54 protein-coding genes and 2 tRNA genes (1 of these 56 running past the window's edge) are annotated in these 57,545 nt (G+C 44.3%); 37 read left to right on the top strand and 19 right to left on the bottom strand.

The window, feature by feature from the left end; genetic code table 11:
• The 4 genes in view from G511_RS0121205 to G511_RS0121190 are tightly spaced (at most 8 nt apart) and all read left to right on the top strand, a layout consistent with a single transcriptional unit that may run on beyond the window.
• Positions 1-813: the 3' portion of a mevalonate kinase family protein gene (locus G511_RS0121205; RefSeq protein ID WP_036552645.1), read on the top strand. 231 nt of this gene lie to the left of the window's left edge; 813 of the gene's 1,044 nt are visible here — the last part of the coding sequence; its start codon lies off the left edge, out of view; its stop codon occupies positions 811-813.
• Positions 791-1,726: a mevalonate kinase gene (mvk, locus tag G511_RS0121200; RefSeq protein ID WP_245574231.1), complete on the top strand. Its 936-nt coding sequence runs from the start codon at positions 791-793 to the stop codon at positions 1,724-1,726. The genes G511_RS0121205 and mvk overlap by 23 nt, the downstream gene beginning before the upstream one ends.
• Positions 1,716-2,762 (top strand): diphosphomevalonate decarboxylase, encoded by a 1,047-nt coding sequence (mvaD, locus tag G511_RS23665; protein ID WP_051222323.1) that lies wholly within the window; start codon positions 1,716-1,718, stop codon positions 2,760-2,762. Before mvk ends, mvaD begins: the two co-directional genes overlap by 11 nt.
• Positions 2,763-2,770: 8 nt before the next feature.
• Positions 2,771-5,119: a DNA polymerase II gene (locus G511_RS0121190; RefSeq protein ID WP_028471423.1), complete on the top strand. Its 2,349-nt coding sequence runs from the start codon at positions 2,771-2,773 to the stop codon at positions 5,117-5,119.
• On the opposite strand, the gene G511_RS0121185 is transcribed toward G511_RS0121190, so the two are convergent.
• From G511_RS0121185 to G511_RS0121175, 3 genes are all read right to left on the bottom strand, one after another.
• Positions 5,112-5,690, bottom strand: a complete 579-nt coding sequence (locus tag G511_RS0121185; protein WP_028471422.1) for a sarcosine oxidase subunit gamma family protein — start codon at positions 5,688-5,690, stop codon at positions 5,112-5,114. The genes G511_RS0121190 and G511_RS0121185 overlap by 8 nt on opposite strands.
• Before the next feature lie 136 nt (positions 5,691-5,826).
• Entirely contained in the window at positions 5,827-6,957 is a 1,131-nt protein-coding gene (gene gcvT / locus G511_RS0121180; RefSeq protein ID WP_028471421.1) for a glycine cleavage system aminomethyltransferase GcvT, read from the bottom strand.
• Between the two features lie 163 nt (positions 6,958-7,120).
• Complete coding sequence (locus G511_RS0121175) at positions 7,121-8,488, bottom strand: alanine/glycine:cation symporter family protein (RefSeq protein WP_028471420.1); 1,368 nt, start codon at positions 8,486-8,488, stop codon at positions 7,121-7,123.
• A gap of 366 nt (positions 8,489-8,854) precedes the next feature.
• Here G511_RS0121175 and G511_RS0121170 point away from each other — a divergent pair, with 366 nt between their 5' ends.
• The 4 genes from G511_RS0121170 to gcvP all read left to right on the top strand — a co-directional run bounded on the left by G511_RS0121170 (position 8,855) and on the right by gcvP (position 14,950).
• Positions 8,855-10,240 carry an L-serine ammonia-lyase gene (locus tag G511_RS0121170; protein ID WP_028471419.1) on the top strand — a complete coding sequence of 462 codons (1,386 nt, stop codon included), beginning with the start codon at positions 8,855-8,857 and terminating at the stop codon, positions 10,238-10,240.
• Positions 10,241-10,269: 29 nt separating this feature from the next.
• Positions 10,270-11,571 (top strand): serine hydroxymethyltransferase, encoded by a 1,302-nt coding sequence (locus G511_RS0121165; protein ID WP_028471418.1) that lies wholly within the window; start codon positions 10,270-10,272, stop codon positions 11,569-11,571.
• Between the two features lie 96 nt (positions 11,572-11,667).
• Complete coding sequence (gcvH, locus tag G511_RS0121160; RefSeq protein WP_028471417.1) at positions 11,668-12,060, top strand: glycine cleavage system protein GcvH; 393 nt, start codon at positions 11,668-11,670, stop codon at positions 12,058-12,060.
• Positions 12,061-12,067: 7 nt separating this feature from the next.
• Complete coding sequence (gene gcvP, locus G511_RS0121155; RefSeq protein WP_028471416.1) at positions 12,068-14,950, top strand: aminomethyl-transferring glycine dehydrogenase; 2,883 nt, start codon at positions 12,068-12,070, stop codon at positions 14,948-14,950.
• A 113-nt stretch (positions 14,951-15,063) separates the two neighbouring features.
• Here the strand turns inward: gcvP and G511_RS0121150 are convergent, their stop codons facing one another.
• The gene (locus G511_RS0121150) at positions 15,064-15,660 is read right to left on the bottom strand and encodes a DJ-1/PfpI family protein (RefSeq protein WP_028471415.1); all 597 of its coding nucleotides are present in this window, start codon (positions 15,658-15,660) and stop codon (positions 15,064-15,066) included.
• Between the two features lie 112 nt (positions 15,661-15,772).
• On the opposite strand from G511_RS0121150, the gene G511_RS0121145 reads away from it, so the two are divergent.
• Positions 15,773-17,125 carry an aminotransferase-like domain-containing protein gene (locus G511_RS0121145; protein WP_028471414.1) on the top strand — a complete coding sequence of 451 codons (1,353 nt, stop codon included), beginning with the start codon at positions 15,773-15,775 and terminating at the stop codon, positions 17,123-17,125.
• A gap of 20 nt (positions 17,126-17,145) precedes the next feature.
• Here G511_RS0121145 and G511_RS0121140 read toward each other — a convergent pair whose 3' ends face one another.
• Positions 17,146-18,015, bottom strand: coding sequence for an AraC family transcriptional regulator (locus G511_RS0121140; protein ID WP_028471413.1), 870 nt, complete (start codon positions 18,013-18,015; stop codon positions 17,146-17,148).
• A 135-nt stretch (positions 18,016-18,150) separates the two neighbouring features.
• Here G511_RS0121140 and G511_RS0121135 point away from each other — a divergent pair, with 135 nt between their 5' ends.
• Entirely contained in the window at positions 18,151-18,627 is a 477-nt protein-coding gene (locus tag G511_RS0121135; RefSeq protein WP_036552642.1) for a YHS domain-containing (seleno)protein, read from the top strand.
• A gap of 67 nt (positions 18,628-18,694) precedes the next feature.
• Here G511_RS0121135 and G511_RS0121130 read toward each other — a convergent pair whose 3' ends face one another.
• The gene (locus G511_RS0121130; protein WP_028471411.1) at positions 18,695-18,916 is read right to left on the bottom strand and encodes a hypothetical protein; all 222 of its coding nucleotides are present in this window, start codon (positions 18,914-18,916) and stop codon (positions 18,695-18,697) included.
• Between the two features lie 188 nt (positions 18,917-19,104).
• A complete protein-coding gene (locus G511_RS0121125; RefSeq protein ID WP_051222321.1) occupies positions 19,105-19,719 on the bottom strand; it encodes a YigZ family protein in 615 nt (204 codons plus the stop codon).
• A 216-nt stretch (positions 19,720-19,935) separates the two neighbouring features.
• On the opposite strand from G511_RS0121125, the gene G511_RS0121120 reads away from it, so the two are divergent.
• Positions 19,936-20,172: a DUF2789 family protein gene (locus tag G511_RS0121120; protein WP_028471409.1), complete on the top strand. Its 237-nt coding sequence runs from the start codon at positions 19,936-19,938 to the stop codon at positions 20,170-20,172.
• A gap of 89 nt (positions 20,173-20,261) precedes the next feature.
• Positions 20,262-20,393, top strand: coding sequence for an entericidin A/B family lipoprotein (locus G511_RS0121115; protein ID WP_028471408.1), 132 nt, complete (start codon positions 20,262-20,264; stop codon positions 20,391-20,393).
• An 80-nt stretch (positions 20,394-20,473) separates the two neighbouring features.
• Here G511_RS0121115 and G511_RS0121110 read toward each other — a convergent pair whose 3' ends face one another.
• The 3 genes from G511_RS0121110 to G511_RS0121100 are packed head-to-tail and all read right to left on the bottom strand — an operon-like array spanning position 20,474 to position 23,359.
• Positions 20,474-21,139: a LutC/YkgG family protein gene (locus G511_RS0121110; RefSeq protein ID WP_028471407.1), complete on the bottom strand. Its 666-nt coding sequence runs from the start codon at positions 21,137-21,139 to the stop codon at positions 20,474-20,476.
• 13 nt (positions 21,140-21,152) lie between these two features.
• Positions 21,153-22,559 (bottom strand): LutB/LldF family L-lactate oxidation iron-sulfur protein, encoded by a 1,407-nt coding sequence (locus G511_RS0121105; protein WP_028471406.1) that lies wholly within the window; start codon positions 22,557-22,559, stop codon positions 21,153-21,155.
• 11 nt (positions 22,560-22,570) lie between these two features.
• Positions 22,571-23,359, bottom strand: coding sequence for a (Fe-S)-binding protein (locus G511_RS0121100; protein ID WP_028471405.1), 789 nt, complete (start codon positions 23,357-23,359; stop codon positions 22,571-22,573).
• Between the two features lie 149 nt (positions 23,360-23,508).
• Here G511_RS0121100 and G511_RS0121095 point away from each other — a divergent pair, with 149 nt between their 5' ends.
• The 10 genes from G511_RS0121095 to G511_RS0121050 all read left to right on the top strand — a co-directional run bounded on the left by G511_RS0121095 (position 23,509) and on the right by G511_RS0121050 (position 32,033).
• A complete protein-coding gene (locus G511_RS0121095; protein ID WP_084629186.1) occupies positions 23,509-24,237 on the top strand; it encodes a FadR/GntR family transcriptional regulator in 729 nt (242 codons plus the stop codon).
• A gap of 151 nt (positions 24,238-24,388) precedes the next feature.
• A complete protein-coding gene (thrS, locus tag G511_RS0121090; RefSeq protein WP_028471403.1) occupies positions 24,389-26,302 on the top strand; it encodes a threonine--tRNA ligase in 1,914 nt (637 codons plus the stop codon).
• A gap of 12 nt (positions 26,303-26,314) precedes the next feature.
• Entirely contained in the window at positions 26,315-26,863 is a 549-nt protein-coding gene (gene infC / locus G511_RS0121085) for a translation initiation factor IF-3 (protein WP_084629185.1), read from the top strand.
• Positions 26,864-26,959: 96 nt separating this feature from the next.
• The gene (gene rpmI / locus G511_RS0121080) at positions 26,960-27,154 is read left to right on the top strand and encodes a 50S ribosomal protein L35 (RefSeq protein ID WP_028471401.1); all 195 of its coding nucleotides are present in this window, start codon (positions 26,960-26,962) and stop codon (positions 27,152-27,154) included.
• 42 nt (positions 27,155-27,196) lie between these two features.
• Positions 27,197-27,553, top strand: coding sequence for a 50S ribosomal protein L20 (gene rplT / locus G511_RS0121075; RefSeq protein ID WP_028471400.1), 357 nt, complete (start codon positions 27,197-27,199; stop codon positions 27,551-27,553).
• Positions 27,554-27,754: 201 nt separating this feature from the next.
• Positions 27,755-28,738, top strand: coding sequence for a phenylalanine--tRNA ligase subunit alpha (pheS, locus tag G511_RS0121070; RefSeq protein ID WP_028471399.1), 984 nt, complete (start codon positions 27,755-27,757; stop codon positions 28,736-28,738).
• Between the two features lie 57 nt (positions 28,739-28,795).
• Entirely contained in the window at positions 28,796-31,186 is a 2,391-nt protein-coding gene (gene pheT / locus G511_RS0121065) for a phenylalanine--tRNA ligase subunit beta (protein ID WP_028471398.1), read from the top strand.
• Positions 31,187-31,204: 18 nt separating this feature from the next.
• Positions 31,205-31,516, top strand: coding sequence for an integration host factor subunit alpha (gene ihfA / locus G511_RS0121060; protein WP_028471397.1), 312 nt, complete (start codon positions 31,205-31,207; stop codon positions 31,514-31,516).
• Positions 31,488-31,850, top strand: coding sequence for a MerR family transcriptional regulator (locus G511_RS0121055; protein WP_028471396.1), 363 nt, complete (start codon positions 31,488-31,490; stop codon positions 31,848-31,850). Before ihfA ends, G511_RS0121055 begins: the two co-directional genes overlap by 29 nt.
• Before the next feature lie 106 nt (positions 31,851-31,956).
• Positions 31,957-32,033 (top strand) — tRNA-Pro (locus tag G511_RS0121050).
• A gap of 93 nt (positions 32,034-32,126) precedes the next feature.
• Here the strand turns inward: G511_RS0121050 and G511_RS23660 are convergent.
• The 6 genes from G511_RS23660 to G511_RS0121020 form a co-directional block, all read right to left on the bottom strand.
• Positions 32,127-34,388 carry a 4Fe-4S binding protein gene (locus G511_RS23660; protein WP_051222320.1) on the bottom strand — a complete coding sequence of 754 codons (2,262 nt, stop codon included), beginning with the start codon at positions 34,386-34,388 and terminating at the stop codon, positions 32,127-32,129.
• Between the two features lie 83 nt (positions 34,389-34,471).
• Positions 34,472-36,202 (bottom strand): SulP family inorganic anion transporter, encoded by a 1,731-nt coding sequence (locus G511_RS23655; protein ID WP_036552638.1) that lies wholly within the window; start codon positions 36,200-36,202, stop codon positions 34,472-34,474.
• A gap of 42 nt (positions 36,203-36,244) precedes the next feature.
• The gene (locus tag G511_RS0121035; protein WP_156905278.1) at positions 36,245-37,108 is read right to left on the bottom strand and encodes an MBL fold metallo-hydrolase; all 864 of its coding nucleotides are present in this window, start codon (positions 37,106-37,108) and stop codon (positions 36,245-36,247) included.
• A 183-nt stretch (positions 37,109-37,291) separates the two neighbouring features.
• Positions 37,292-38,155, bottom strand: coding sequence for a sterol desaturase family protein (locus G511_RS0121030; protein WP_028471394.1), 864 nt, complete (start codon positions 38,153-38,155; stop codon positions 37,292-37,294).
• 189 nt (positions 38,156-38,344) lie between these two features.
• The gene (locus G511_RS0121025; protein WP_028471393.1) at positions 38,345-38,791 is read right to left on the bottom strand and encodes a hypothetical protein; all 447 of its coding nucleotides are present in this window, start codon (positions 38,789-38,791) and stop codon (positions 38,345-38,347) included.
• Between the two features lie 208 nt (positions 38,792-38,999).
• Entirely contained in the window at positions 39,000-39,587 is a 588-nt protein-coding gene (locus tag G511_RS0121020; protein ID WP_028471392.1) for a TetR/AcrR family transcriptional regulator, read from the bottom strand.
• A gap of 136 nt (positions 39,588-39,723) precedes the next feature.
• Here G511_RS0121020 and G511_RS0121015 point away from each other — a divergent pair, with 136 nt between their 5' ends.
• The gene (locus G511_RS0121015) at positions 39,724-40,890 is read left to right on the top strand and encodes an aromatic ring-hydroxylating oxygenase subunit alpha (protein WP_028471391.1); all 1,167 of its coding nucleotides are present in this window, start codon (positions 39,724-39,726) and stop codon (positions 40,888-40,890) included.
• A gap of 82 nt (positions 40,891-40,972) precedes the next feature.
• On the opposite strand, the gene speD is transcribed toward G511_RS0121015, so the two are convergent.
• Positions 40,973-41,788: an adenosylmethionine decarboxylase gene (speD, locus tag G511_RS0121010; RefSeq protein WP_028471390.1), complete on the bottom strand. Its 816-nt coding sequence runs from the start codon at positions 41,786-41,788 to the stop codon at positions 40,973-40,975.
• 394 nt (positions 41,789-42,182) lie between these two features.
• On the opposite strand from speD, the gene G511_RS0121005 reads away from it, so the two are divergent.
• The 13 genes from G511_RS0121005 to G511_RS0120945 all read left to right on the top strand — a co-directional run bounded on the left by G511_RS0121005 (position 42,183) and on the right by G511_RS0120945 (position 55,782).
• Complete coding sequence (locus G511_RS0121005; RefSeq protein ID WP_028471389.1) at positions 42,183-43,175, top strand: permease; 993 nt, start codon at positions 42,183-42,185, stop codon at positions 43,173-43,175.
• 50 nt (positions 43,176-43,225) lie between these two features.
• A complete protein-coding gene (locus G511_RS0121000; protein WP_028471388.1) occupies positions 43,226-43,465 on the top strand; it encodes a thioredoxin family protein in 240 nt (79 codons plus the stop codon).
• A gap of 44 nt (positions 43,466-43,509) precedes the next feature.
• Positions 43,510-44,520, top strand: coding sequence for an ArsJ-associated glyceraldehyde-3-phosphate dehydrogenase (locus G511_RS0120995; protein WP_028471387.1), 1,011 nt, complete (start codon positions 43,510-43,512; stop codon positions 44,518-44,520).
• Positions 44,521-44,527: 7 nt separating this feature from the next.
• Complete coding sequence (gene arsJ, locus G511_RS0120990; protein ID WP_036552636.1) at positions 44,528-45,754, top strand: organoarsenical effux MFS transporter ArsJ; 1,227 nt, start codon at positions 44,528-44,530, stop codon at positions 45,752-45,754.
• Between the two features lie 141 nt (positions 45,755-45,895).
• Positions 45,896-46,855 (top strand): arsenosugar biosynthesis radical SAM (seleno)protein ArsS, encoded by a 960-nt coding sequence (gene arsS, locus G511_RS0120985; protein WP_028471385.1) that lies wholly within the window; start codon positions 45,896-45,898, stop codon positions 46,853-46,855.
• Between the two features lie 101 nt (positions 46,856-46,956).
• The gene (locus G511_RS0120980; protein ID WP_028471384.1) at positions 46,957-49,101 is read left to right on the top strand and encodes an FAD-dependent oxidoreductase; all 2,145 of its coding nucleotides are present in this window, start codon (positions 46,957-46,959) and stop codon (positions 49,099-49,101) included.
• Positions 49,102-49,103: 2 nt separating this feature from the next.
• Positions 49,104-49,913: a sterol desaturase family protein gene (locus tag G511_RS0120975; protein WP_028471383.1), complete on the top strand. Its 810-nt coding sequence runs from the start codon at positions 49,104-49,106 to the stop codon at positions 49,911-49,913.
• 2 nt (positions 49,914-49,915) lie between these two features.
• A complete protein-coding gene (locus G511_RS0120970) occupies positions 49,916-50,623 on the top strand; it encodes a TIGR04283 family arsenosugar biosynthesis glycosyltransferase (protein WP_036552635.1) in 708 nt (235 codons plus the stop codon).
• On the top strand, positions 50,620-51,246 hold the full coding sequence (locus G511_RS0120965) for a TIGR04282 family arsenosugar biosynthesis glycosyltransferase (protein WP_028471381.1): 627 nt from the start codon (positions 50,620-50,622) through the stop codon (positions 51,244-51,246). Before G511_RS0120970 ends, G511_RS0120965 begins: the two co-directional genes overlap by 4 nt.
• Positions 51,247-51,322: 76 nt before the next feature.
• Positions 51,323-52,408, top strand: a complete 1,086-nt coding sequence (locus tag G511_RS23650) for a substrate-binding domain-containing protein (protein ID WP_051222318.1) — start codon at positions 51,323-51,325, stop codon at positions 52,406-52,408.
• Positions 52,405-54,120, top strand: a complete 1,716-nt coding sequence (locus G511_RS0120955) for a sensor histidine kinase (protein ID WP_028471380.1) — start codon at positions 52,405-52,407, stop codon at positions 54,118-54,120. Before G511_RS23650 ends, G511_RS0120955 begins: the two co-directional genes overlap by 4 nt.
• Positions 54,121-54,301: 181 nt before the next feature.
• Positions 54,302-55,411 (top strand): YeeE/YedE family protein, encoded by a 1,110-nt coding sequence (locus tag G511_RS0120950; protein ID WP_245574216.1) that lies wholly within the window; start codon positions 54,302-54,304, stop codon positions 55,409-55,411.
• Positions 55,412-55,509: 98 nt separating this feature from the next.
• Positions 55,510-55,782: a hypothetical protein gene (locus G511_RS0120945; RefSeq protein ID WP_028471378.1), complete on the top strand. Its 273-nt coding sequence runs from the start codon at positions 55,510-55,512 to the stop codon at positions 55,780-55,782.
• A 122-nt stretch (positions 55,783-55,904) separates the two neighbouring features.
• On the opposite strand, the gene G511_RS0120940 is transcribed toward G511_RS0120945, so the two are convergent.
• Together G511_RS0120940 and G511_RS0120935 are read right to left on the bottom strand one after the other, a co-directional pair.
• Positions 55,905-56,558 (bottom strand): glutathione S-transferase family protein, encoded by a 654-nt coding sequence (locus tag G511_RS0120940; RefSeq protein ID WP_028471377.1) that lies wholly within the window; start codon positions 56,556-56,558, stop codon positions 55,905-55,907.
• A 96-nt stretch (positions 56,559-56,654) separates the two neighbouring features.
• A complete protein-coding gene (locus G511_RS0120935) occupies positions 56,655-57,338 on the bottom strand; it encodes a hypothetical protein (RefSeq protein ID WP_028471376.1) in 684 nt (227 codons plus the stop codon).
• Positions 57,339-57,469: 131 nt separating this feature from the next.
• Here G511_RS0120935 and G511_RS0120930 point away from each other — a divergent pair.
• Positions 57,470-57,545 (top strand) — tRNA-Glu (locus G511_RS0120930).

The following is a 57,545-nucleotide window of genomic DNA, read 5'->3' as shown; positions in this document are numbered from 1 at the left end:
GCGCAGGGCTTACTACCTATCCAGAATATTCTAACAAAGCCTGATGATCTGTTGATGTATACCTTGTCTTCGTTGGTACATCATTTACCGGTTCCTGGGCGTGCTTCCACTCAAAGCTATTTACCGTTGCCGGGGCGTTTATCTAGTACAACCGAGTTGCCATTGGGTTCTGGTATGGGGTCTTCTGCTTCAGCAATAGCGGCAACCCTGGTACTTTTTGAGCATTTGCTTGAAAAGCCATTAGGTATAGATCAGCGTTTTGAAATGGTAAGGTTTTGTGAAAGGTTACAGCATGGGCGTGGTAGTGCTATTGATGCCGCTGCGGTTACCTATGGTGGCATGAATCATATTCATCACGGTAATGTAAGTCAGCTTGATGTTAGTTTAGGTGATGGTTGGTACTGGATATTTACAGGTAAACCTCAGGTAAGTACCGGTGAATGTGTTCAGCATGTAAGAAGCCGATTTGAGGATGATAATCAGCTGTGGAATGATTTTTCACATGTGACGACTAGCTTGATCAGTCATCTGGCTGATCAAGCTACGGTAATCGATTGTGTTAAAGAAAATCATCGTTTGTTATGTCAAATAGGTGTTGTTCCCGATTCAGCAAAAGCATTGGTTGAGCGCATAGAGGCGAGTGGTGGTGCGGCGAAAATAAGTGGAGCGGGAGCGCATAAAGGGGGAACTGGTGGTTTAGTGCTGGCTTTTCTTCCTGAACAGGTGGTAAATACGTTGATGGATGACTTTCCTCAATATCTTTGGGGGAAAGTTGAGGAGGATAAGTTAGGTGCACGCTACATCGGTGATTAAAGTTACAGCGCCCGGCAGTATTATGCTGATGGGTGAGCATGCGGTGTTGTTTGGCCATAGAGCAATCGCGTGTGCAGTTGATAAGCGTATACAGGTCACACTCATTCCTCGATCAGATAGATCGGTGTTGATCCGCTCTAGTCTGGCTGATTACTGTTCTACTCTTGATGATTTGGAAACCGATTCAAGGCTAAGCTTTGTGTTGTTTGCTATTGGGCAGGTAGTTGAAGAGCTGCAATATGGTTTTGAGTTGGATATTCAGTCTGAATTTTCACATACGGTGGGTTTGGGTTCTTCTGCGGCGGTTACCACAGCGGTAGTGAAAGCGGTTTCTGAATATTGCCAAGAGAACCTAACAAAACGACAGTTGTTTGATCGAGCTTTAGCGGTTGTTCATGGCGTGCAAGGGCGAGGTTCTGGTACAGACTTAGCGGCAAGTGTGTATGGTGGCCTTATCGGTTACACGGTTGAGCCACGACATATCTCGGCGCTTAATGGTTTGCCGCCTATTTCATTATTTTATGCTGGCTATAAAACGAAAACACCTGACGTGTTAGCAATTGTGGCACAAAAGACAGAAGCTTTACCGGAGCTTTATACCGCTATTTATCAGCTCATGAATGAAACTACCATTAAAGCAGAAGATGCGATTCAGAAACAAAACTGGGAAGAACTCGGTTTGTTAATGGATATGTATCAAGGACTAATGGACGCACTAGGAGTGAACGATTCGGTGCTGTCCGACATTATCTACTCGTTACGAAAATCTGAGGCTGTCCTTGGTGCAAAAATTTCGGGTTCGGGTTTGGGGGATTGTGTGATTGCATTGGGCACAGACGATTCTTTAACCTTACCATACGAAATGATACCCGTTGCTGTCAGTGGCGTAGGAGTTGAGTGTTATGTTGAATGAGAACTTTACAAAAGCTGATATCGTCGCTCGCTATTTGCCTAAAAAATTAATAGCCGCTGGCCAAGCAGAAGCGTTTGCGCCTAGTAATATTGCCTTATGTAAGTATTGGGGTAAAAGACAGAGCGAGCTAAACTTGCCGGTCAATTCGAGCTTATCGATTTCATTGGCGCATTTGGGAACGCGTACTCAAATACACCCGTCTCAAACAGGTGAAGATCAGGTTATGCTTAATGGGCAGTTGTTACCTGTCGAGTCTCCTTTTGCCCGTAAAGTAGTCTCCTTTGTTGGTTTATTTCGAAGAGATCAGTCTTATCCGGTGATTATCGATACGCGAAATAATATCCCAACAGCGGCAGGTTTAGCCTCGTCTGCTTCTGGGTTTGCTGCTTTGACTCTAGCCATTAATCAGTATTTTCAATTACAGTTCCCTGATACTGTGCTTTCAGCATTTGCACGTATGGGCAGTGGTAGTGCCTCTCGCTCTATTTATAGTGGTTTTGTTGAGTGGCGTATGGGGCTGCAAGAAGATGGTATGGATAGCCATGCGTTTCCTTTAGATGTGAACTGGCCAGATTTGAGAGTGGGTTTAGTTAAGGTCAGCACTGCTGTGAAGGCCGTGGATTCTCGTTCTGGAATGAAGCGAACAGTAGAAACCGCTAGTTTGTACCAGAGCTGGCCTGCGCAGGCCGCTCAAGATCTAGAAAAAATACATCAGGCACTCAGTGATGGGAGCTTCTCTGAGCTAGGTGCTGTTGCAGAGCATAACGCCATGTCGATGCATGCCACTATGATTGCTTCATGGCCTCCATTGCTTTATTGGCAGCCCGACTCAGTTGCCGCGATGCAGAAAATATGGGCCTTACGTGAGGCAGGTGTTGAGGTGTACTTCACTATGGATGCTGGGCCAAATTTAAAACTACTTTTCCAAGAGAAAAACCAAGCACTTCTTGAAACTGAATTCCCTGGGCTTGAAGTTGTTGCTCCTTTCGAAGCGAGTGAGTCAGGTGCTTCAACAACGGTTAAAGAGCCATCGTAGCTCTATAGATGAGCACTTTTACTGGTTTCGTTTTAACGCGTCATCAACAAGACCAGCCCAGTGGTATTGAGCTCAGGTACTGGGTTAAAACTGCGCAAGGGGCTTCTCTTGTTACTATTCCCGCACAAGAGTCAGTATTCTTTGTACATGATGAATCCATTGAGGTAATTAACGACTGCCTTAGTACATTAGTTGGTTGGCGGCTTGATAAAGTTAAATTAAATGACCTTGAGCAACGCGGTGTTCACGGTCTTTATTGCTTCTCTTTAAAAGTACAACGTGAAGTGATTGAGCGCTTAACGCTGGCGTCTATTCCTATGATGGAAGAAGATATTCGCCCGGTGGACCGTTTCCTCATGGAGCGTTTTATCTTTGGTGGTGTAGAAGTTATCCGCAACTCAGCTTCTTTATCTCTTTCATCTTCAGTACCCCGTTTAAAGCCTTATGACTTCCCCGTTCAATTAAAAGTTTTGTCAGTCGATCTGGAAACCACTATGCAAGCAGACTGTATTCATTCAATTGGCCTGTATGGCGCTGATCTGTCTTTAGTGTTGATGCGAGGAAAGGGTGAAGATACTGACACACTACGATTTTACCCGGATGAAAGAACGCTGCTACAGGCATTTGTCCGTCAAGTTATTCGATATGACCCTGATATTTTTATCGGCTGGGATGTGGTGGGTTTTGATTTTCGTGTGCTGTCAGAGCGTGCTGGTAAGCTTAAAGTGCCTTTGCGTTTAGGGCGTGATGAGCAATCGTTGCGAGTAGTTCAGTCTGAGCTGGGTAAATGGTATGTCAGGCTGGAAGGGCGTTTGGTGATTGATGGCATCGATACGCTTAAAGGTGCTACGTACCACTTTGAAAGTTACTCCCTTGAGTATGTATCACAGAAATTATTTAAGCGTGGTAAATTGATTCATCAGGCCAATGATAGAGGGGCTGAAATTCAGCGCCTTTATCGTGAAGATAAGCCTGCGCTAGCGCGTTACAACTTAGAAGATTGTAAGTTAGTTCAGGATATTTTTGACGAAACAAGACTCATGGAATACCTGATAGAGCGGACCCGTTTAACGGGACTGTCTTTAGATAAGGTGGGTGGTTCTGCGGCGGCTTTTGACTTTCAGTACCTCCCACGATTGCACAGGCGAGGCTATGTGGCACCTGAGTATGCCTCGGGAGCGCGTGGTATGGATGTTCCAGGTGGTTATGTGATGGATTCACAACCCGGTCTATATCAGCATGTTCTAGTCTTGGATTTTAAAAGTCTATACCCGAGCATCATACGTACCTTTAAAATTGATCCGGCAGGCTTGGCTGAGGGCTTTAAGTCCCAGGCTGATGATGATCTTATTCCAGGGTTTAACGGTGCGATCTTCAGTAAAAGTACCGCAATTTTACCGACTATTATCGAAGAGTTATGGGCTGCTCGTGATCAGGCTAAAAAGAATAATAACAAGTCCTTATCTCAAGCGATAAAAATCATTATGAATTCTTTTTATGGTGTATTGGGATCTAACGTTTGTCGGTTTTTTGATCAGCGTTTGGCGGGCTCTATCACATTGCGTGGCCATCAGATATTGCAGCAAACACGTGATGAAATTGAGCGTGTTTTTGGTTACCGAGTGATTTATGGAGATACTGATTCAGTATTTGTTTTACTGGGTGAGGGCTGCTCAGATGCCGATGTGAAAGGCAAAGCGCTGGCTGAGTATTTAAATAACTGGTGGTCCGAACAAGTTCAACAGCGTTTTCATACAGAAAACTATCTTGAGCTAGAGTACGAAACCCATTTTAGTCGTTTTCTTATGCCGCGAATGAGGCATTCGGAAAAGGGCAGTAAGAAGCGTTATGCGGGTTTGCAACAGTTACCCGGTGGTGAGTCGCTATTGGTGTTTAAAGGGTTAGAGAATGTGCGCTCTGATTGGACACCTTTGGCACGTGATATTCAGCAGCGTTTATATGAAGCGATATTTCGTGATCAGCCTTATCAGATCTTTTTGAAGCAGCTCGTTGTCGATCTGCGAGAAGGGCGTTTAGATGATCAGCTGGTGTATAGGCGCCGTTTGCGCCAGCCCTTAGATGCTTATGTGCGAATGAAACCGCCACATGTTCAGGCGGCTCTAAAAGCAGAAAAGTATTGGCAGCAACGTGGCCTTAAAAGCCCATATCAGCCGGGGCATCATGTTAGTTATGTGATGACCGTCAGTGGGCCTGAACCGGTTGAACAGGTGCGCTCGCCGATTGATTATGAGCACTATGTTGAGAAACAGTTAGTGCCTGTAGTCGATGCTATTTTGTGTTTTAAAGAAGATTCACTTGGTGCCTTAATTGATACGCAGCAAGACTTGTTTAGCTGACGTTCAACCACTTTAATAATGTATCAGCACAGCTTTTTCGTACCAATATTTCATAATTATCAGCTGTTTCTACTGATTGGATTTGGATATCGCCTTGCTGAAGATGCTCCAAGCTTACTTGGCGGTAGTCCGTGCTGTCGGTGCGAAACTCTTGTGTATTACTGGAGTTGAGTAAATAGATAAGCGCGGCCTCGTTAAGGCGGGCGGTGAGCTTATTATCATGCTCACCGAGTGTTATATCTTGTCCCCATATTTGAACTAATAACTGTTCAAGAGGAGCTTGCTCGCCTGGGGAGCGTAAAACTAACCAGCGGTTGTGATCTAGCCATAAAATAACGAGTTGCCCAAGGCAGCTGATACGGCATGCGCTTAGGGGTTGTTTAACACCTAGCATATCGCCGACAGCAATTAGTAGCGCTGTATTATCAGGGTCAGAATCTAATTGTAGTTCGCCAATAAATGAGCGTTCATGTACAACAATACTTTGTAAGCGGTTCTCCTGATTAACGTGTGTTCCTATGGTGATATGCACTAAAGGATTCGTTGGCGTAGGGCTCGTGCTTTCATGCATGTTGCTCTCCAGGAAGATGCTGATTTGGATTTGATTTATACAAGGTGTGTTGAAAAGAGTCGCGGTAGAACTTACCGCGACCTGTTTTTATAACTGTTAAAAGGTTAACGGTTATAAAGAGTTACGTTATTAAAGCTTATCCGCGGAAGTAGCGCTGTTCTATAAACGGCATACGTGAAACACTCATTGGTAATTTTTTACCACGTACTTCAGCAAAGACCTGAGTATCTAGTTTGCTAAATGCTGTTTCTACATAGCCCATAGCAACGGGAGCTTCGATCGTAGGGCCGTAAGTACCACTAGTTACAATACCGATCTTGTTACCTTCAGCGTCAAATAGTTCGGCACCTTCACGAATGGGGGCACGTCCTTCACCTAATAAACCAACACGTTTGCGCGTCCAGTTTTTATTGGTGATTTGATCCAAGATTTTATCTGCACCAGGGAAGCCGCCGGCACGCTCACCAGTAGCGCGGCGACAAGGTGAGATAGCCCAAATCAAGCTACCTTCTAATGGCGTTGTAGAGTTGTCTAAATCGTGGCCGTACAAGCAAAGACCAGACTCTAAACGTAATGAGTCACGAGCGCCTAAGCCAATCGCTTCAATTTCCGGTTGATCTAAAAATAAGCGTACTAAACGATCAGTATCAGCAGAGGGGATGGAGATTTCGTATCCATCTTCACCGGTATAGCCTGAGCGTGAAATAATACAGTCAACGCCATCGATGCTTATTTCACGAGAATCCATAAATACCATACTAGCAACTTCTGGCTGAATACGTGCCAGTGCCGCCGCCGCTGTGGGGCCTTGAATAGCAATAAGTTCGCGATCATCTAATACCTCTAGTTCGATGCCATCGCCTAGGTTGGCGCGCATATGAGCAATATCTTGCTCTTTACAAGCCGCGTTAACAACGACATAGATCCAGTCGCCGTAGTTGGCAACCATGAGGTCATCCATGATGCCGCCATCGGTATTGGTGAACAGAGCATAACGCTGTTTACCTACAGGTAAATCAATAATATCAACAGGAACGAGTGTTTCTAGGGCGGCCGCAGCATTAGTGCCGGTCAGCTTTACCTGGCCCATGTGTGAAACATCAAATAAACCTGCTTGAGTGCGTGTGTGGAGATGTTCTTTTTTGACACCTAGCGGGTATTGAACAGGCATTTCGTAGCCCGCAAATGGCACCATTTTTGCGCCGAGCTCAACATGTAGGTCAAACAGAGCCGTTTTATTTAGATCACCTGATTGAATCTCAGCCATTTTATTTCTCCACAAATCTTTTAGTAAACAATATTGGGTTTATATAAGGGTATTGCTAAGTCGTCATTTGAATTGTTGCTTTAAGAGTAGTTAGCTGCCCCTTAAGCGTCTGCCATTGTTTGGCAGGAAAGTAGAGGGAGTGTGTGCTCCCTCTATGTATCATTTATAGCGAGTTAGCTGCTTTGCCGCGATTAAAAAACTCACGAGTCAGCTTGAACACAACTGGGCTAAGCAGTGCTAGCGCAATTAAGTTCGGGATAGCCATCATGGCATTCAATGTATCTGCTAGTAGCCAGATAAAATCTAGGCTTACACCTGCACCAATTGGTACAGCAAGGATCCAAAGAACACGGTATGGAGTAATTGCTTTAACACCAAATAGGAACTCAATACAGCGTTCGCCGTAGAAAGACCAACCGATAATGGTAGTGAAAGCAAAAATAGCCAGAGCAATAGCAACTAAGTAGTTACCTAAACCTGGTAGAGCCTGAGCGAATGCTGCGGAGGTTAATGCTGCCCCTGATACACCGGAAGTCCACTCACCTGATGTGATAATGACCAAACCAGTGATAGAGCAGATGATAAGTGTATCAATAAACGTACCCAGCATTGCTACCAAACCCTGACGAACTGGGTCTTTTGTTTGCGCTGCTGCGTGAGCGATAGGGGCAGAACCCAAACCTGCTTCGTTAGAGAAGATACCGCGAGCCACACCAAAACGGATAGCCATCCAAACAGCAGCACCTGCAAAACCACCTTCAGCGGCAGTACCTGTAAACGCATGAGTAAATACCAGGTCAAGAGCAGCCGGGATTGCGTCAGCGTTAATAGCCAAAACAACCAAGCCAGCACCTAGATAAGCGATAGCCATTAAAGGTACTAAAGCACCCGCAACACTACCAATACGCTTGATACCACCCACCAGTACTGCGCCTACCAGCACCATCATGATGATACCTGTTACCCAAATATTAACACCGAAGTTAGCATGTAAGACGTCGGCAACAGAGTTGGACTGTACCGTGTTGCCAATACCAAAGGCCGCAACAGCACCAAAGATAGCAAACATCGTACCTAACCAAGCCCATTTAGCCCCTAAGCCGTTTTTGATGTAGTACATCGGACCACCAACGTGACGGCCTTCTTCATCTACTTCACGGTATTTAACAGCGAGAACGGCTTCGGAGTATTTAGTAGCCATACCTACAAGTGCGGTGCACCACATCCAGAATAGAGCACCAGGTCCACCAAGGAATACGGCTGTTGCCACACCTGCGATGTTACCTGTACCTACGGTTGCAGAAAGAGCGGTCATAAGAGCTTGGAATGGTGATATTTCACCTTCTTTCTCTTCGCCTTTCTTAGTATTACGGCCCTCGAAAAGCAGCTTGAAGCCCGTTCCGAGTTTTAGGATAGGCATTAAACGCAACCCAAGCATCAGAAATAATCCGACACCTAGAATAAGAACCAACATCATTGGTCCCCATACGATGCTATTAATATCACCTATAAAGGAAGTTAGCATTTCCATCGATTTGTCACCTCACAATTTATTTTTATAGTCGACTGGTGAGTCCAGTTCTTTATTTGGAAACATATCTCTGTTTAGTGAAATAAGTTTCCAATAAGAAACGAATTTATCTTATCGGGATCGTGCATGCAACACTCAAATAGCAAACACGAGTGTTTGATTACGACCTTGATTTACCTATTTGCGGAGATAATCACGAAAAACTTAGATAAATCATATAGATGCTACATAAGAAAAAAAACATAAGTTTCCAATAGGAAATTTATTTTGATTTCAGGAAACAAAGTTGCTAATCTAAATTGAAATCAGTGGTTCAGAACCCCTTGTTGTTGGTATAACGATAAAAATAAAAGTGGAGACAGCACGATGGCGTTGAGTATTTTTGATCTGTTTAAAATTGGTATCGGGCCATCTTCTTCTCATACGGTAGGTCCGGTGGTTGCGGCTAATAGGTTTCTTGCAGAACTGCAAGAGCGCGCACAGCTAGATCAGGTAAGTTCTATTAAAGTCGGCTTGTATGGCTCGTTAGCTATGACAGGCAAGGGGCACGCGACAGATACCGCGGTAATGATCGGCTTGATGGGTGAGAAGCCAGATTTGGTTGACCCAAATAAAGTCTCTGACTATATAGAAGAGATTCGTACTTCTGGTGAGCTCAAGCTAGCAGGCCATAAAGTCATTCCTTTTGATAAAGAACAACATATCCCTTTTCATTTTGGGCTTTCACTGCCTAAGCATCCTAATGGTATGCGCTTTCAGGCGTTTGATGATGCCGGCATTATTCTACATGAAGGTATTTTCTATTCAGTAGGTGGTGGCTTTGTTCTCAGTGATGCTGAAACAGACGACAACGGCAAGGGTAATGCCGCTGTTGCGGTGAATTTGAAATACCCATTTGAGAACAGCTCACAACTTGTTACCTATGCTGAAGAAGCCGGTATAACGATTGCTGACGTTGTTATTCAGAACGAAGCGGCATGGCGCACCGAACAGGAGATCCATGATGGATTGATGCGCCTGTGGCAAGTAATGAATGACTGCATTAAACGTGGTTGCGAGCAAACCGGTGAGTTACCCGGAGGCTTAGGCATTAAGCGCCGGGCTCACGGTATGCGTCAAGAGCTGATTGAGAATCCGGAAAATAGCTTAAAAGATCAGCTAACCGTCATTGATTGGATCAACCTTTATGCAATGGCTGTTAATGAAGAAAATGCTGCCGGTGGCCGAGTAGTTACAGCACCAACTAATGGTGCGGCGGGTGTGATCCCAGCTGTTTTGGCTTACTACGTGCGTTTTGTGCCGGGTAGTAATGATGAAGGAATTAAGAAGTTCTTAGCCACGGCTGCTGCTATCGGCATGCTTTATAAGAAAAATGCTTCTATCTCTGCAGCAGAAGTCGGTTGTCAGGGTGAAATTGGCGTTGCTTGCTCTATGGCCGCTGGTGCTTTATGTGCAGTCATGGGTGGTGACAATCATCAAGTAGAAAATGCTGCTGAAATTGGCATGGAGCATAACCTCGGATTAACGTGTGACCCAATTGGCGGTTTAGTACAAGTACCTTGTATTGAGCGCAACACCATGGGGGCGCTTAAAGCAGTAAACGCATCGCGTTTAGCACTTCGGGGTACAGGTGAACAGCATGTCTCTTTGGATAGCGTTATCGAAACGATGCGCCAAACCGGGGTCGACATGCAGGATAAATACAAAGAAACATCGACAGGCGGTTTAGCTGTCAATGTCGTAGCGTGTTAATTAAAAACTTCAAACAAGAGAATAAAAATATGAGCCTTACTGATTTGTACAGCGATGCTGCACATGCTGACTTTTTTACTCGCGATCTTGCACAGAGCGATAGCGCTATTACGGCGGCAATCGATGAAGAGTTTCACCGTCAAGATAACCAGATTGAATTGATTGCTTCAGAAAATATCGTATCCAAAGCGGTTATGCAGGCACAAGGTACCGTACTGACTAACAAATACGCTGAAGGTTACCCGGGGCGTCGTTACTACGGTGGTTGTGAGTTTGTAGATAAAGTAGAAGCTTTGGCGATTGATCGCGCAAAACAATTATTTAACTGTGAATACATTAATGTGCAGCCTCATTCAGGTGCACAGGCTAATGGCGCGGTCTTTATGGCGCTATTACAGCCAGGCGATACTATTTTAGGCATGTCTTTAGATGCTGGTGGACACTTGACGCATGGTGCACGTCCGGCTCAATCTGGCAAATGGTTTAACGCTGTTCAGTACGGTGTTGCTGAAAATACTCTGCGAATCGATTATGATGCGGTTGAAAAATTAGCAGTTGAGTGTCAGCCAAAACTTATCGTTGCTGGTGGCTCTGCTATTCCACGTGAAATCGACTTCGCACGTTTTCGTGAAATAGCTGATAAAGTCGGTGCATACCTGATGGTAGACATGGCTCACATTGCTGGTTTAGTAGCGAGTGGCGCTCATCCTAGCCCGTTGCCACATGCGCATGTGGTAACAACAACTACGCATAAAACTTTGCGTGGGCCGCGTGGTGGTATGGTGCTATCGAACGACCTTGATTTAGGTAAGAAAATTAATTCTGCTGTTTTCCCAGGATTACAGGGCGGACCACTGATGCACGTTATCGCGGCTAAAGCGGTTGCTTTTGGTGAAGCGCTACAGCCTGAGTTTTCTGCTTATATTGATCGTGTCGTCGCTAACGCTAAAGTGTTGGCGCAAGTGATGATTGAGCGCGGTTGCGCTGTTGTAACTGACGGAACAGATACTCACTTGATGTTGGTTGACCTTCGCCCTAAAGGCTTGAAAGGTAATCAGGTTGAGGATGCACTAGAGCGTGCCGGCATTACGTGTAACAAAAATGGTATTCCGTTTGATTCTGAAAAACCGATGGTAACGTCGGGTATTCGTATAGGAACACCCGCAGGTACAACACGTGGTTTTGGTATAGAAGAATTTCGTCTGATTGGTAACCTGATCAATGACGTGCTGGATGGCCTTGTTGCCAACCCAGAAGGTAATGCAGAAGTAGAAGCGGCGGTATGTGCCCAGGTAACTGAGTTGTGCCAGCGTTTCCCGCTTTACCGTTAATAGCAGCATCACTAAGTAAGCATAAATTATTTAATAGACAGATGGGCTGGATAGGCAGCCCATTTGATACTGATTATTAAGATAGGAAATATCATCATGAGTAGTGTTCCAGCAAACTTAAAATATACAGCTTCACACGAATGGATTCTGGATAATGGTGACGGTACCGTGACTATCGGTATTACAGACCATGCTCAAGAATTATTAGGTGATGTCGTTTTTGTTGAAGTTCCTGAAGTTGGCCGCGCTGTTGAAAAAGGCGAAGAGTTCTCTTTGGTTGAATCCGTAAAAGCTGCATCTGATATTTATTCTCCTGTCACTGGTGAAGTAGTAGCCGTCAATGAATTACTGGAAGACTCACCTGAAACAATCAACGAATCTGCATTTGAAGATGGCTGGATAGCTAAAGTTAAGCTTTCTGACACATCTGAACTAGACGATATGCTAGATGCTGTAGCGTATGAAGCTAATGTAGGCGAAGAGGGGTAAGACGCACGTGGAAAAACGTACTCTGAGTGAACTCGAACAGAAAAATGATTTTACACGCCGTCATATTGGCCTTCAAGGTGAAGACCAGCAAGCGATGCTTGAAAGTCTTGGTGTCTCTTCTCTGGAAGAATTGATCACGCAAACCGTGCCTGATTCAATTCGTCTAGATGATGCGCTAGATATGGCTGATTCTGAAACAGAAGTAGAAGCACTGGCTTACCTGAAGTCATTAGCGGTGCAGAATAAGGTTAATAAATCTTACATTGGTATGGGCTATCACAATACGCTAGTACCGAATGTTATTCTGCGTAATGTGTTGGAAAATCCAGGTTGGTACACGGCTTACACGCCTTATCAGCCAGAGATCGCTCAGGGCCGTTTGGAATCATTGCTTAACTTCCAGCAAGTAGTAATGGATTTGACGGGTATGGACTTGGCAAATGCCTCCATGCTTGACGAAGCTACTGCTGCCGCTGAAGCAATGGCACTGTGCAAACGCTCTAACCGTAAGAAAACAAATACCTACTTTGTGGCTGACGATGTTCACCCGCAAACGATTGACGTTATCAAAACTCGTGCTGAATACTTTGGTTTTGATGTGGTGGTTGCACCGCATTCTGAACTGTCTGAGCATGATGTATTTGGTGCTCAGCTACAATACCCAGGTACGTTTGGTGACATTACAGATATCCAGTCACTGATCGCTAAAGCGAAAGAGCAAAAAGCGATGGTAGCGGTTGCCGCTGATCCTATGGCATTGGTTCTGCTTAAGTCACCTGGCGAGTTAGGTGCAGACGTTGTGTTGGGCTCTACTCAGCGCTTTGGCGTACCAATGGGCTTTGGTGGTCCGCACGCTGCCTTCTTTGCCTCTAGCGATAAGCTAAAGCGCTCTGTACCTGGTCGTATTATTGGTGTATCCGTTGATTCACGCGGTAACCAAGCACTACGTATGGCGATGCAAACACGCGAGCAGCACATACGCCGTGACAAAGCGACGTCAAACATCTGTACAGCACAAGCACTGCTAGCCAACATGGCAAGCTTCTACACGGTTTATCATGGCCCAGATGGCTTGAAAACTATTGCAGAGCGCATCCATCGTTTGACGGCTATTTTAGCCACTGGCTTAAAAAGTAAAGGTGTTCAGGGTAACGACAGCTACTTTGATACATTAACGCTGAACGTTGCTGGTAAGCAGGATGCTATTTATCAGTTAGCACTCGATAAAGGCTGTAACTTGCGCCGTATCGGTACTGATAAGTTAGGCGTTAGCTTGGACGAAACAACGACAGCTGCTGATGTAGCTGAGTTGTTTGATATCTTCCTAGGTGATGGCCACGGCCTAGAGGTTGCTGCTATTGATGCAGGTGTTGCCGCTGATGATACAGGTATTATTGATGCACAGCGTCGTGAAGATGCCATCTTGACGCATCCGGTATTTAACAGCTATCACTCTGAAACAGATATGCTGCGTTACCTGAAAAAGCTAGAAAACAAAGATTACTCATTGGTTCACGGTATGATCCCACTGGGTTCTTGTACCATGAAACTAAACGCAACTGCTGAGATGCTTCCTATCACATGGCCTGAATTTGCGAACATCCATCCGTTCGCACCTGATGATCAAGTACAGGGCTATCATGCAATGTTGCAGGAGCTTGAAGAGCAGCTAGTAGAAATTACGGGCTACGATAAAGTTTCTTTACAGCCTAACTCGGGTGCATCAGGCGAATACGCTGGCTTGCTAGCTATTCGTAAGTATCAGGAGTCTATTGGTGAAGGGCATCGTAATGTTTGCCTAATCCCATCATCAGCTCACGGTACTAACCCAGCCTCTGCTGCCATGATGGATATGAAAATCGTCGTCACTAAGTGTGATGAAAAAGGTAACGTTGATGTTGCTGATCTAGCTGAAAAAGCTGAACTGCATGCAGAAAACCTATCTACTCTGATGATTACATACCCATCAACTCACGGTATCTATGAAGAAGATATCGTTGAGATCTGCTCACTCATCCATAAGTTTGGTGGTCAGGTATACATGGACGGCGCCAACATGAACGCGCAGGTAGGTATTTCTAAGCCTGGCGTTATCGGCTCTGATGTATCACATCTAAACTTACATAAAACCTTTGCTATCCCACATGGCGGTGGTGGTCCTGGTATGGGTCCTATTGGCGTTAAAAGCCATTTGGCACCTTTCCTGCCAAACCATAAGGTAACAGCAGTACAGGGTTCTGAGTCTAACGTGGGTGCTGTTTCTGCTACTCCGTATGGTTCAGGTGCAATCTTGCCAATCAGCTATATGTATAACCGTATGCTGGGTAAATCAGGTCTTAAAGCGTCCACAGAGAATGCCATTCTGGGTGCAAACTATATGACCGAGAAGCTGGCTGAGCATTATCCGATTCTTTTCCGTGGCCGTAATAACAAAGTTGCACATGAATGTATCGTTGATATTCGCCCAATCAAAGAAGCATCGGGTATCACAGAAGAAGATATCGCTAAGCGTCTGATGGACTATGGTTTCCATGCGCCAACGATGTCTTTCCCAGTGGCAGGCACCTTGATGATTGAACCAACTGAATCCGAATCTAAGGCTGAGCTGGACCGCTTCATTGAAGCCATGGTCATGATTCGTCAGGAAGTTGAAAAAGTACAAAGCGGTGAGTGGACATTAGAAGATAATCCGCTGCACAACGCACCACATACAATGGCTGATATCACAGCTGCTGAGTGGGGCCGTGCATACTCTCGCGAAGAGGCTGTATTCCCTACGGCATCAACACGCCAGAACAAGTTCTGGCCTGCTGTAAACCGTGTGGATAACGTATACGGCGATCGTAACTTTATCTGCTCTTGCCCAGGTATTGAAACATACCAGGACTAAGCGCAAACCGATTACTTGTTTTGTTCCATTTCAAGTAACCATCGGGAGCGATGTAAAATACTTTTAAAGCAAAAGACCTTTAGCGGCTATCACCTTTGGTGATAGCCGTTTTTTTATATGAAAGGCGCAATGTTTTTTATAGCACGCTCTACGTATTCTTCTTTCTCACCTACAGGTGCTACATAGTGAATCGCATCTTTTGCGGCTTCTAGCCCTTCTAAGCGAGCAATCATCCACACCGCAAGGTATTGTGATGCAAGGCATCCGCCTGCAGTTGCGATATTTCCTTTTGCAAAAAATGCCTGATTCAACACCTCAATGCCGGCTTCTTGTACCCAGGGTTTAGTGGTTAGGTCGGTACATGCCGGTATCTCATTTAACAGACCTAGCTTGGCGAGGAGCAGGGTGCCAGAGCATTGTGCTGCTAACAGCTGTCTTGATGGATCTAGTTGTAGTTGTGCCATGAGTGATTCATCAGCAGCAACATCACGTGTTTTCATACCGCTGCCAATAATAACGGCATCAGCAGAGCTTGCCTCACTCAGCGATACGTGGCGCTCAATGATTACGCCATTCATCGATTCAACATGCGGCGTTGGGCTGGCAATAGATACACGCCAGTCTGGTTTTTTAATGCGATTTAAGATGCCAAGAGCAATCAGTGAGTCGAGTTCGTTATAGCCATCAAACGTTAGAATTGCGATATGCATAGTGTGGTTACCTCGTTTAACAATAGTTATTTATTATTTTGAACAAGTAGCGATGAGGTATTGTATCGCCTAGAATCATGACAATAAAATTATTGTCATGGATACATTTTTAATGGCTAACGCAAAATATAAACGCTTGGTGGATGCTTTTGCTGTTGATATCCGAACCGGTGATCTTCCCCCTGGCTCACGCTTGCCGACTCACCGCCAGCTTGCCGCCAAAGAGAGCATCGCCTTAGTGACAGCCTCGCGGGTGTATGCTGAGTTAGAAAGTATGGGCTTGGTGAGTGGCGAAACGGGTCGCGGGACGTTTGTAAGAGAAACCGCATTAGCGCTGAGTAACGGTATAGATCAGCCATCCTCAACAGAAGGTATGATCGACCTTAATTTCAACTCAGCATCGTTACCTAGCCAGGCAGAGCTATTGCGTGGCGCCTTGCGACAGCTGGCATCATCCGGTGATTTGGAAGCATTATTGCACTATCAGCCGCATGCCGGACGTAAGCATGAACGTGCAACTGTAGCGCGTCACTTGGAGTGTAGAGGGCTTTCGGTTGATGCTGAGCAGGTGTTAATTGTGAGCGGCGCGCAACATGGGCTGGCGGCAACGGTCATGACATTATTAAATCCTGGCGATGTGGTTGCTACAGATGCTCTTATTTACCCTGGTTTTAAAGTGCTGGCAGATGTGCACCGGCTAGAGCTTTTGTCTATTCCTGTATCTGATCCAGAGCAAGGCTTAGGTTACGGCCCTGATCTGGACGCATTAGAACAGCTCTGCCAGAGCCGGCGAGTTCGGGCTGTCTATGCCATGCCGACACTACACAATCCTCTTGGGTGGGTGATGAGCTTGGCACAGCGTAAGAGATTGATCTCTATTGCCCGCCAGCACGACTTGCTTATCATCGAAGATGCTGCTTATGCTTTTCTGGCTGAGAATCCGCCCGCGCCTTTAGCTACATTAGCTCCAGATATCACTGTTTATGTTTCTGGAATTTCGAAAAGTATTGCTACCGGTTTGCGCGTAGGTTTTGTGACAGCACCATTAAAATGGGTGCCTAAAATAGAACGCACTATTCGAGCAACCACCTGGAATACTCCAGGGCTGATGACAGCACTGGCTTGTGGTTGGATAACCGACGGTACGGTCATGCGTTTAGAATCAGAAAAGCGCCAAGATGCAATGCTCAGGCAGGCAATGGCCAGAGAAATTCTGCAAGGGATGGATTACGTCAGTCATCCTGCTTCCTATTTTATCTGGCTGCCACTGCCTGAAGAGGTGAGGGCAGATCAAATAGTGATGGAGCTACTGCGATCAAATATCTCTGTTTCTACAGCAGAGCCATTTGCTACTTCAGAGCATGTGCCACATGCGATACGCTTAGCTCTTGGTTCCGTTGATCTGGATGTGCTGCAGGTGGCATTAACGAAAGTACGTGAGGTGATTGATAATTATGCCTACTGAGTGCTGTAAGCTACAGCGCGTCAATCCCGGCGTGCTTGTCCTGGGCCAATGCCCATTACACGCTTAAATGCCTTGGAAAAAGATGACTCGCTTTCATAACCGCAGCGTAAAGCGGCATCTAAGGTGGTGATTCCATCATCAGCGAGCCAGCGATAGGCTTGAGTCATGCGCCACTGTGTTAAGTAGTCCATCGGTGATTGTTCAACAACCTCTTTAAACAGATTAGAAAAGGCCGAACGCGACATAGAGGCTGCACTGGCAAGATCATCCAAACTTAAACGTTGGCTGCAGTCTTGCTGGTGTATTAATTCCATAGCGATATTAAGCTGGGGATGAGCAAAGGCTGCAAATACACCGTTGCTAACATCAAGATGGCTTCTCACCAATAAATAAAACAGGCAGTCAGCTAGGCGGTTTAGAAGCACATTAGTATGCTGGTTTGATCCGCGTGACTCCTCCAAAATTAATTCAACAATGCGGCCCATAGCATCCTTGTCATTGTGTCGTACCACAATTAACTTGGGCATTTGCGTCACTAGCTTTTCAAATACGGGGTGCTGGTGTGCAAAGTTTCCGCAGACCAAACCCGTCGATTCATCCTCTACGGCTTGTGTCATGGGCAAGGCTTGGCTTGTGTTTACCGTAAGGTTGCTGCTGAGTAGGTTAGTGACACAGTGCTGCGCATCAGAGGGCATAAATACGGCATCGCCTTCGTTTAGCTCAATAGCCTCGCCATCAAACTTAAAAAAGCACTTTCCTTTAGAAACCACATGAAATGTCATTTTCTGTGATCCCGAGGTATCTACCGCCCAGTCGCCGCAGTACTGGCCATTGTGATGCACATTAGCTTCAATTTTTAAGGTATCAAGTAATTGGTTTATAGCATTCATAGACGATCGGACATAACTCTTGGTAAATCGAACCTATTGATTGATGCAGGATTCTTTAAAATTCAGTTCATCAAGACTGTGTGCTTGTTTAGCAAAAACTAACTCTAACTCACAATGCAAAATAGGACTACAACAATGAAACTCTCATCTATCCTAGCTCCACTCAAAACCCTAGCATTGCTAGCTGCTTTCTCTATCAGTAGCATCAGTTTTGCGGGTGTCGAAGTTCAAACGGACGAAAACAACGTAACGCTAGCAGGGCACGATGCTGTTGCCTATTTTACTGAAAATGCACCTGTCGAAGGTAGCTCAAACATCAGTTCAATCCACAACGGCGCTATCTACCATTTCTCATCAGTAGCAAACCGCGATACGTTTAACGCTAACCCAGAGAAATATGCTCCACAGTTTGGCGGTTACTGCGCATATGGTACATCACTAGGTAAAAAGTTCGCGATTGATGGTAAAGCGTTTGAATTGATTGACGGTAAATTGTACGTACAGAAAAGTGAAGTAGTACAAGAAGTGTGGTCTGAAAACACCAATGCTAATTTGGCAGCCGCTAACAAAAACTGGCCAAAAATCAAAAATGTAGCAGCTAACGAACTATAAGCTTTCAATACCTTTATAGATCAGCTAAAACTGAAGCGGCATACGGTATAAATCGTGTGCCGCTTTTTTAATAAGAAGAATTAGGTGTATTGTCAGGATCTATCTCGCCATACACCTCTTCAGGATCAACATCGTTGATCAGCAAAGTCTCTCTCACTTTTTCAATATGTTCCAGCACCGCTTCATAGCGATCACCGTATTCATACTTAGTCACTTCAATTGCTTTAGGCATATAGGTAAAAGCAATCTTGAGTGCTAGCAAAGCATCTTCATTTATTTTATCGGTCATAGTGATTTCCGTTTATTGTAGTCGTAAATAATGTATCATTTATCTGTTAAGTCGGCTCAATTTTTACGATCTTGATTATCATAGGTTAATCGATAATTTCTATTGTTCAGCAGGCCTAATAAAAAGAGTGTTGTGAAGGCTTTCTGAAAAACTTTGAATAAAAGCTTTTAGTAGGGCATGAAATATATTTAAACAGCCTCTATCTGCAACAACCCTCTACCACGCTCTTGCACTTGCTGTGTGAGCTCGTGAACCGCCGTTGCCGTGATGCTAATTTTAAGCGTTACGGATTCTGCATATTGGCTGTCGATTACTAGTGTATCAAAGCTATGTAATATGGCATCCACTGTTGATGAGAGCGTATAGGGGTAGGTAAGCTCAACAGTTGCTCTGGGGTGTACTTCTTCAAATTTTGCCTGTGCTATCGCTTCTTTTACGCTGGTGGAGTAGGCGCGTACCAAGCCGCCGGTGCCCAGCTTTATGCCACCAAAAAAGCGTGTAACGATTACACAGGCTTCGCCCACGTTATTGCCTTGCAGGACATTAAACATCGGCTTGCCTGCCGTGCCGGAAGGCTCTCCGTCATCACTGTAACCAAAGCCATCTTCTGCGTGGGGTGTGCTGGTAATAAATGCGCTGCAGTGGTGGTTAGCAGATGGGGTGGTTGCTTTTGCTAGCTGTATACAAGCGCGCGCTGCTGCCACAGTCGATAGCGGTGTGATAGATACATAAAATCGGCTCTTTTTAATTTCATATAGCGTTTCGGTGGTTGCTATGGGTTTTAGGTAAAAAGAGTCAGCCAATGCAAGATTCCATCTGGTTGATCACTAAGGTTATAGAAGTAAGCGCTTAAATATAGTGGTTAATGATATCAGAGTCTTTCTTGTTACTTGGTATGTGACGCTCGCTTTAAATGAATTTATGCGCCTTGCTACGGTCTAATTTTGCATCCTTGGTATTGCACGATGTTTGAAAAACATTTGTAAAGGTTTTATGAAGAGCTGGATAAGGAGTGAAGCATGGATACGGTAAAGCACAATCTTACTAATCTGTTTCTTCAGCTGGGTTTGGCTGCAGAAGAAAATGATATTGAATTATTTATTAGTAGCCACTCTGTGGATGAAGGTATCTCCCTTGAAGAGGCTGTTTTCTGGACACAAGGACAGGCCCAGTTTATAAAAGAGAGCCGGGAAAATGATGCGGATTGGTCAGATATGGTTGATGAGCTTGATGCGTTGTTGCGTGAAGACAGGTAGCAGGTTAAGGTTTGTTGAGTTACGCATGATTGTTTAGAAAGTTGTTTGAAATATCGCTTGGAATACAGTGTTAAATATTAGGACAGTGAATGAATAAGATATATATCGCTCTAGTGGCTATCGTTTTAACGGCTGCTGTGTCGGGTTGTAGCACGGTTGAAGGGATTGGTAAGGATCTCAAAAAAGGCGGAGCTGCAATCGAGAAAGCTTCTAAAAGCTAGCCAGTATTGTTAATAAAAAGGGTGCCTGTTGGCACCCTTTTTTTGTGGCAAATTCAAGACTCACCGTTAAGGGTTAAAGCTCAGTCATTAATCAACAAGATGACTAGGTCTTTAGGTCCGTGAGCACCCATTTGTAGTGTTTGTTCAATATCGGCACTACGTGAAGGGCCAGTAATCATATTAACGGTACGTGGTAGGTCGCCTTTGGTTTTATCACGTAGTTTTTGCCAAGCATCTTCGTAGGGTCCAACAATGTCAGATCTTTTCAAAATGACAAAATGGTTGTCAGGTAAAAAGTTCAGTGTGGTTGGGCTGGTTGCTCCTGAATGCAGCATAAGTGTGCCTGTTTCAGCAATGCCAGCAAAGCTGGTGGTTAAGCTGGCAGCATCGCCTATTTCTGCAACGCGCTGTACGCAAGTAAGATTGGTAGCACTGCTCCAGTCAAGTGAAGTGATTTCTTCATCGCTGGCGGTTACTAGCGTGTCGATCTGCTGGTCTTGTAACCAATTAGCACAGGTTTTAGGAACGTCGTTAATGCTCTCTAATTGATATATCTGGGCGGCGGCTTCTGTCGCCATTTCAACAAAGAGGGCTATCTGTTGTTCGTGTGGTAGCTGCGCGCGTTGTGGCACTATGTTACGCGCATGTTTGTTGATCCGGTTGGTAACGGCTTGTTTTTGGTCTTGTGTGGCTTCACCACGTTTTAGGCCACGGCGAATGTTGCCAAGAATTTCTGTTCTACTCATAACATATCCTCCGTTAGCGCTGTTTACGTGATTTATATTGAGACATAAAGGTTTTGCCTCTGGGTGCTGGCATATCTCGGCCATCGGTCCAGCCGCCTGCCAGAGGAATTTTCTTGATATGGCCTTTTTTACCAGCCATAACACGTAAAAATAGATTGGAGCTAATAGAGAGTAGGCGGTACAGCGTTGGACGTTTAGCAAAGAACGCCCAGCCGCCAATACCCCAGCGTACTGCTTTAGGGCTCAAATGCTTGGAGAACTCATCTTCACGCCAATGGCGCATCAGCTTAGGCAAAGGGATACGTACCGGGCAGACCGATTCGCATTTTCCGCAAAATGTTGAGGCGTTAGGCAGTAACCCTGCCTCTTCAATACCAATCATTTTCGGGGTTAGCACTGAACCCATTGGACCAGGGTAAACCCATCCGTAGCTGTGCCCACCAATAGCACCGTAAACCGGGCAGTGGTTCATACAAGCTGAGCAGCGAATACAGCGCAGCATCTCTTGGAACTCACTACCTACCATTTCACTACGGCCGTTATCGACTAGGACCACGTGGAAGTTTTCGGGTCCGTCCTGATCTCCTGCTCTACGTGGTCCTGTCGATAAGGTGTTGTACACGGTAAATTCTTGCCCGGTTGCTGAGCGAGCTAGCAAGCGCAGGAAGAGTGTCATGTCTTCAAGTGTTGGAACTACTTTTTCAATAGAGGTCACAACAATGTGTGTTTTAGGTAATGTTTGCGTTAAGTCGCCGTTACCTTCATTGGTGACAATAATGGTGGAGCCGGTTTCGGCGACTAAAAAGTTAGCACCGGTAATGCCGACATCAGCGCCGGCAAATTTCTCGCGAAGCATTTCGCGCGCTTCTTGCATCAATACTTTAGGGTCGCTCGATTTAGGGCGCTTGTGCTTTTCATGAAAGATTTCAGATACATCTTCCAAATTCAGATGAATGGCTGGGGCGATAATGTGACTAGGGTGATCGCCACGTAGCTGTAAAATATATTCACCTAAATCTGTCTCGATAGGCTCTACGCCGTTCTTTTCTAAGTAGTCGTTAAGGTTGATCTCTTCAGAGACCATCGACTTGCCTTTGGTGACTGTTTTTGCGTCTACTTCTTCACAGATATCTAAAATCTTTTTGCAGGCATCTTCAGGTGTACGACACCAATGCACATGCCCACCATTTTTGATGACGTTCGCTTCAAACTGTTCTAAATATATGTCTAGGTTTTCAAGTATGTGGTTTTTTAGAGCGGTACCTTCATCACGGAGTTGTTCAAACTCAGGCATGCGGGCAACGGCAGTCGAGCGTTTAACAGGAAAACCTTCTTTAAGGTTGCCTAATGCTTTTTGTAAGCCGGCATCGTGTAAGGCAATGCGCGCGTTTTCTTTAAATGCAGGGCTAGTGATTTGCATGACTGTATCTCCTATGCCGGTTGGCCAAGTTCGTAATCGGCATCGCCAATAGCGGGCTCATCAGTCATGCCTGCAAGTACTTCTACGATGTGACGTGTTTCAATTTTGTGGCCTTGGCGTTTGAGCTTACCTGCCATGTTGAGTAAACAGCCTAAATCACCACCTAATAAGGTAGTAGCACCAGAATCAACAATGTTTGATGTTTTGTTTTCTACCATGCGGTTGGAAATATCAGGGTATTTGACGCAAAAAGTACCGCCAAAACCACAGCACGTCTCGGACTCTTCCATCTCGTTAAGCGTTAAGTTAGCAACCTTGGCGAGTAGTTTACGCGGTTGCTGTTTAACGCCAAGTTCACGTAAACCTGCGCAAGAATCGTGATAGGTGGCTTTTGCATCGTATTTGCTAAGAATCGTGTTGAAGTCCAGCACATCTGTAAGAAACGAGGTGATCTCAAATGCTCGCTTTTTTAGATCTTCAGCTCGGGCTTTCCAAGGGTCGCTCTCATCAAAGAGTTCAGTGTAGTGATGCAGCATACCAATGCACGATCCTGATGGACCGACAACATATTCGTAACCATCAAAGGCTTGGATTGTCTGACGGGCAATGTCTTGTGTTGATTTCTTATCACCCGAGTTAAAAGCGGGTTGTCCGCAGCAGGTTTGTGCTTCTGGAACAGAGACTTTGCAGCCAGCGTTTTCGAGAAGTTTAATGGTTGCAAAACCGATGCTAGGGCGAAACATGTCGACCAGACAAGTGACAAACAGGCCAACCTTAATTGGCTTTTCGGGTGCGTGCATGGTGTTTACCTGAGGTTCTTGTTCGTTAATTTTTATATTTAATACGGTGCTTGTATGCCTACAAAGATAGGCAAAGTACTGTACAAAATATATGCTACGTTAAGAACTGGTCTGACCAAGGATGTGCTTGGTATATTAAAGAGGTAAAGATGGGCGAAGAACTAGCTAGCAAGGAGTCGCTAATAACTGTGCTCACTAAAAAGCAGCAACTCGACCGCTTTCTGCGACAAGAAATTGTCTCGGGCAGTATTATCCCGGGTCAGGTGTTGCCATCTCAGCGCCAGTTGGTTGATGAGTTTTCCTTGGCTCGCTCCAGCGTCAGAGAGGTCGTTCAGCAGTTGGAATTAGACGGCTTAATTTCAACAGCACACGGCGGTAGAAGCATTTGTCAAAATGTAATGGCGCAATATATTGATATGCCAGTAGAAGGGGTGGGGGATAATCTCGCTTTTCAGCTTCAGGTAATGGAAGCGCGCGCTTTTCTAGAAGGAGAGGCTGCATACTTTGCAGCGTTACGTGCCACTGATCAGCAGTTAGAGGATATTGCCCGAGAATTTGAAAGGATGCAGGTTCGTAGTAAAGGGCTCACTACATTAGATAAAGCTAAAGCGGATTTGCGTTTTCATACGATGATTGCGGAGTCTAGCCACCATGTATTGATTACATCCTTTAGTCAGCTATTTTATAACCGCTATTTTAATGCCATTTATGGGGTGCTCAATCGAACCTTAATCAAATTTGGCCGTTACCCAGATGGGATTCGCATGCAGCATGAGCTTATTTATCAGGCACTGCATAAAAGAGACGCCGAGCAAGCTAAAAAAATGGCTTCTGAGCATGTCCTTTACACGAGAAATTTGCTCGAAAGTACTGATTAGTAGAGTTTTTAAGCGTTTGTGCATAGCAATATTAGTTAAATTTGATAAAATGCGCGTCCAGCGTTGCGTACCTAGTTTGTACGATACGTTTAACACATTGATATAGAAGTGACCTGTCGTAGGGGTCACCACTGATAAACAAGGAAAAAAGATGCCTGTTATTACTCTCCCTGATGGAAGCAAACGCGAGTTTGCTAACCCTGTTTCTGTATTTGACGTTGCTGCCGATATCGGTGCTGGGCTCGCGAAAGCGGCTTTGGCTGGTAAGGTAAATGGTCAACCTGTTGATAGCTCATTTGTCATTAATGATGATTCAGACTTAGCTATTATTACCGCACGCGATGAAGAAGGTGTAGAAGTTATCCGCCATTCTTGCGCACATTTGATGGCGATGGCAGTGCAGGCCTTGTTTCCTGGCGCACAGGTGACAATTGGCCCGGTTATTGAAAACGGTTTTTATTACGACTTTGCATATGAGCGTCCATTTACCTCTGAAGATCTAGAAAAGATCGAAAAGAAAATGAGCGAGCTAACCAAGCAAAATCTGCCAATTAGCCGTTCTGTGATGAATCGTGATGAAAGTATCGCCATGTTTGAGAAAATGGGTGAGACTTATAAGGTGGAGCTGTTGAGTGCTATTCCAGCTGACCAAGATCTTTCTTTTTACTCGCAAGGCGACTTTATCGATCTATGCCGTGGCCCTCATGTCCCTTCAACAGGTCACATTAAAGCCTTTAAGTTGATGAAGGTTGCAGGTGCATACTGGCGTGGTGATTCAAGCAATGCGATGTTGCAGCGTATCTACGGCACGGCGTGGGGCGATAAAAAAGAACTTAAAGCTTATTTGCATCGTTTAGAAGAAGCAGAGAAGCGTGATCACCGTAAATTAGGTAAGCAGCTTAACTTGTTCCATTTGCAGGAAGAAGCACCGGGTATGGTGTTCTGGCATCCGCATGGTTGGACGCTATATCAGCAGATCGAACAGTACATGCGTGATAAGCAGATTAAGCACGGCTATCAAGAAATTAAAACACCGCAAGTCGTTGAACGTACCTTGTGGGAAAAGTCAGGTCATTGGGATAAGTTTTCTGATCAGATGTTTACAACACACTCTGAAAGCAAAGATTTTGCTATTAAGCCAATGAACTGCCCATGTCATATCCAAGTATTTAACCAAGGGTTGCGTTCTTACCGTGACCTTCCGTTGCGTTTGGCTGAGTTTGGTTCGTGTCACCGTAATGAGCCATCAGGTGCTTTGCATGGCATTATGCGTGTACGTGGATTCGTGCAGGATGATGCGCATATATTCTGTGCTGAAAATGCAATCCAGTCTGAAGTGGCCAACTTTATCGTATTTTTGCATGAGGTTTATGCTGATTTTGGTTTCACTGAGATTATCTACAAGCTTTCTACTCGTCCTGAACAGCGCGTGGGTTCTGATGAAGTATGGGATAAAGCTGAGAAAGCACTCGCTGATGCGCTGGATGCTGCTGAGCTTGACTGGCAAGAACTACCAGGCGAAGGCGCCTTTTATGGCCCTAAAATTGAGTTTTCTTTGAAAGATTGCCTCGGACGTGTCTGGCAGTGTGGTACAATTCAGGTCGATTTCTCAATGCCGGGGCGTTTGGAAGCTCAGTTTGTTAATGAAGCTAACGAACGTGAAACACCGGTAATGTTACATCGTGCAATTCTAGGTTCTTTTGAGCGATTTATTGGTATTCTGATTGAAAACTATGCAGGTGCATTACCGGCTTGGCTTTCTCCAGTGCAGGCTGTTGTGATGAATATCACGGACAAACAGGCTGATTATTGTCAGGATGTAGTAAAAACACTGCAAAATAATGGATTTAGAGCCATTTCGGACTTGAGAAACGAGAAGATCGGCTTTAAAATTCGTGAGCGAACTCTTCAGAAGGTTCCTTTCCTTTTGGTAGTTGGTGACAAAGAGGTCGAGACTGGCTGTGTTGCAGTAAGAACGCGCACAGGTGAAGATCTGGGCTCAATGAGTATCGAAGCATTCACCAACTTTCTGACAAAAGATGTGGATCAGAAGGGTTACGAATAATTTTTAGGAGATATAACAATTAAGCGCGATAATAAAAGAGGTGCGCGTCGTGATAATCGCACACCCATTAACGAACATATTAAAGCTCATGAACTACGCCTAATCGGTGCTGATGGTGAGCAAGTAGGTGTCGTATCAATTAATCAGGCTCTTGACATGGCGCAAGAGGCTGAACTTGACCTGGTACAGATTTCTGACTCGGATCCAATTGTTTGTAAATTGATGGATTTTGGTAAACACCAATACGAAGTTAAGAAACAGCAGGCTGAAGCTAAAAAGAAACAGCATCAGACTCAGGTTAAGGAAATGAAATTCCGTCCTGCGACGGAAGATGGAGATTATCAGGTAAAACTACGCAACCTGGTACGTTTCCTAGAAGCAGGGGATAAGGCTAAGGTAACTTTACGTTTCCGCGGCCGTGAGATGGCTCATCAGGAACTGGGCATGAACTTGCTATTACGGATCGAAAAAGATCTGGAAGAGCAAGGGGTTGTTGAACAGCGTCCTAAGATGGAAGGCCGTCAAATGATCATGGTGATCGCCCCGAAGAAAAAGAAGTAATTTGTAAAGCAGCTTAACCCGTATCTGCCTTTTAGGTAGGAACGGGTTTTGTCGTTTCTCAAATGAAAAAAACTAACGAATGCGTGGAGATTTGTAATGCCTAAGATTAAATCTTGCCGCGGTGCGGCAAAGCGTTTCAAAAAGACTGCAAATGGCTTCAAGCACAAGCAGGCCTTCAAAAGTCACATTCTGACCAAGAAAAGCACTAAGCGTAAGCGTCAGCTTCGCCCGATGCTACAGGTTCATGCTGCAGACCGCGCTTTGGTCCGTCGTATGTTGCCGTACATCTAAGTCGTTTTTTCACTAACAGAATTGAATATAGGAAGGTAAAGAATGGCTCGTGTAAAACGTGGTGTTCAGGCTCGTCGCCGTCACAAGAAAATATTAAAGCAGGCTAAAGGTTATTACGGAGCACGTAGCCGTGTATTCCGCGTAGCTAAACAGGCTGTTATTAAAGCTGGTCAATATGCATACCGTGACCGTCGTCAAAGAAAACGTCAGTTCCGCGCTCTGTGGATTGCACGTATCAATGCTGCGGCACGCTTGAATGGTTTGTCTTATAGCCGTTTGATCGCTGGAATGAAAAAAGCTAGCGTTGAGATCGACCGTAAAGTACTTGCTGATCTTGCTGTTCACGAACAGGCTGCATTTACTGCTGTTGTTGAGCAAGCGAAAGCAGCTCTAGCATAAGGCACCCGCCTCTTTCGAGGGGTAGCTATTCATTGAAATAGCCGCAATATTTTAAATAGGGGACGGGTGCAAACTCTTCCCCTATTTTTTCGGTTATTGTGCTGAGTTTTGGTCGCTGATTCGCTTCAGGATAATTCAGCAGAATAACTGTATTTTCGAGTATTACACTCTCATATTCCTCCCAATCAATTGGAGCCGGAAATGGAAAACATGACAAGCCTTCTGGAACAAGCTAGTGCCGCCGTTGCCGCAGCGAATAGTGTTCAGGAGCTAGATCAGGTACGTGTTGATTACCTGGGTAAAAAAGGTCCACTTACCGCATTGCGTAAAGGTTTGGGCAAGCTAACAGCTGAAGAGCGTCCAGTTGCAGGTGCCAAGATTAATGAATTGGTACAGCAGGTCACTGAGCAAATAAATGCGCGTAAAGAGCTTCTTGAAAGCGCTGCACTAGAGTTAAAGCTGGCATCTGAAACTATCGATGTCACTATGCCTGGCCGTGGTCAAAACTTAGGTGGGTTACACCCCGTTACTAAAACGTTGGAACGTATTGAGTCTTTCTTCGCAGGTATTGGTTACAGCGTCGCAGAAGGTCCAGAGATCGAAGATGATTATCATAACTTTGAAGCACTGAATATTCCTTCGCACCATCCGGCGCGTGCAATGCACGATACTTTCTATTTCAACGCTAATACCCTGTTGCGCACACACACTTCGGGCGTGCAGGTGCGTACCATGGAGACTCAACAGCCGCCTATTCGTATTATCTGTCCTGGGCGTGTTTACCGTTGTGATTACGATCAGACGCATTCGCCTATGTTCCATCAGGTGGAAGGTTTGTTGATTGATAAGAATATTAGCTTTGCTGACCTTAAAGGCACTCTAGAGCAGTTTTTGCGTGAGTTCTTTGAGGAAGACGTAAAAGTTCGCTTCCGTCCTTCTTACTTCCCGTTTACAGAGCCTTCGATTGAAGTCGATATTGATCGCGGTGATGGTAAATGGCTGGAAGTACTCGGATGTGGAATGGTGCATCCTAAAGTATTTGAAATGTCTGGTATCGATCCTGAAGAATATACCGGATTTGCATTCGGTATGGGTGTGGAGCGATTAGCAATGCTGCGATATGGCGTGAACGACTTACGTCTTTTCTTTGAAAATGACCTGCGTTTCTTGAATCAGTTTAACTGATTCAAGCGGGTTAATTTAATTATTGAGCAGTGAACTAAAGACTTTCGGGATAGTAGCATGAAATTCAGTGAAAAATGGTTACGTGAGCTGGTAAATCCAGCCATTCAAACGCAAGCGCTGGTAGATCAAATTACCATGGCGGGGCTTGAAGTCGATGAAGTGGCATCAGTTGCTCATGATTTCTCTAATGTCATAGTGGCTGAAATATTGACCGCTGAGCCACACCCTAATGCCGATAAGCTTCAAGTCTGTACAGTGAGTGATGGCACAGAAGTCCATCAGGTTGTATGTGGTGCACCGAATGCGCGTGCCGGTCTTAAAACTGCTTATGCTCAAGTGGGTGCATTATTGCCAACACCTGAGGGTGGTGAGTTTAAAATCAAAAAAGCGAAACTTCGCCAAGTTGAATCTTTTGGTATGTTGTGTGCCGAAGATGAACTAGGAATGTCTGAAGACCATGCTGGCATCATGGAGTTGGCTGCTGATGCGCCTACTGGTGTTTGTCTACGTGAATATTTGAATCTAGACGATAAAATTATTGATGTCGATTTGACACCTAACCGCGGTGATTGCCTAAGCATTAAAGGGCTAGCGCGTGAAGTAGGAGTGTTGAATAAAGCACCGGTTACCTTTGTTGACATACAGCCTGTAGCGCCGACGATCGATGATACCTTTTCTGTAACTTTGGAAGCGCCTGCTGCTTGTCCTCGTTATCTTGGGCGTGTGATTCGTAATGTGAACATGGCAGCAGCGTCACCGTTATGGATGGTTGAAAAACTACGCCGTTCGGGTATTCGTTCTATCGACCCTGTGGTTGATGTTACTAACTATGTTTTGCTTGAACTAGGCCAGCCACTTCATGCTTTTGACCTTAATAAGCTTCAGGGCAGCATTCAAGTCCGTATGCCTGAAGCAGGTGAAAAGCTGACATTGCTTGATGGTAACGAAGTTGAATTAAACGCGGATACCTTGGTTATCGCGGATAACAACGGCCCTGTTGCAATGGCTGGAATCTTTGGCGGTGAAAGTACGGGTGTTACATCAGAATCTAAGGATATTTTCTTAGAATGTGCTTTCTTTGACCAAATCGCTATTGCCGGTAAGGCGCGTGCTTATGGATTACATACGGATGCCTCGCATCGTTATGAGCGTGGCGTTGATTGGCAGCTTCAGCATGACGCGATTGAGCGTACGACGCAGCTATTGCTTGATATCGTAGGCGGCGACGCAGGGCCTATTTCTGAAGCGATTAGCGAAGAGCATTTGCCTAAGGCGCGTTCAGTTAAATTACGCCATAACAAAGTAAACGCTATGTTGGCATTCGAAATGCCTGCAGCTGAAATTGAAGAGATTCTTACGCGTTTAGGTATGCAGATTGAAACTACTGAAGATGCTAGCTGGCAAGTAGCTATTCCATCTTATCGTTTTGATATTAGTATCGAAGTCGATTTGATAGAAGAGCTAGCCAGAGTTTATGGGTACAATAATTTACCGGTAAAACTGCCAACGGCAGCCCTACCTTTTACATCTAATGATGAATCCAAAGTAGCGATTCATGATGTGCGCCGTACCTTGATCTCGTTTGGTTATCAGGAAGCAATTACGTATAGTTTCATTGAAACCGGTTTGCAAAAACTCTTTGATAATCAATACGAAGCCTTGGCATTAGCGAACCCTATCTCTGCTGAGATGGCCGTCATGCGAACTACGATCTGGCCTGGTTTGGTTAAAGCTTTGCAATATAACCAGAACCGTCAGCAGTCTCGTGTACGCTTGTTCGAAACGGGTCAAAGGTTTTTACCAATCAATGATGAGCTTGTACAGGAAAATGTATTGGCAGGTCTGTTGTCGGGCACGCGTGATCCTGAGTCTTGGACAGGTAAATCGCAGTCTGTAGATTTCTACGATATTAAACGTGACATCGAAGCAGTGCTTAACCTTGGCGGTGCAGGTGAGCACTTTACCTTCGTTGCGGATAAGCATGTTGCATTGCACCCAGGTCAGACTGCTCGTATTGAGCGCGGTGGTGAGGTTGTCGGTATTGTTGGGGCGTTGCACCCGTCATTGGCTAAGAAATTAGATGTAAGTGGACCGGTTTATCTATTTGAAATTAGCTTGGAAAGCCTGCTGCAGGGGCATATTGCACGTTTCTCTGAATTGTCTAAGTTCCCTGAGTCAAGACGTGATTTAGCACTGATTGTTGATGAAGCTGTCGCGTATGAAAGCATACGTAAAATAGCGGAAGATAATGCGGGTGAGTACCTAAAACAGATCACCTTGTTTGACGTATACCAGGGCCAAGGTATTGAAGCAGGACGAAAAAGTATTGCTTTGGGCTTGACCTGGCAGCATCCATCGCGCACTCTTAATGAAGAAGAAATTAGTACAGCTGTACAATCTGTGCTTGCAGCACTGGAGAGCGGTGCCGGAGCGACACTAAGAGATTAAATAGCAAAGGTAGAGTTCATGAGTTCTTTAACGAAGGCAGACATGGCAGAACGTTTGTGTGATGAGTTAGGTCTTAACAAGCGCGAAGCCAAGGATATGGTTGAATCCTTTTTTGATGAAATACGTGAAAGCCTCGCAACGAACGAGCAGGTTAAGTTATCAGGCTTTGGTAATTTTGACCTGCGCGATAAACGCCAGCGTCCCGGTCGTAACCCTAAAACGGGTGATGAAGTGCCTATTTCGGCACGTCGGGTTGTTACATTTCGTCCAGGACAAAAACTTAAGGACCGTGTAGACGCCTATGCAGACACCAGGTCCGAACCAGCCTGATCTGCCTGCAATACCCACTAAACGATACTTCACTATTGGTGAAGTATCAGTACTATGTGATGTAAAAGCGCATGTGCTGAGATATTGGGAGCAGGAGTTTGAGCAGATAAATCCAGTGAAGCGTAATAACCGGCGTTATTATCAGCAACAAGATGTGTTGTTGATTCGCCAGATTAAAAGCTTACTGCATGAGCAGGGATATACTATCAGTGGTGCCAAACAATGGTTTGGAAGCCAGCAAGGGAATGATGAAAATCTTCGCTACAAACAGCTGTTAAGGCAAACGATTAGTGGCCTCGAAGATATTTTAAAAACCCTGAAATCGAGTCGTTAAAAAACTTCACAGAATCATCACCTTAGGGTAATATATCGATCCTCTTCAAAGCACAGCTAGAAGGGGTTGCAGGTCTCATCCTGCTGAAAAGAGTTAGTATAGTTTTCGGAATGTAGCGCAGCCTGGTAGCGCACTTCGCTGGGGGTGAAGGGGTCGTAGGTTCGAATCCTATCATTCCGACCATTATACTAACGGTTTTTTTATCTCCACAGTATTGCCTCTGTAATTCCTAGCTTAATCATTTCAAGCATCTGATTTTACCAATACGTGATCTTGTTAAGATGTGCCGATATTGACGCAACTTATTCTCTTTTGTTTTTTACGTTTTAATAATGTATCTGCGCATTGCTCATCGCTGTTTAAGATCACAATACATTCTAGGCACTGTACACACTCGTTGTAGTCAATCTCGCCGTCTCGTTTGATAGCTTTGATCTCACAGCGGTTATGGCATGTTTGGCAGGGTGTCCCGCAGAAGGGAATGCGCTTTAGCCATTCAAAGCGTCGTAAAGCGCCTAGTATTGCCAGCCCTGCGCCAAGCGCGCAAAGATAGCGACAATAGAACTTGTGGATAAACATTCCACCAACCAGTAGTGCAAGCGCATAGAGTACAAATGGCCAGTGCCGGACAAACACTAAAGTAATACTTGTTTTGAAGGGTTCCACTTCAGCGAGCCTTTCAGCCAGACTTAGCTCATAGAAAGAAACGGCGACTAATCCAATCAGTATTGGGTATTTAAGGTAGATTAATTTTCTGTGCTTATTTTCTGATACTCGAATTTGTTTAATACCGAGCTTTTTCCCACACCACGATGCCATCTCCTGAAGTGCACCAAAAGGGCATAGCCAGCCACAAAATAAACCACGACCAATAATAAATAGGCTAATGAAAGTGACGACCCAAAGAATAAAAATGATGGGATCGAGTAAGAAGATGGTTATATCAAAGCCATCACCAATAGCATGAAGTAGTGTGAATATATTGACGACAGAAAGCTGCCCCTGAGCGTAGTAGCCAGTAAACAAAAGCGTAAACCAAAGGTAAGCCCAGCGAAACTGATGAAACCTTACCGCATTACGGCTGATTTTATCTTGTTTGATGGAGGCTACGAATATGATGATCAATGATGTTAATAAAATAACAATTTGTGGTATTCGATCTTGCCAGATTCTTATCCACAAAGGTGTTTGAATCTGCTGTTCAACTTCCACCGCTATCCATTGGGAATTGGGAAGCTGAGCAGTGTGGGTGAGCGATAAAGAATCAGTGATGAGGTGGTTGCGAGGGAGGTTAATATTCATCCCTAAAACGATCTCACCGCCTAAGTCAAAATTGGCTATATCTCTAATTTTAAAAATTGCACTTTGAGTAATGTGAGGTGCATTCGTACTGACTAGTGTTTTCTCTTCATCAGGTGCGTTGGTGTCTTTAATTTCGATATTGAGGCCGCCTTGATGAATTGACAATCGAGAAGGAACGCTTCCCGGCATAAAATCGTCAGCAAGGTGCCTATATAAGCCATTAGAGCCTATCCAGACAAGGTGGCCTCCCGGTGATAGCTCCTTCATGAGCTTCCCATACGTCACTTTACCCAATAAGTTGCTGCCAATGTCAGGTGCATTTAAATAGGCGTAATAGAGCTCAGTGAAAGTATCGGGGCTGCTATTCGAACTACTAGCAGAGTCATCACCTGAATCAAAGAGGTGGCCATAATCTGAGTATTGTCTTCCTAATGAGTTAAATACATCATCACTGGCAATATTCCATCGATGAACTAGCCCGTTAGCAATAAGTGTTGACCAGTCCATGCTTTCTACTGGGTCTGTGCTTTTTTTACGTAGAGCTGACTGGGATGGAAGAGAGAAGCCTGCAAGCTTGTCACGCGCTACCTGTAGTGCTGTCGCTAGAACGACATCGTTGACAATCATGACCGATATAGTGGCTTTTGTTACACCATCAAAGAAGGCTGCCCCAGCGGAATCAGAGGTTGCTTTGCTTTTTTTAGCGCTGGATATAATGACTTGTTTTTTTATTGAGTGTCCTGCGTACTGATCTGTAAATTGATCTAGAGCTTCATTTCCTAGACCGTGTAAGAACACCGGTTCATGGTGTTCCATTACTTTTACTCTGCTGAATACCCCATTAGCTTGTAGGCCTATTAATAATTTAATCGGTTGGCCAGAGAACCCAGGCAGGTTGTTGATTTCATGGGATAGCCAAACGTAACCGAGTAGCTGGTCGAGTTGATAAACTGGGTATACAGGAAGGCCTGTTTGCTTTTCGCCAACACGTGTTGCTTTAGGAAAGATAGTGCGAATGGGGAGTGAATGAGCAAGCGGTGATTTTTCTGGGTTTTTCGCTAAGCTACTTTTCTGCTCTTGTGAGGCTGCATACGTGTTAGCAGGGTACAGTGCGAATAATAGTGTAACTAATAGGGTTGTCAGTAACGCGACTAGCAGCATAGCTAAGAAGTTAGCAGGTGTGCTTGGCTGAGGTGCTGAATTTTTGTTGTGCTGTATTGGGCTGAAAAACCTCATTCGGTTGTGCTCGATGAGTCAGAATAATACAGATTAATTTGACGGGTTATCTGTTTGTGAACAATCCTTCTGTAGGTGTGTTTTTATAGGTCTAAAGTGGTGCTTTGTGTTGGTACACGTAATGCTTGCCATGCTGCAAACTGGCTGAGAAATACTTGGCCGGTAAGGTCATCTAAAAAGTGGCTGCGCTTTAGTTTATCCATGACCGGCCCCTTTACTTCTGAAAGGTGAAAAGTAACGCCACTATCTTTAAGGCGTGCATTAATCGCTTCTAAGCTTTCTAATGCAGATGCATCAATGAGGTTTACAGCAGGGCACATGAGTATGAGATGTTTAATAGCAGGGCTCTGTGAAATTAGCTCATAGACCCGGTCTTCTAAGTAGCGAGCATTAGCAAAATACAGGCTTTCATCTATGCGTAGAGTCAGAATGTGTTCGTCCGTATTTACTTCGTGGCGGTCAATATTCCTGAAATGCTCAGTCCCTGGGACTTTACCGACTAAAGCGCTATGAGGTTTGCTGGTACGGTGCAAATGCAAAAATATGGAGAGGCCTACGCCGGCAATAATACCTAGCTCAACACCTTGTACCAGTGTGACTAGTATTGTGACCAGCATGGCTGAGAAGTCACTACGTGAGTAGGTCCACGTGCGCTTTAACGCAGCAATATCTACCAGTGATAATACGGCAACGATAATGGTGGCTGCGAGTGTAGCCTTAGGTAAAAAAAAGATTAAAGGCGTGAGTAGTAGTGTTGCAATGGCAATACCAATGGCGGTAAATGCACCGGCAGCGGGTGTTTCTGCGCCCGCATCAAAATTTACAACAGAGCGAGAAAACCCTCCGGTAACAGGAAAGCCGCCAGAAAATGATGAGGCGAGATTAGAGGTCCCTAGGCCTATAAGTTCTTGGTCAGGAGAAATTCGTTGGCGACGTTTTGCGGCGAGCGTCTGTGCTACTGAAACAGATTCTACAAAGCCAACAACACTAATCAGTAAAGCCGATACAAAGAGCTGCTGCCAAAGATCAGGGTCAAATGAGGGAAGTGCCAGTGAGGGTAAGCCCTGGGGGATATCTCCAATGACTTTCACGCCTTGGCTTTGTAAGTTTCCTCCCCAGGTAACGAGCGTTGTAATGATTACAACAAAGACGGGCCCGGCTTTAGCGATAAGGTCTGAAAGTCGGGCGTTTAATCCACAACTGAGTAGTAAGTTCTTAAGATGCTTTCTTGCCCAAAATAGGAATGTGATGGCGCCGACACCAATCAATAATGTGGCTAGATTGGTCTGGGTTATATGGCTGCTCAGTGCTAATACTATATCGAGTAAATTATGCCCGCTCGCCTCAACACCTAGAATGTGTTTTAACTGGCTGGCAGCAATGATAAGCCCTGACGCGGTAATAAACCCTGAAATAACCGGGTGGCTCAAAAAATTTGCGAACAAGCCTAGTTTAAAAATACCCATTAGAATTAACATAGCCCCAGAAATAAAAGCCAAGGCTATCGCTGCTGTTAAATACTGCTCTGTTCCTTGAACAGCAATATTACCAATAGCGGCGGCTGTCATTAGAGAAACGACAGCAACGGGACCGACGGCTAGGGTGCGGCTGGTGCCAAAAATGGTATAAGCAATCAATGGTAAAATACTGGCATATAAGCCTACTTCTGCAGGCAGTCCTGCCAGCAAAGCGTAAGCAAGGGATTGTGGAATCAGCATAATCGTTACAATGACAGCAGCAATGGCATCACTACTGAACATTTGGCGATCGTAAATTTTCATCCACTCTAAAATCGGCAAATAACGTTTAAACATACTCTTGATCCTTAGCTGTTGCGCCAACTATATGGATGACTATTACAAAAGGTTAATAGGTACTTTCAGATAAGTGTGGCCATTCTCTTCTGCTGGCATGTGGCCTGCGCGCATGTTGACTTGAACGGACGGTATCATTAGCTGAGGTGTTCCTAAGCCTTTATCTCGTGCAGTGCGCATAGCGGTAAAATCGGCTTCGCTGGTGCCTGCATTTATATGAATGTTATTAAGACGTTGGTCGCTCACACTGCTTTGGTTGGCGTAGCTATTTCGCCCTGGGGCTTTGTAGTCGTGACACATGAACAAGCGAGTGGTATCAGGTAGGGCATATATTTTCTGAATTGATTGATATAAATGTGCCGCATCTCCGCCTGGAAAATCACAGCGTGCAGTGCCATAGTCCGGCATAAATAAGGTATCACCAACAAAAGCAGCATTGCCAAACAAATAGGTAATGCAAGCCGGTGTGTGGCCCGGTGTATGGATCACTTTGCCTTCTAGTGAGCCTATCGTGATTAAGTCTTGGTCATTAAAAACCTGGTCAAACTGACTAGCATCTCTTGCGAACTCTTTACCGGCGTTGAATATGTCACCAAAAGTACGTTGCACGAGAGGTGTATGCGCGCCAATGCCGGTACGCCCGCCTGTTTTTTTCTGTAGGTATGCGCTGGCAGATAGGTGGTCTGCGTGTACATGTGTCTCTAGTATCCAATCAACTGTCAGTGAGTTTTCTACTATGAACTTAAGAATGGCGTCTGCTGATCGAGTAAATGTGTGCCCACTTGAGTAATCAAAATTGAGAACTGAGTCGATAATTGCGCAGCGCGTAGAATCAGTAGCATGAACGACATAGCTGAAGGTAAATGTATCTTCATCAAAGAAAGGTGTGACAACTGGAGACATGATCAAAATCCCGAAATGTGATTTTTATTATAATAATATAATTATTTGGAATAAGCTTGTTTTTAGTGTTTTTCATGAAGATTTATGGGTTTTGTGTGTTGCTCTAAGGAGCTTAAGACTCCTGTTTCTTCGTAAATCTAAAGGCCGCATAAGTACGACCTCATTCAGATCAGATGTTTCTAAAAACTAATGTGTGTCTTTTGGTTGCCATCCCGGTGGTTTAATTAAGTAGTTTATAAAGGTTGCTGTGTTTTTTATTTCTCTTAGGTCTTTATACAGACGAGGAAATTCATAAAACTGAACGGTGATTGGGTTCTTACTCGTCATCTGCGTGGTCAGTTCGTAAGTTGGAAGCTCTTCTTCTTTCTGGAATGTCCCGAATAGGCGATCCCAAATAATTAGAATTCCAGCAAAGTTTTTATCGATGTATTTACTGTCTGAGCCATGATGAACTCGGTGATGAGATGGCGTATTTAGAAACCACTCCAATGGGCCAAGTTTGCCTATCATCTCATTGTGAATCCAAAATTGGTAAGTCTGAACTAAGACCTCTGCGGCAAAGATGAGAATAGGGTTAAAGCCCATCAGCAGCAAAGGTAGATGGAATATCACTGACACGACAGGGTCAAATAGGCTAAAACGAAAAGCGGTAGCCGTGTTGTAAACACCAGAGCTATGATGCACTGAGTGGGCTAGCCAGAATAGACGAATACGGTGAATTGCGTAATGTTCAATGTAATAGGTTAGGTCGGCAAGCAATAATACTAATAATGCACTGTAGCCGTTAACAGGGATCTTCCAAGGAATGAATTCATAGATAGTAAAGTAGAGATAGACTGCACTACCAAATATTAATATTTCGGAAAAGTAGTAAGGCACTTGGGTAAATGCGCTGGAAAGAGTCTCCATCATACGAGAGTGGCTAAAGCGACGAGTTACAGCGTCGTTTAATATTTCTAAGCATAGAAATAGGCCAGCAAAGACGAGCACCCAGTCATAAATGTTAAAGGACATAAATTCTAAATATTCTAACCAATTAGCTTCACTCATTGTTCAATGTCCTTACTTTGTTCCAAGGTATGCAATAACAGATACGGGTTGGTAATCTTCATCCAGTTGCCAACGTTCAAAGTCATTCTGGTAAGAATAGCGTCGATTGTTATTCGCTATTTTTTGCCACGCTTCAAGTACGGTTGTATCGATAAACTTTTGGTATCGTCCAGCATTAATACTAATAGGCTACAAACCGCTTATTTGCTTGGTTACTCCCAGCGTTAAAATGATCGTGTTATTGCGGCTATCGTAATCTCGGTACACAGCGTATATCGGCTGCAAAGAATTGATTTGTTGAGCAAGTGTTGAGTTGGTTAACGTGTTCCAATGTTGACTGATCTGTTGCTCTATATCGCTTTTCAGGTTGATATGCTTGCTTATGCCTGAAATCTGGTAGCGGGTTACTTTTTCAGTATTAAATGGGTTTAACTGCTCCGTTTTCGCTGGCTTTCTTGGCTGCACGTATGCTGCTGTAGAGGCAGTAGAAAGGGTGTTATTTGTTTTGTTTTGATAAGCCTCTGCGACCAGCTCTGTTGTCGGTAACCAAGACTGCCAAGCCAAGAAGACAAACATAGAAATTATCGCTATACCATAGGTGACACGTATCAATAGGTTGCGTGAAGGCAATGCCATCGTTTTAGACCTCCTAGAAGAAGCAGGACAGGGCAACCAATAGCCACAGCAGTAAAGTACTCCAATAAGCTAAAGGTTCTTGTGCACGAAAAAACTCCCGGTGTAGCCACACACCTCCTCTGAACAGGTCATAAGTAACCCATAGCAATAGGATCACGCCCAAAACATAAGTCATCGACATAGGTAAACCTCTCAGTATATTAAATAGTTACTTCTCAGCACTTAATGAGTCAATCAGGTATCGCGCAGCGATACGAGCGGGTTGGCGATAGCGTTGATTCATGCCAAGGGGCGCAAGGGAGTCAAGGTTGAAGTAAAGGGAAATAAGACCGAAGGAAGCCGCTTCCAGAGAGTCGTTATCTGCTCGGGAATACTCTTGTCGAAGCACTAAGGTTAGATCATCAGTGAAGCGTTGCATCCACTCTTGCATCCGAAGGCGCAATGCTTCATCTCGACCGGCGCAGAAGATCAGAGACTCGATAACAAGAATATATTCTGCGTCGCTATATTGGTCACTAAACAGGCCTTCCAGTAGATATTCTGATCCGTTTTTAGTGGGTATAGCGTCGATGAAAGTACTCCATTGCTGGAATGATTGCTCGAGTACCCGGTCAACCAGTAGGGTTTCTAGTGCTTCACGGTTGCCAACAAAGTGCCGAACCAAGCTACGCTTTAAGCCTGACTCTTCTGCTATTCGCTCCAAAGTACTGCCTTCCATGCCATAGCGTGCAACGCAGCGGTAAAAGGCGTTCAGTATTTCTTCGGTGCGTTCTTCTTTTTTACTGGGGCGTCCCATCTGTTGAATCTCATATATTGTCAATATTGACAGTTTAGTTTAATATTCTATTTATTGTCAATCATGACAATAAATAGAATATGTGTGATTAGGGCTTTTTATTCAATTTGTACACAAGGTAATTGAGAGGGGAAATATGAAGCAGACGCTGATGAGTACTTACAAAGAATCCGCCAGTAGTACCTTAGAGCAGGCCACTTGTTTGCCTCTAGCTGTTTATCATGATCCCTCAGTATTTGATGCCGAGATGAGGGGTGTGTTTCTAAACGACTGGGTTTTTGCCTGTGCAGAAACTACGCTTGTGAACGCCGGAGACTATTTCGCCTTGGATATTGCCGGCGAGCCTATCGCTATCATTAGAGGGCAAGATACTGAGCTACGGGCGTTGTCGAATATTTGCCGCCACCGTGGAACGCCGTTATTAGACTTGGGGTTTGGTCAGATCGCCAAAAATATTGCCTGCCCTTATCATGCTTGGACATTTGACGATACTGGGACTTTCAAAGGGGCACCATTGACAGGCGATATTATTATCGACAAGCAAGAGCACTGCCTCCCAAGCTTTGCGATAGCGTCATGGAATGGATTGGTTTTTGTGAATCTATCAGACTCGCCTCGTCCTTTCAGTGAAAAAATCGAGGGTCTGGATGGCTACTTATCGCTGTTTGAATTGGAGCGTTTCTCACATGCTCATCAGATGTCTGCTGAGCATTGGAATAGCAATTGGAAGTTAGCAGTAGAAAACGGTATTGAAAGCTACCACTTGTTTAAAGTTCATAAAGAAACATTGGAAACCTCTACACCTAGTAAACAAGCCTACTATGTTTCCGGCAATGCTGAATGGTCATTAACGGGTGGTGCAATAAAGGATGACCGAGGTGCTTTGAGCAAGTGGTTAAGTGGTAGTTATCCAGAAGCTTATAATCACTATTTGTTACTTTTTCTTCCTCCTTCGCTTATTGCTGTTGTTACTTATGAGGGTTTGAATTGGATACAGGTTTTACCAGAGGGGCCTGAACATTGCGCGATAACTCCTGGAGGGTTATCAGAGCAGCCAGTAAAAGATTTTAAATCATCAGAATTTCAGTTTACGGAAGCTTTTCTTAGTGAAGATCGAGAGATTTGCGAGCGGGTACAACGTGGCATGCATTCTCGTATGAGCAAGGGTGGCAAATTGGTTCGCCTAGAAAAAATATTGGTGGATTTTCATCAGTACCTTGCTAATCGTTTGTTTCAGACAGCTACTGATGAGTTTGTAGAGACAGTGCAAGCAGCACGCTTTTATAGAGAGCAGGAGGATTAGCGAGGTAAGGGTATTATAAAAATAAGGTCAGTCGATGTGAGCTGGCCTTATTTTATAGGGGCGATATCGAGTTAAGCTGATATTAACTGCTTTTCATGTCCGGCATATTTCGACCATAAAAAATCTCGTTCATCTCTTTGAAAAGACGCTCGGCTACCTCTTCTGCTTCATTGTCTTTTAGATCATTAACCGTAGTACCGAATAGGTATTGATCTAGATCGTAATCATTCAGCATCATTTTCGTGTGGAAAATATTTTCCTGATACACGTTTACGTCCAGCATTTGATACTGCTCACGGATATCTTGACTCATGAAGTTCTGGATAGAGTTAATATCATGATCGATATAGTGTTTTACACCTTTGACGTCACGGGTAAACCCACGTACTCGATAATCGATTGTAACGATATCGGATTCTAATTTGTGTATTAGATAGTTAAGTGCTTTTAGTGGAGAGATAATGCCACAGGTAGACACTTCTATATCGGCCCTAAAGGTACAAATACCATCATCAGGGTGGCTTTCTGGATAAGTATGAACACAGATGTGGCTCTTATCTAAGTGAGCAACAACTGAGTCAGGTAATGGGCCTGGTTGTTCTGTCTTATCAACATCATCAGAGTCTTTTAAGGCCTCTTCAGCAACCAAGATAGTAACGCTGGCACCTTGGGGCTCATAGTCTTGACGAGCTACGTTAAGGATATTCGCACCAATGATGTCGCAAACTTCACTTAAGATCTCAGTGAGTCGGTCGGCATTGTACTGCTCATCAATATATTCAATATACTCAGCTTTCTGCTCGGCCGTTTGGGCATAGCAAACATCGTAGATACAGAAGCTCAAGCTCTTCGTTAGGTTGTTAAACCCTTGTAATGTAATTTTACCGTTCGATGACAACGTCGTAAGTCTCCAACCGTTGCAGACCGCGTAAATAACGCACTGAATGATAGTTCAATCCCGCATGGATTGAAGGCGAGCTTTATTTTATTCGAGCCTAGCCTAAACACAAAGAATAATTTTTGCTTAGTCGGTATTTTTGAGAAAATAAAATTTATTGTTCATTTATTTACTCGTTATTTTTAATGTTTTATTTTTTTAAAATGTTGATATGTAATAGTTATTTTTGTATTTCTTGTATCGTCATATCAATAATCAATTTTGGCTGATTATTGGACAATATATTCGCCTAAATCAATGCTGAAGTATTAATGATCACGCTACTCTGCTGGTATAGCCATTGTGATATTAGATGTTGAGCTATAGCAGTTTCAAGTAAGTAGGCAGGTGTACTATGTTAGATAGTTTCACATTATTGGCAGATTGGTTGGTGTACGACCTATGGGGCTTGAGCGCTTCGACTAAATTGGGCGACGCACTGCATTTTTTTATTGAAGATACCACTAAGATTTTTGCGCTGTTGGTGGTAATGATTTACCTGATCGCGTTACTGCGAGCTTCAATGAATGTTGAATCGGTGCGTAGCTGGCTAGTAGGAAAGAGCCGTTTTGTTGGTTACCTCATGGGGTCATTCTTTGGTGCGGTAACTCCCTTTTGTTCTTGTTCTAGTATCCCTCTTTTTCTGGGGTTCACATCGGCGGGGATCCCTGTTGGAATTACTATGTCATTTTTACTGACATCTCCATTAATTAATGAAGTCGCGATTGTGTTACTTGGTAGCTTGTTGGGGTGGAAGTTTACGTTGATATATATAGCGGTCGGCATCTCTGTTGGCGTTATCGGTGGTATTTTTCTGGATCTCATTAAGGCAGAAAAAATGCTGCAACCTTTTGCTGCAAAAGCTTACATTGAAGCAAAACAGGCGGCGGTTAAGAGAGAGCGTCGGCGCTTAAGCTTGGCTCAGCGGCATCAGTTTGCAAAAGATGAATTGGTCGATATTTTTAGCAGAGTCTGGAAGTGGGTTATCGTGGGTGTTGGGCTGGGTGCTGCACTGCACGGGTTTGTCCCCGAAGGTTGGTTTGCTCAGAACTTAGGTCAAGGGCAGTGGTGGTCTGTTCCGGCTGCAGTTGGTTTAGGTATTCCTTTGTACTCAAATGCAACCGGTGTTATTCCCGTGATGGAGAGCCTCATTACTAAAGGCTTGCCTATTGGGACTACGTTAGCATTTTGTATGAGTACTGTAGCGGCAAGCTTTCCTGAGTTTATTTTGCTAAAACAGGTGATGCAGTGGAAACTGTTAGCTATTTTATTTTGTTTGCTGCTCTTTGCTTTTACATTGGTAGGTTGGATTTTTAATGGCGTAGGGTTGTTTTTACTCGCCGCTTGAAGTCATACCTTTAAACGTGACTGGAGAGCATGATTGAAGAGGGTCGTGATATGAAAATTATTAAAGTATTAGGTTCTGGTTGCACTAAGTGTGAAAAAACAGCAGAAATTCTGACACGTTTGGCGGCAGAAGCCGGTGTCGATGTGACTGTCATTAAAGAGACAGATCCTGCTGCTATTATGGGTTATGGTGTGATGAGTACTCCGGCTGTTGTTATTGATGAACAACTGGTACATTCCGGATCTATTCCGCATAGGGCAGATGTTGAGGCCTGGTTAGCGAGCGCATAACTCAATGTTAAGCCAGTGTTTAAAAAAGTACTAAGGATTACAAAATGACGATTAAAGTGGGTATTAATGGTTTTGGGCGTATCGGGCGTCTGGCAATGCGTGCAGCATGGGACTGGCCTGAAATTGAGTTTGTGCATGTTAATGATCCGGGTGGTGATGCTCCAACACTTGCCCACTTATTGAATTTTGATTCTGTACATGGGCGCTGGCAGCATGATGCACAGGCCGAAGGTTATCGTATCTTGGTGGGTGATAAGTCTTTAACCGTGAGCCATAACCGAGCGATCTCGGATACTGATTGGTCGGGCTGCGATATTGTTATTGAAGCATCGGGGAAAATGAAGACCAAAGCACTGTTGCAGGGTTATTTAGATCAAGGAATAACGCGCGTGGTGGTGAGTGCTCCTGTTAAAGAAGAGGGTGTACTTAATGTGGTGCTAGGTGTGAATGATGATCTTTATGATCCTGAGCTTCATAGTATTGTAACGGCGGCTTCTTGTACTACCAACTGCTTGGCTCCAGTGGTGAAGGTGATTCATGAAAATCTAAAAATTCGCCATGGTTCGATGACCACCATTCATGATGTGACAAATACACAAACTATTTTGGATGCGCCCCATAAAGATTTACGTAGGGCACGTGCCTGCGGAATGAGCTTGATTCCAACAACTACGGGCTCGGCGACGGCAATCACTCATATTTTTCCTGAGCTAAAAGGTCGCTTAAATGGCCATGCTGTTCGTGTACCACTGGCCAATGCTTCTCTAACTGATTGTGTTTTTGAAGTTGAAAAAACAACCACAGAAGCAGAAGTAAACGAGTTGTTTAAAGACGCGGCAGAAGGGGAGTTAAAAGGGATTCTTGGCTACGAAGAGCGTCCACTCGTCTCTATTGATTACAAGACAGACCCTCGCTCAGGCATTATTGATGCCTTATCCACTATGGTTGTGAATGGCACACAGGTAAAAGTATATATCTGGTATGACAATGAGTGGGGTTACGCGAACCGGACGGCTGAACTGGTTAAAAAGGTGGGGTTGATTGATCAGCAGTAATTATTCCATGTTTGCATCAATCTCTTCTGAGATTCGCCAGTACTTGCTAATTACCGCTAACTACTGGGCTTTTACATTGACTGATGGAGCGCTACGCATGTTGGTAGTGCTCCACTTTCATGCCTTGGGTTATTCCCCGTTAGATATCGCGTTTTTGTTCCTCTTTTACGAAGTTTTTGGTGTGGTAACTAACCTAGTAGGCGGCTGGTTGGGCGCTCGCCTTGGTTTGAATAAGACAATGAATATCGGGCTGATACTGCAAGTAGGGGCGCTTATTATGTTAGCTGCTCCCGCTGCGTGGTTAACGGTTCCGTGGGTCATGGCCGCGCAGGCATTATCGGGTATCGCGAAAGATCTTAATAAAATGAGCGCCAAGAGTGCTATTAAATTACTTGTACCAGAAGATGCTCAGGGTAAGCTGTATCAATGGGTAGCGCTGTTAACTGGTTCTAAAAATACCTTAAAAGGTGTGGGCTTTTTTCTGGGTGGTGTATTACTGACATTGTTTGGTTTTACTTCGTCTGTTTTGATGATGGCTGTTGGTTTATTTGTTGTCTGGATGATATCGATTTTCTGCCTGAAAAAATCATTAGGTAAAACCAAAACTAAGCCGAAATTTAAAGAAATATTCTCAAAAAGCCGAGCTGTAAACGTTTTATCTGCTGCACGATTATTTCTTTTTGCCGCCAGAGATGTTTGGTTTGTCGTGGCGATTCCTGTGTTTTTTGCTGAGACCCTTGGTTGGGATCATTGGTCGGTCGGTAGTTTTATGGCGTGCTGGGTGGTTGGCTATGGTGTTATTCAGTCGCTGGCTCCTTATGTAACAGGCAAGCGATCTGGAGCAGTACCGGATGGAAGGGCGGCTGTTGCCTGGTTGCTTCCACTCTTAATGATCCCTGCATTTATGGCTGTTACTCTCAACTCGACTACGCAGATGCCGTTTGCTTCTGAATGGTTACAGCCCTGTTTGATTGGTGGATTAATGCTGTTTGGGGCTTTCTTTGCCGTGAACTCGTCATTGCACAGTTATCTCATTGTAAGTTACGCCAAAGAAAACGGCGTATCGCTCGATGTCGGTTTTTACTACATGGCAAATGCAATGGGGCGGTTGGTGGGCACTTTGCTTTCAGGGGGTGTGTATCAGCTCTATGGATTGGAGGCGTGTTTGTGGATATCGTCGCTATTCCTGCTTTTGGCGTGGCTTATCTCATTTAAATTGCCTCAAAAGATTTAAATTTCATTTTCGTTTCAGCTTGAGATGTCACGATAGTCTTCGTTGTTTTTTAATAGATAAAATAATATTTAAAAGAAATGTAAGGTTTAGGTATTTCATTCGACTAACCTTAATAAATCAAAAAGTGAAAGAGAACCTCATATGCATGAAATGCTGCCACACCTGATTCAGACAGATTTCCCCTCTATTACACGTACTAAATTAGATACGTTACAGGCAAATTTGGGCTATCGCTGCAATCAATCTTGTCTCCATTGCCATGTGGCGGCTAGCCCAAAACGCACTGAAGAGATGGATTGGGAAACGATGCAGTTGATGTTGGACTTTATTGAAAAGTACGATATCACCACACTCGATTTAACGGGTGGTGCGCCGGAGATGAATCAGCATTTTAAGCGCTTAGTTATTGAGGCACGTAAGTTAGGTGTAAAGGTCATAGACCGTTGTAACCTGACCATTCTGTGTGAGCCTGGTTATGAAGATTTCGCGGAGTTTTTAGCTGAACATGATGTTGAAGTCGTAGCATCATTGCCTTGTTATTTAGAAGATAATGTTGATGCTCAACGCGGTGATGGTGTTTTCTTGGCGAGCATAGAAGGGTTAACAAAACTCAACAAGCTTGGATATGCACAAGAAGGTTCAGGCAAAGTACTTAATCTTGTTTATAACCCGCAAGGTCCAGTTTTACCGCCGGAGCAGGTGGCTTTAGAAATTTCTTATAAATCCGAATTAGATGCCCGCTATGGTGTGCAGTTTTCTAATTTATTTACGCTAGCGAATATGCCTATTCAACGTTTTGGCAGTATGCTCATTTCTAAAAAGACCTTTCTTCCTTATATGGATCTATTACGTGCTTCTTTTAATGAAGCAACGTTGGATAGTCTTATGTGCCGCTCATTGATTTCGGTCGATTGGCAAGGCTTTGTGCATGACTGTGATTTTAATCAACAGCTAAAAATGCCTTTAGGTAGTAGTCGTGAGCCTATTCATTTAGAGGCTTTACTCAAAGAAGGCCTGCAAGAAAGCGCAATACGGATTGGTGACCACTGTTACGGCTGTACAGCGGGTCAAGGGTCTAGCTGTGGTGGAGCGCTGAGTTAATTCCGCATATTTTCATTAAGTATCTAGTTAATAGCGTGGGCTTACTAAAACGAAGTTGTTAGGTAGGCTCTAGCCTGAATCACTATTATCGGGAGTAACCGATGAAGCGTTTGTTAGTCGTATTAGTCATTATTGTTGCGTTGCTGATTACTTGGCAGTCCGGCGGTTTTTCATTGTTGACGCTGGAGAATCTTAAATTTCAACAGACAGAGTTGGCATCATGGCGAGATCTTAACCCTGTTGTTGCTAGTGTTACCTTTTTCCTTATTTACGTTCTGGTAACGGCCCTGTCGATCCCTGGTGCAGTTATTATGACGCTGGCGGGTGGTGCGCTTTTTGGACTGTTATGGGGAGGTATTTTGATCTCTTTCGCTTCAACGTTAGGGGCTACCTTGGCAATGCTGGCTTCTCGTTATCTGATTAGTGACTGGGTACGTGGTAAATTTGCTTCATCTATCGCACCAATTGATGAGGGTGTTGAAAAAGACGGCCCTTTCTATTTGTTTACGTTACGTCTGATTCCTATCTTCCCTTTCTTTATGATCAACTTGTTGATGGGACTTACGCGTATGCCTGCCAAAACATTTTGGTGGGTGAGTCAGTTAGGAATGTTAGCGGGTACTTTAGTGTTCGTTAATGCCGGTACACAATTGGCTAAAATTGATTCATTGTCAGGAATTTTGACGATAGAGATTATTGGTGCATTCGCTTTACTGGGAATATTCCCTCTCATTGCTAGAAAAATTGTAGAACTTGTTCAGGCTCGTAAAGTGTATGAAGGCTGGAATAAACCGAAAAAATTCGATACAAATCTGATTGTTATTGGCGCGGGTAGTGGTGGCTTAGTGAGTGCTTATATTGCTGCGGCGGTAAAAGCTAAAGTGACACTCATAGAAAAGCATCAGATGGGTGGGGACTGCTTGAATACGGGCTGCGTACCTTCTAAAGCAATAATTCGCTCGGCTAGGCAAGCGTATGAAATGCGCCAAGCTGATCAGTTTGGAATTCAGTCGGTTGAACCCCAAGTTGATTTCGCAGCAGTTATGGGGCGTGTTAAGAATGTTATCGAAAAGATAGAACCGCATGATTCCATTGAGCGTTATACGAACCTCGGTGTGGATGTCATCCAAGGTACCGCTAGCATTGTTTCTCCTTGGGAAGTATCCGTCACGAAAGAGAATGGTGAGCAGCAAACCTTATCTGCAAAATCAGTCATCATTGCCACGGGCGCGCGTCCACGCGTTCCTAACATTTCTGGGCTGGATCAAGTCGATTATCTGACGTCTGACACCTTGTGGGAACTTGAAGAATTACCAAAGCGTTTTATTGTATTAGGTGGCGGGCCAATAGGGTGTGAATTATCCCAAGCATTTTCCCGGTTAGGCAGTGACGTGAGCATTGTGCAACGCGCACCTCATTTGATGCCAAGAGAAGACGAAGATGCTCAAGTGTTAGTCGAACAGCAGTTTACAGATGAAGGTATTGCTCTTCATTTGTCTAGTACGGCTAAAGAAGTCGCTGTGCGAGAAGGGCAGGCTTACCTGCTTGTGGAACAGGCAGGAGAAACTGTCGAGCTACCATTTGATAAATTGCTGTTAGCACTAGGGCGAGAAGCGAACACTGGTGGGTTTGGTCTTGAAGCTCTTGGCATAGAAACACGTGAAAACGGAACACTGGACTGTAATGGTTTTATGCAAACTCGTTTTCCAAATGTATATGTGTGTGGTGATGTTACTGGGCCTTTCCAGTTTACCCACGTTGCAGCACATCAAGCATGGTTCGCAGCAGTTAATGCGCTGTTCAGTGGTTTTAAGCGCTTTAAAGTGGACTACCGTGTTATCCCTTGGGTGACCTTTACTGACCCTGAAGTGGCACGCGTTGGCGTGAGTGAAAGCGAAGCGAAAGCGCAAGGTCTAGCTTATGAGGTAACGCGTTATGGCATTGATGATCTTGACCGTGCTATTGCTGATGGTGATGATCACGGCTTTGTTAAGGTCATTACGGTTGCTGGTAAAGATAAAATCTTAGGTGTAACCATTGTTGGCAAGCACAGTGCTGAGTTATTAGCTGAGTTTGTCTTGGCGATGAAGTACGGTTTAGGTATGAATAAGCTGCTAGGAACTATCCATACTTATCCCACTTTTTCAGAGGCCAATAAATATGCTGCTGGTGAGTGGAAGCGCGCACATGTGTCACCAAAAGTCATGGTATGGCTGGCGCGTTTTCATACATGGCGTAGGAGCTAGACGTGCAAGATGAAGCTACATTTAGGCTAGTTTTTTTTCTGGGTGCTTTTGTGGTGTGTGCCGGTATTGAATGGATACGTCCAAAACGCGCTTGGCGCGAGTCCCGACTAACTCGTTGGCGTATAAATTTAGCCATTATTTTGATGAATACTCTTATTGTACGACTGACTGTTGGGGCTATTGCGGTGACCACTGCCGTGTGGGCCCAGCAGGAACAAGTCGGCCTGTTTTATTGGTTGCAATTACCGGCAGTTATCTCGTCGGTAGTTGGATTTTTACTGCTGGATATGGCTATTTGGGGCCAGCACTGGGTTACACATAAGTGGTCTGTGCTGTGGCGTTTACATCAAGTGCACCACACCGACCTTGATCTAGACGTGACTTCTGCTTTGCGGTTTCATCCAGTAGAAATCGTATTGTCTCTGATCTATAAGGCCCTAATAATTGTAGTGTTAGGCATTGATCCTTTGGTCGTTATTACGTTTGAAATTGTACTCAATGCTTCAGCCATTTTTACGCATGCTAATATCCGCTTGCCGTCGAGGCTAGACAGCGCTCTTCGTTGGGTCGTTTGTACTCCCGATATGCATCGTATCCACCATTCTGTCTACCAAGAAGAAACAGACAGCAACTATGGTTTTTTTCTGTCTATTTGGGATCGCCTTTTTGCAACCTACACGGTTGAACCTAAGGATAATCACCAGCAGATGCGGTTAGGCTTGTCTGAGCACCGACAGCAACCGGCGTTAGGCTTTTTAGCATTGCTTAAGTTGCCTTTGCAAAAGCTGATCTCTTCTCGTCAGGTGCCTTAATAGTGCCTCTAAATAGCCCTGCTGTTTCAATCATCATTCCTATCTTGAATGAATCAGCAATTATTGTTTCAAAGTTGCAATCGCTGCAATATTTAAGGCCCCAGTGTGAACTTATTCTTGTTGATGGCGGGAGTAGGGATGACAGTGTTGATCTGGCCCGCTCATGGGTTGATAAACTTGTTGAGTCACCATCTGGGCGGGCCAGACAGATGAATGCGGGCGCTGCAGCGGCATCAGCTGGACTGCTTTTTTTCTTGCACTTGGATACTGAAGTGCCCGCTAATCTAAAGGAGCTATTGCTGGTTAATCGCGATTGTTGTGATTTTTGGGGACGCTTTGATGTAAGCATTGAGGGAGCGCATTGGATGCTACCTGTTATTGCGCTTTTCATGAATGCTCGTTCCAGAGCAACCGGCATCGCTACCGGTGATCAGGGAATGTTTATTAGCCGCTCGCTGTTCGATAAAGTGCGAGGCTTTCCTGAGCAGCCATTGATGGAAGATATCGAAATCTCCCGAAGGCTTCTTCAAGAAAAAAAACCGCACTGTCTTAAGCAAAAGGTAAAGACGTCTGGCCGTCGATGGGAAGAGAAGGGTGCTTATAAAACGATTTGGTTAATGTGGTCGCTAAGGTGGGCATATTGGTGTGGGGAAGCGCCTGAAAAGCTTGCGAAGCGTTATGGTTATCAAGTAGAGAAACAAAGTAAATGAGTACAGCTTTAATTATTTTCGCTAAGGCGCCAGTCGCTGGAGTGGCCAAAACACGCTTAATACCTGCGCTAGGGGCTGAAGGTGCTGCACAATTGCATTCGCGCTTATTGGAGCACACGGTTCAACGGGCAATGGAGTCGGCCTGCTTTCCTATTTACCTCTTCACGCCTGAGGGTAGCGCCCACCCTTTTATTGCTGACTTGTTGGCTCGTTATCCTTTGGTGCATAAACTTCAGGAAGGCGTAGACCTGGGTGAGCGGATGAAAAATGCGATCACCAGTGTTTTGCTGAACAATGATAAAGGTACATTGCTAATAGGTAGCGATTGCCCAGCCATAGATGCCGCACTGATAGAAGAGTGTGCCTGCGTACTTGAGAGTAATGATGCCGTTTTTTTACCTGCTGATGATGGTGGCTATACGCTGGTGGGCTTTAAAAAAAATCATGAGGCACTCAGTAATGTATTTTCGAGTGTAGAGTGGGGCACTGAAAGAGTCATGCAGCAAACCCGAGATAAGTTAAGGCAGCTAAGTGTAAAGTGGTGCGAACCTGCTTGCTTGTGGGATGTTGATCGCCCCGAAGACCTAGATAGGCTTAAGCAGCAGTTTCCTTTGTTATATTAAATTTTCATAATGCACTGAAAATTCTCTGTATCTGCTCTATTCTTCATTATATAAACAATGATGGGTAGGGCTTAATATGGATTTAAAGCCAGAGGTTAGTAAGGGCGCTGGTTATAAAAGAGGGTTCATATATCTTCTTTTTATATGCTTTATGGGTCTATCCGCCAGTGCCAAAGCGGATGTACATGAAGGGGCTCGCAATGAGTTTAAATACCTCATCGACCAAGTGTATTTACTCCCCGTTGTAAAACAGAAAGAAGAGGTCAAAATTGCAGTTGTTTATCCAGGGCTGCAGGCATCCGATTATTGGCAGCGTAGCTTAACTGCACTTAGAGGCAGGTTGGATGACTTAGGTATTTTATATAAGCTCGATATTCGCTTTTCCCAACCTCATACTCAGCTGGATCTTCAAGAAGCGCACATTCTTGAAATGCTGGAACATGAACCAGACTACTTGGTTTATACCATTAACTCACTCCGCCAACAGCGCATGGTAGAAGCCTTACTGCAAAGAAAAGAGCCTAAACTTATTATCCAAAATTTGACTCGACCTATAGCTGATTGGTACGACATTCAACCGTTAATTTATATCGGATTTGATCATGTTGAAGGTGCAGATAAGTTAGCACAGTACTTTAAACAGCGTTTTTCAAAGGGTAGTGAGTACGGTATTATTTTTTGGGGGAAAGGTGTCCTCAGTGATCAGCGTGGGCTAACGTTTGAGCGCAATGTAGGCAGCTATCATAAGTTAAAAGCGAGCTACTACACGCAAAGTAGAGCACAAGCTAAGCGCTCAACATTGCTTATGCTTAAGAACAGCCCTGGGCTCAAATATATTTATGCATGCTCAACGGATGCTGCGTTGGGTGCAGTGGATGCTCTTAAAGAATTACAGCGATCCGATGTGGCAATTAATGGCTGGGGAGGAGGTCGAGCTGAGTTAGATGCTTTTCAAGAAGGCTTGTTGGATGTAGTGCTCATGCGTGTGAACGACCAGAATGGTATCGCCATGGCTGAAGCGATAAGGTTAGATATGTTAGATCAGCCAATACCTAATGTATATGCAGGTGATTTTAGAGTGCTGACCCAAGGTATGGATGTAAGTTTGATTAATCGATATATAAAGGAAGCCTTTATTTATTCTGGAGACGTGCGTAAATGATTTTACGGTTTCGCACACTTACTTTTTTACTTTTCTTAATTACTTTATCAGGCTTTCTCTCTGTCTTTGCTTTCAATGCTTATCATGCAACTGAGAAAGTCTTAAAAGAAGAGACGCTGGCATCTTTATCGCAAAGTGCGGGCGCTATTCGTCACGAACTCAATACTTATTTGCGGTTAATTGATCAAGAACTACATAACCTAAAGTCAATGCCTGAGTTACAGGTGGCTATGGAGGAAGGTGGTGAGATTGAATTACGCCAGCTCATAATGGAAGGAGAGCGTCCTTCTTCTATGCAGCGTTATCAGTTCATCATATTGAGTTCATTAGACAGTAAGCAGTGCTATTTGATTAAAAGTCGCTTAATCAATATCGGGAGCGAAATTTGTCATGATCTTTATCAAAGCTATACACGGGTAATGACTCAGGAGTGGAATATTTATCGTAACGGGCCGCAGGTATTGCTTGCTAAAGATTACTTGGTGACTAATAGCGAGCAAAAAGTTATTGGTCGGATGATTGGTGGCATTAAATTATCGAGTAACATCTTGCTATTAAGTCAATTGGTTAACCGGTCAGTTGTTGATCTTGATGGCGCCCAATTAAGGCTTGCTGGTAAGTCTATTAATTCATATAGGCCTTTAGGGAAGGCTTTGACAGTTAATGAAAAGAAATGGTTAGAAGATAATACACTAGAGAAGTATACCGAAGATTTTGGGCAGTTTGGTGCTGGTTTAGAATTAGAGTTAACCGCTTCACAACAAGATACGCGCTCTCTTGCTATCCAGTTTATCAAGTTATTGGGTAGCGGGGCGCTCATCGGTTTGTTGGTGAGTGCTGCTGTAGCCTTTCTACTCTCATTAGCACTTGATAAGCAGCTTCAAAAGTTAATTCTGTATATTCGTGATTTGGCAAATAAGGGTAAAGATGTAGGCTGGGATGTTGGCGGTATTCATGAGTTTAATCGGATTGGTGAAGAGATCGATCTCATTGTGAAAGAGTTATTTGAACGTCGTTTTGAGCTCAAAGATACCAATGCAAAGCTTGAGACAACGTTGCAGGAAAAGCGCACTATCTTATATCAGTTAATTCAGAGCCAAGAACAAGAAAGAAGCCATCTCGCACAGGAACTACATGATGAGCTAGGACAGTTACTGACTGCAGTTAGAGTTGAGACTGTGTTGCTTGAACATCAGATTCCGCTTAACAGTCCATCGTTAGGCCACAGCTTCAAAATTAAACAGCTAGTCTCAGATATGTATTCTACGGTTTATGATCGGATTATGTCACTAAGGCCCGTAGAGCTAGATACATTAGGTTTGAGCCAATCTATACAGCAGATCCCCACGTTGAATAGCCTACGGCAGACCGGCGTTAAAGTAGCGCTTGATATTGATGAAATAAAAATGCCACCAGGCACTGATATTCATCTGTATCGAATTATTCAGGAAGCGTTGACCAATATTATGAAGCACGCACTAGCAACGGAAGTTTCTATTTCTTTATACAGCGATGACAACCAAATACTGCTGAGCATCATCGACAATGGGCAGGGGTTGGATGAATCCCAGCATTATAAGAAAGAACATACTGGGTTTGGTTTGCTAGGAATAAAAGAGCGGTGCGAGTATATCGGAGCTAAATTATCAATTTTATCCGATGATGGCGTCAGTTTGCGAGTTGCTGTGCCTTTAGATAGGAATGGTGATTAGTTTTGAATATTACCTGTATTGGTTGTTTTTTGATCTGTGGCAACGCTAAATAACGGGTAAAACTTTATGATACTTACCTAATATAAGACTTCTCGGGTTATGAGAGGTCTTTTTTATAAGCGAAATTTTATATAAGTTATTGTTATATATAAATTCCAAATGCTTAGATTTATTGGGTGTTATGATGGATTTTGAGTTTCTTATTTCTTTGCTTGGCGAGTCAGGTAGCAATGCCTTTGGCGGCTTGTTATTGGGTTGCATGTTTGGCGTGTTTGCGCAAAGAAGCCAGTTTTGTTTACGTGCTGCGGTGGTTGAGTTTGCTCGAGGTGCTATCGGTAAAAAAGTGGCTATCTGGTTACTGACATTCTCTGCTGCTGTAGGAGGGACTCAGATTCTTATTACCTTGGGTGAGCTGGATATCACTGATTCTAGAATGCTGGCCAGCTATGGAAGCCTATCTGGTGCTATTGTAGGTGGTTTGCTATTTGGTGCGGGTATGATTTTAGCGCGAGGATGTGGGTCTCGACTTTTAGTACTTGCAGCTACAGGTAACTTAAGGGCGCTATTCTCTGGTTTATTGTTTGCAGCAGTAGCGCAAGCTTCGTTGAAAGGAGTCTTGGCTCCGGTGCGGGATAGCATTGCTGGAGCGTGGGTGCTGCATAATGATGGCGGTTTGGAGCTGATTTCTTTTTTAGGGTGGGGGTCATACACAGGTATCTATCTAGGTGTAGTTTGTATGGTCATCGCTATTTTTTACGGTATAAAGAACAAACTAACCCCTTGGGCATGGATTGGCTCGGTAGGCGTAGGTGCAATGGTGGTTGGAGGCTGGTGGTTCACTTATCATTTATCTTATCAAACGTTTGATCCCACCCAAGTTGAAAGCATGACTTTTACTGGTCCATCTGCCGATACGCTTATGTATTTATTAACACCTGATAATGTGGCATTGGATTTTGATGTTGGTCTAGTTCCTGGTGTGTTTTTAGGGTCCTTTCTGGCAGCTTTTTTATCTCGTGAGCTAAAACTACAGGGGTTCCAAGAAGGCCGCAGTATGATTCGTTATATTGTAGGGGCTTCTTTTATGGGAATGGGAGGGATGTTAGCGGGCGGTTGTGCTGTAGGTGCTGGGTTGACCGGAGGGTCTGCTTTTTCAATCACCGCATGGGTCGCTTTAGCGTCTATGTGGGCCGGTGCTGCATTGACAGATGCGGCAGTCGATCGTGAATGGAAAACGAGAAAGGGCGAAGTGTCGCCTGTTGGCGTTAAAGAGCAGCCTGCGCTATCTTAAAATAGTTATCTCACTCTTTTAAGGAGTGAAGAAAAAGCCAGTTAGGATCAGCGGCCTAACTATATCGAACGCCTTACATCAAGGAAGATGGAGTGTTTATGCGTAAATTACTTGTTTTACTCGCGTTGCTTGTTAGTAGTCAGGCATCTGCTTTGCGGTTATCTAATGGGCAGCTATTATCCTCTGGAGATGAGTTGTCCAAAGTCTACGAAAACCTCGGTAAGCCTATTGCAAAATACAAAGCTAAAACTCGATGTGGATCTGGTCGTACCTGCTCAGTAACCCGTATGGTTTATCGCTTTGATGGCCGTAAATGGTTTATTGATATGAAAAGTGGTCAGGTAGTCAATATTGAGTGGACCTATCGCTAGTAAGCGTGTCGTTAAGTTATGCACGGTTAGTCTGGATTGGTCGATGCTGTATTAATGGGTAGGCGAAATATTAGTGAGTCAGCCAAACAATAATGGGTGACTCATCTTTTTGAATTCTTCTACTAAGCGCCTAGTATTTTCTTGAGCATGACTTTTTCAGATGATACAACCTGCTCAACAATCGTTTGTTGTTTAAAGTGCTGGTAGAGCTGCGCAAGTTTTGGCCATTTGTCATCAGGTACCGTTTCGTTGGCATGTTCATAAGAGATAAGCTGGCTGGCTACGCTAATGTCGGCAAGCGTGAGCTCATCTGCAATGAAATGTAGACCGTTTAGTTGTGATTCCAAATAGTCAAAGAGGGGTGGAAGCTTTTCGTGAATGGCTTTTTGAACAATCTCTTCGTTAGGTTTCTTGCCTGCAATACGGTTTAAAATTCTTTGGCTAAATACGGTAAAAGTTGTATGAGCTGAGAGTTCATAATCTGCGTACTTTTCAAGCCACTCGCAACGAGCTTTTAGTAAAAGGTCATTGGGTATTAGTTTCTTTTCTGGATAGTGGGCATCCAAAAAATGTGCGATAACGGCAGAATCTGCCAGCACATTATCTCCTAAAATAAGCGCGGGGACTCTTTTTAGAGGGTTGAGGGCTTCGTATCCTTCGGGTGTGGCGTAAGGAATGATCATCTTTGAATCGTAATCAACTCCTTTAAAATCAAGTAATAATCTAACTTTGCGCACAAAAGGTGATAGTGGAGCTCCATAGAGTACTGGCTTCATAAACGTTTTCCCAAATTAAGAAAATGATAGCTCATGATAAGGGGAAACCCTTTGTTTGTGCTAGTGGCTTGTTTGCTTAGAGCCTTTGCTGGTTTCTTATTGATCAGTTTCATCTGCTTGATTTAATAGTGTTTCAATATGACTGCTTAGCTCGAACACTTGTCTGTCATGCTTCTGGAAGTAGTGCATATTATTCAATGAGTTCAGACAATTTTTATACTGATGAATAGATACTCTTGCCCCTTTCATTTGCTCACATTCTATGGCATCAAATATCATGCAATCTATGTTGGCTTGAGCATGGCTGTACTGAAGATGGGACAAAAGGTCGTTAATGATTTGTGCTGAAATGCTACTTTTTTTCAAGGTTTGTAACCATTGAGATAATTCTCGGGCGGCTTGCGTTGTCTTTTGAGCCTCGTTTTTATCATTCAGTAGCGTTAACGAACCTGCTGGATAAGTATTATCGGGTGAAAAACCTGATAACTTTTGAAGGCTTTCCTGAGCCGCTTTTTGTAAAGCTGCATTATTATCCAGCAGCAATAAATTTTTCCATTGAGAGTTAATATGTTGGCTGATAAGGTGATTTAGTGGCTCTGATACCAAGCAGCTAGGAAGCGCGCCATAGAGTTGTTCAGTGTTGCGTATGGTGTTACGAATGGCTTGCATGCGTGTACGCTTTTGTTGACGCTGATGTTCAATGCTCTGAATAATAATAGCGACGCCTATCAAAACACCAATCACAATGACGATGATAATAGCGGTTCCAGTAGAAGACATAAGTACGTTATTTCTCAAATAATGAAGTAATTGATTTTATAGGAAAATCATTTAAAAATAATGCTTGACGTAATCTGATCCCAGGCATAATATACGCCCCGCATTTGAGGTAAAGCTTTGAGTGTTTTAGCGTCCCATTCGTCTAGTGGTCTAGGACACCGCCCTTTCACGGCGGTAACAGGGGTTCGAACCCCCTATGGGACGCCA

Origin of the sequence: Neptunomonas japonica DSM 18939, from assembly GCF_000422765.1 — a bacterium.
In the GTDB taxonomy this organism is placed as follows: domain Bacteria; phylum Pseudomonadota; class Gammaproteobacteria; order Pseudomonadales; family Balneatricaceae; genus Neptunomonas; species Neptunomonas japonica.
This window is presented reverse-complemented; position numbering and strand designations above follow the sequence as displayed.

Excerpts from the sequence above, each read along its gene's own strand:
- mvaD (WP_051222323.1), top strand. The coding sequence starts at position 1,716 with ATGTTGAATGAGAACTTTACAAAAGCTGATATCGTCGCTCGCTATTTG.
- G511_RS0121190 (WP_028471423.1), top strand. The coding sequence starts at position 2,771 with ATGAGCACTTTTACTGGTTTCGTTTTAACGCGTCATCAACAAGACCAG.
- G511_RS0121185 (WP_028471422.1), bottom strand. The coding sequence starts at position 5,690 with ATGCATGAAAGCACGAGCCCTACGCCAACGAATCCTTTAGTGCATATC.
- gcvT (WP_028471421.1), bottom strand. The coding sequence starts at position 6,957 with ATGGCTGAGATTCAATCAGGTGATCTAAATAAAACGGCTCTGTTTGAC.
- G511_RS0121175 (WP_028471420.1), bottom strand. The coding sequence starts at position 8,488 with ATGGAAATGCTAACTTCCTTTATAGGTGATATTAATAGCATCGTATGG.
- G511_RS0121170 (WP_028471419.1), top strand. The coding sequence starts at position 8,855 with ATGGCGTTGAGTATTTTTGATCTGTTTAAAATTGGTATCGGGCCATCT.
- G511_RS0121165 (WP_028471418.1), top strand. The coding sequence starts at position 10,270 with ATGAGCCTTACTGATTTGTACAGCGATGCTGCACATGCTGACTTTTTT.
- gcvH (WP_028471417.1), top strand. The coding sequence starts at position 11,668 with ATGAGTAGTGTTCCAGCAAACTTAAAATATACAGCTTCACACGAATGG.
- G511_RS0121150 (WP_028471415.1), bottom strand. The coding sequence starts at position 15,660 with ATGCATATCGCAATTCTAACGTTTGATGGCTATAACGAACTCGACTCA.
- G511_RS0121145 (WP_028471414.1), top strand. The coding sequence starts at position 15,773 with ATGGCTAACGCAAAATATAAACGCTTGGTGGATGCTTTTGCTGTTGAT.
- G511_RS0121140 (WP_028471413.1), bottom strand. The coding sequence starts at position 18,015 with ATGAATGCTATAAACCAATTACTTGATACCTTAAAAATTGAAGCTAAT.
- G511_RS0121135 (WP_036552642.1), top strand. The coding sequence starts at position 18,151 with ATGAAACTCTCATCTATCCTAGCTCCACTCAAAACCCTAGCATTGCTA.
- G511_RS0121130 (WP_028471411.1), bottom strand. The coding sequence starts at position 18,916 with ATGACCGATAAAATAAATGAAGATGCTTTGCTAGCACTCAAGATTGCT.
- G511_RS0121120 (WP_028471409.1), top strand. The coding sequence starts at position 19,936 with ATGGATACGGTAAAGCACAATCTTACTAATCTGTTTCTTCAGCTGGGT.
- G511_RS0121115 (WP_028471408.1), top strand. The coding sequence starts at position 20,262 with ATGAATAAGATATATATCGCTCTAGTGGCTATCGTTTTAACGGCTGCT.
- G511_RS0121110 (WP_028471407.1), bottom strand. The coding sequence starts at position 21,139 with ATGAGTAGAACAGAAATTCTTGGCAACATTCGCCGTGGCCTAAAACGT.
- G511_RS0121105 (WP_028471406.1), bottom strand. The coding sequence starts at position 22,559 with ATGCAAATCACTAGCCCTGCATTTAAAGAAAACGCGCGCATTGCCTTA.
- G511_RS0121100 (WP_028471405.1), bottom strand. The coding sequence starts at position 23,359 with ATGCACGCACCCGAAAAGCCAATTAAGGTTGGCCTGTTTGTCACTTGT.
- G511_RS0121095 (WP_084629186.1), top strand. The coding sequence starts at position 23,509 with ATGGGCGAAGAACTAGCTAGCAAGGAGTCGCTAATAACTGTGCTCACT.
- thrS (WP_028471403.1), top strand. The coding sequence starts at position 24,389 with ATGCCTGTTATTACTCTCCCTGATGGAAGCAAACGCGAGTTTGCTAAC.
- rpmI (WP_028471401.1), top strand. The coding sequence starts at position 26,960 with ATGCCTAAGATTAAATCTTGCCGCGGTGCGGCAAAGCGTTTCAAAAAG.
- rplT (WP_028471400.1), top strand. The coding sequence starts at position 27,197 with ATGGCTCGTGTAAAACGTGGTGTTCAGGCTCGTCGCCGTCACAAGAAA.
- pheS (WP_028471399.1), top strand. The coding sequence starts at position 27,755 with ATGGAAAACATGACAAGCCTTCTGGAACAAGCTAGTGCCGCCGTTGCC.
- pheT (WP_028471398.1), top strand. The coding sequence starts at position 28,796 with ATGAAATTCAGTGAAAAATGGTTACGTGAGCTGGTAAATCCAGCCATT.
- ihfA (WP_028471397.1), top strand. The coding sequence starts at position 31,205 with ATGAGTTCTTTAACGAAGGCAGACATGGCAGAACGTTTGTGTGATGAG.
- G511_RS0121055 (WP_028471396.1), top strand. The coding sequence starts at position 31,488 with ATGCAGACACCAGGTCCGAACCAGCCTGATCTGCCTGCAATACCCACT.
- G511_RS23660 (WP_051222320.1), bottom strand. The coding sequence starts at position 34,388 with ATGAGGTTTTTCAGCCCAATACAGCACAACAAAAATTCAGCACCTCAG.
- G511_RS23655 (WP_036552638.1), bottom strand. The coding sequence starts at position 36,202 with ATGTTTAAACGTTATTTGCCGATTTTAGAGTGGATGAAAATTTACGAT.
- G511_RS0121030 (WP_028471394.1), bottom strand. The coding sequence starts at position 38,155 with ATGAGTGAAGCTAATTGGTTAGAATATTTAGAATTTATGTCCTTTAAC.
- G511_RS0121025 (WP_028471393.1), bottom strand. The coding sequence starts at position 38,791 with ATGGCATTGCCTTCACGCAACCTATTGATACGTGTCACCTATGGTATA.
- G511_RS0121020 (WP_028471392.1), bottom strand. The coding sequence starts at position 39,587 with ATGGGACGCCCCAGTAAAAAAGAAGAACGCACCGAAGAAATACTGAAC.
- G511_RS0121015 (WP_028471391.1), top strand. The coding sequence starts at position 39,724 with ATGAAGCAGACGCTGATGAGTACTTACAAAGAATCCGCCAGTAGTACC.
- G511_RS0121005 (WP_028471389.1), top strand. The coding sequence starts at position 42,183 with ATGTTAGATAGTTTCACATTATTGGCAGATTGGTTGGTGTACGACCTA.
- G511_RS0121000 (WP_028471388.1), top strand. The coding sequence starts at position 43,226 with ATGAAAATTATTAAAGTATTAGGTTCTGGTTGCACTAAGTGTGAAAAA.
- G511_RS0120995 (WP_028471387.1), top strand. The coding sequence starts at position 43,510 with ATGACGATTAAAGTGGGTATTAATGGTTTTGGGCGTATCGGGCGTCTG.
- arsJ (WP_036552636.1), top strand. The coding sequence starts at position 44,528 with ATGTTTGCATCAATCTCTTCTGAGATTCGCCAGTACTTGCTAATTACC.
- arsS (WP_028471385.1), top strand. The coding sequence starts at position 45,896 with ATGCATGAAATGCTGCCACACCTGATTCAGACAGATTTCCCCTCTATT.
- G511_RS0120980 (WP_028471384.1), top strand. The coding sequence starts at position 46,957 with ATGAAGCGTTTGTTAGTCGTATTAGTCATTATTGTTGCGTTGCTGATT.
- G511_RS0120965 (WP_028471381.1), top strand. The coding sequence starts at position 50,620 with ATGAGTACAGCTTTAATTATTTTCGCTAAGGCGCCAGTCGCTGGAGTG.
- G511_RS23650 (WP_051222318.1), top strand. The coding sequence starts at position 51,323 with ATGGATTTAAAGCCAGAGGTTAGTAAGGGCGCTGGTTATAAAAGAGGG.
- G511_RS0120955 (WP_028471380.1), top strand. The coding sequence starts at position 52,405 with ATGATTTTACGGTTTCGCACACTTACTTTTTTACTTTTCTTAATTACT.
- G511_RS0120950 (WP_245574216.1), top strand. The coding sequence starts at position 54,302 with ATGATGGATTTTGAGTTTCTTATTTCTTTGCTTGGCGAGTCAGGTAGC.
- G511_RS0120945 (WP_028471378.1), top strand. The coding sequence starts at position 55,510 with ATGCGTAAATTACTTGTTTTACTCGCGTTGCTTGTTAGTAGTCAGGCA.
- G511_RS0120940 (WP_028471377.1), bottom strand. The coding sequence starts at position 56,558 with ATGAAGCCAGTACTCTATGGAGCTCCACTATCACCTTTTGTGCGCAAA.
- G511_RS0120935 (WP_028471376.1), bottom strand. The coding sequence starts at position 57,338 with ATGTCTTCTACTGGAACCGCTATTATCATCGTCATTGTGATTGGTGTT.